Source organism: Glycomyces buryatensis (assembly GCF_004912275.1).
In the GTDB taxonomy this organism is placed as follows: domain Bacteria; phylum Actinomycetota; class Actinomycetes; order Mycobacteriales; family Micromonosporaceae; genus Glycomyces; species Glycomyces buryatensis.
Map to the genome: position 1 here is coordinate 57,399 of NZ_STGY01000001.1, position 56,746 is coordinate 114,144.

At 68.7% G+C, this 56,746-nt stretch carries 49 protein-coding genes and 2 tRNA genes (2 of these 51 only partly in view); 27 read left to right on the plus strand and 24 right to left on the minus strand.

Annotated features, from left to right (window positions below):
* A protein-coding gene (locus tag FAB82_RS00265) for a carbohydrate ABC transporter permease (RefSeq protein ID WP_136532533.1) crosses the window boundary here: on the minus strand, positions 1-306 show its beginning. Its footprint begins 669 nt before the window's first position; the window shows 306 of its 975 coding nt (coding positions 1-306); the start codon lies at positions 304-306; its stop codon lies off the left edge, out of view.
* A gap of 87 nt (positions 307-393) precedes the next feature.
* Entirely contained in the window at positions 394-1,740 is a 1,347-nt protein-coding gene (locus tag FAB82_RS00270) for an ABC transporter substrate-binding protein (protein WP_136532534.1), read from the minus strand.
* Positions 1,741-2,057: 317 nt separating this feature from the next.
* On the opposite strand from FAB82_RS00270, the gene FAB82_RS00275 reads away from it, so the two are divergent.
* The gene (locus FAB82_RS00275; protein ID WP_136532535.1) at positions 2,058-3,413 is read left to right on the plus strand and encodes a GH1 family beta-glucosidase; all 1,356 of its coding nucleotides are present in this window, start codon (positions 2,058-2,060) and stop codon (positions 3,411-3,413) included.
* 80 nt (positions 3,414-3,493) lie between these two features.
* Here the strand turns inward: FAB82_RS00275 and FAB82_RS00280 are convergent, their stop codons facing one another.
* Positions 3,494-4,078: a thiamine phosphate synthase gene (locus FAB82_RS00280; protein WP_211116266.1), complete on the minus strand. Its 585-nt coding sequence runs from the start codon at positions 4,076-4,078 to the stop codon at positions 3,494-3,496.
* A gap of 205 nt (positions 4,079-4,283) precedes the next feature.
* Between FAB82_RS00280 and FAB82_RS00285 the strand changes: the two genes are divergently transcribed.
* Both FAB82_RS00285 and FAB82_RS00290 read left to right on the plus strand, forming a co-directional pair.
* Positions 4,284-5,069: a maleylpyruvate isomerase family mycothiol-dependent enzyme gene (locus FAB82_RS00285; protein ID WP_168801352.1), complete on the plus strand. Its 786-nt coding sequence runs from the start codon at positions 4,284-4,286 to the stop codon at positions 5,067-5,069.
* A 147-nt stretch (positions 5,070-5,216) separates the two neighbouring features.
* Positions 5,217-6,479 carry a YibE/F family protein gene (locus tag FAB82_RS00290; protein WP_211116267.1) on the plus strand — a complete coding sequence of 421 codons (1,263 nt, stop codon included), beginning with the start codon at positions 5,217-5,219 and terminating at the stop codon, positions 6,477-6,479.
* 278 nt (positions 6,480-6,757) lie between these two features.
* On the opposite strand, the gene FAB82_RS00295 is transcribed toward FAB82_RS00290, so the two are convergent.
* Entirely contained in the window at positions 6,758-7,678 is a 921-nt protein-coding gene (locus FAB82_RS00295) for a LysR family transcriptional regulator (RefSeq protein ID WP_136532537.1), read from the minus strand.
* A gap of 100 nt (positions 7,679-7,778) precedes the next feature.
* On the opposite strand from FAB82_RS00295, the gene FAB82_RS00300 reads away from it, so the two are divergent.
* Positions 7,779-9,056 (plus strand): pyridoxal phosphate-dependent aminotransferase, encoded by a 1,278-nt coding sequence (locus FAB82_RS00300; protein WP_136532538.1) that lies wholly within the window; start codon positions 7,779-7,781, stop codon positions 9,054-9,056.
* 42 nt (positions 9,057-9,098) lie between these two features.
* Here FAB82_RS00300 and FAB82_RS00305 read toward each other — a convergent pair whose 3' ends face one another.
* The 3 genes from FAB82_RS00305 to FAB82_RS00315 form a co-directional block, all read right to left on the minus strand.
* Complete coding sequence (locus FAB82_RS00305; protein ID WP_136532539.1) at positions 9,099-9,449, minus strand: DUF1707 domain-containing protein; 351 nt, start codon at positions 9,447-9,449, stop codon at positions 9,099-9,101.
* 150 nt (positions 9,450-9,599) lie between these two features.
* Positions 9,600-9,890 carry a 4a-hydroxytetrahydrobiopterin dehydratase gene (locus FAB82_RS00310; protein ID WP_136532540.1) on the minus strand — a complete coding sequence of 97 codons (291 nt, stop codon included), beginning with the start codon at positions 9,888-9,890 and terminating at the stop codon, positions 9,600-9,602.
* A 12-nt stretch (positions 9,891-9,902) separates the two neighbouring features.
* Positions 9,903-10,514 (minus strand): carbonic anhydrase, encoded by a 612-nt coding sequence (locus tag FAB82_RS00315; RefSeq protein WP_136532541.1) that lies wholly within the window; start codon positions 10,512-10,514, stop codon positions 9,903-9,905.
* 242 nt (positions 10,515-10,756) lie between these two features.
* On the opposite strand from FAB82_RS00315, the gene FAB82_RS00320 reads away from it, so the two are divergent.
* Positions 10,757-11,437 (plus strand): winged helix-turn-helix transcriptional regulator, encoded by a 681-nt coding sequence (locus FAB82_RS00320; protein WP_246039382.1) that lies wholly within the window; start codon positions 10,757-10,759, stop codon positions 11,435-11,437.
* Between the two features lie 111 nt (positions 11,438-11,548).
* Here FAB82_RS00320 and FAB82_RS00325 read toward each other — a convergent pair whose 3' ends face one another.
* The gene (locus FAB82_RS00325; RefSeq protein ID WP_211116268.1) at positions 11,549-12,364 is read right to left on the minus strand and encodes a putative hydro-lyase; all 816 of its coding nucleotides are present in this window, start codon (positions 12,362-12,364) and stop codon (positions 11,549-11,551) included.
* Between the two features lie 166 nt (positions 12,365-12,530).
* Here FAB82_RS00325 and FAB82_RS00330 point away from each other — a divergent pair, with 166 nt between their 5' ends.
* The 3 genes from FAB82_RS00330 (at position 12,531) to FAB82_RS00340 (ending at position 16,921) form a co-directional block, all read left to right on the plus strand.
* Complete coding sequence (locus tag FAB82_RS00330) at positions 12,531-15,599, plus strand: AfsR/SARP family transcriptional regulator (protein WP_168801353.1); 3,069 nt, start codon at positions 12,531-12,533, stop codon at positions 15,597-15,599.
* 118 nt (positions 15,600-15,717) lie between these two features.
* A complete protein-coding gene (locus FAB82_RS00335; protein ID WP_136532545.1) occupies positions 15,718-16,548 on the plus strand; it encodes a helix-turn-helix domain-containing protein in 831 nt (276 codons plus the stop codon).
* Positions 16,535-16,921 (plus strand): DUF397 domain-containing protein, encoded by a 387-nt coding sequence (locus FAB82_RS00340; RefSeq protein ID WP_136532546.1) that lies wholly within the window; start codon positions 16,535-16,537, stop codon positions 16,919-16,921. Before FAB82_RS00335 ends, FAB82_RS00340 begins: the two co-directional genes overlap by 14 nt.
* 73 nt (positions 16,922-16,994) lie before the next feature.
* On the opposite strand, the gene FAB82_RS00345 is transcribed toward FAB82_RS00340, so the two are convergent.
* Entirely contained in the window at positions 16,995-18,179 is a 1,185-nt protein-coding gene (locus FAB82_RS00345) for an MFS transporter (RefSeq protein ID WP_211116269.1), read from the minus strand.
* A 187-nt stretch (positions 18,180-18,366) separates the two neighbouring features.
* Complete coding sequence (locus tag FAB82_RS00350) at positions 18,367-18,651, minus strand: hypothetical protein (protein ID WP_136532547.1); 285 nt, start codon at positions 18,649-18,651, stop codon at positions 18,367-18,369.
* Positions 18,652-18,675: 24 nt separating this feature from the next.
* Here FAB82_RS00350 and FAB82_RS00355 point away from each other — a divergent pair, with 24 nt between their 5' ends.
* On the plus strand, positions 18,676-19,143 hold the full coding sequence (locus FAB82_RS00355; protein ID WP_136532548.1) for a GNAT family N-acetyltransferase: 468 nt from the start codon (positions 18,676-18,678) through the stop codon (positions 19,141-19,143).
* A gap of 56 nt (positions 19,144-19,199) precedes the next feature.
* Here the strand turns inward: FAB82_RS00355 and FAB82_RS00360 are convergent.
* A tRNA-Ile gene (locus FAB82_RS00360) sits at positions 19,200-19,273 on the minus strand.
* Positions 19,274-19,653: 380 nt separating this feature from the next.
* Between FAB82_RS00360 and FAB82_RS00365 the strand changes: the two genes are divergently transcribed.
* From FAB82_RS00365 to FAB82_RS00380, 4 genes are read left to right on the plus strand one after another with little or no spacing between them, the layout of a single operon-like run.
* A complete protein-coding gene (locus tag FAB82_RS00365; RefSeq protein ID WP_211116270.1) occupies positions 19,654-21,039 on the plus strand; it encodes a branched-chain amino acid ABC transporter permease in 1,386 nt (461 codons plus the stop codon).
* Between the two features lie 13 nt (positions 21,040-21,052).
* Positions 21,053-22,096 carry a branched-chain amino acid ABC transporter permease gene (locus tag FAB82_RS00370; RefSeq protein WP_136532549.1) on the plus strand — a complete coding sequence of 348 codons (1,044 nt, stop codon included), beginning with the start codon at positions 21,053-21,055 and terminating at the stop codon, positions 22,094-22,096.
* Positions 22,086-22,985, plus strand: a complete 900-nt coding sequence (locus FAB82_RS00375) for an ABC transporter ATP-binding protein (RefSeq protein ID WP_136532550.1) — start codon at positions 22,086-22,088, stop codon at positions 22,983-22,985. Before FAB82_RS00370 ends, FAB82_RS00375 begins: the two co-directional genes overlap by 11 nt.
* Positions 22,986-22,997: 12 nt before the next feature.
* On the plus strand, positions 22,998-23,933 hold the full coding sequence (locus FAB82_RS00380; protein WP_136532551.1) for an ABC transporter ATP-binding protein: 936 nt from the start codon (positions 22,998-23,000) through the stop codon (positions 23,931-23,933).
* 191 nt (positions 23,934-24,124) lie between these two features.
* Here FAB82_RS00380 and FAB82_RS00385 read toward each other — a convergent pair whose 3' ends face one another.
* A complete protein-coding gene (locus FAB82_RS00385) occupies positions 24,125-25,246 on the minus strand; it encodes an ABC transporter substrate-binding protein (RefSeq protein WP_211116271.1) in 1,122 nt (373 codons plus the stop codon).
* 632 nt (positions 25,247-25,878) lie between these two features.
* On the opposite strand from FAB82_RS00385, the gene katG reads away from it, so the two are divergent.
* Positions 25,879-28,101 (plus strand): catalase/peroxidase HPI, encoded by a 2,223-nt coding sequence (gene katG, locus FAB82_RS00390; protein WP_136532552.1) that lies wholly within the window; start codon positions 25,879-25,881, stop codon positions 28,099-28,101.
* 93 nt (positions 28,102-28,194) lie between these two features.
* Here the strand turns inward: katG and FAB82_RS00395 are convergent, their stop codons facing one another.
* Together FAB82_RS00395 and wrbA are read right to left on the minus strand one after the other, a co-directional pair.
* A complete protein-coding gene (locus tag FAB82_RS00395; protein WP_136532553.1) occupies positions 28,195-30,471 on the minus strand; it encodes an alpha-L-arabinofuranosidase C-terminal domain-containing protein in 2,277 nt (758 codons plus the stop codon).
* Between the two features lie 145 nt (positions 30,472-30,616).
* The gene (wrbA, locus tag FAB82_RS00400) at positions 30,617-31,216 is read right to left on the minus strand and encodes an NAD(P)H:quinone oxidoreductase (protein ID WP_136532554.1); all 600 of its coding nucleotides are present in this window, start codon (positions 31,214-31,216) and stop codon (positions 30,617-30,619) included.
* A 120-nt stretch (positions 31,217-31,336) separates the two neighbouring features.
* Between wrbA and FAB82_RS00405 the strand changes: the two genes are divergently transcribed.
* The gene (locus FAB82_RS00405) at positions 31,337-32,269 is read left to right on the plus strand and encodes a carbohydrate kinase family protein (RefSeq protein WP_136532555.1); all 933 of its coding nucleotides are present in this window, start codon (positions 31,337-31,339) and stop codon (positions 32,267-32,269) included.
* Positions 32,270-32,283: 14 nt separating this feature from the next.
* On the opposite strand, the gene FAB82_RS00410 is transcribed toward FAB82_RS00405, so the two are convergent.
* The 5 genes from FAB82_RS00410 to FAB82_RS00430 form a co-directional block, all read right to left on the minus strand.
* On the minus strand, positions 32,284-33,453 hold the full coding sequence (locus FAB82_RS00410) for a hypothetical protein (RefSeq protein ID WP_136532556.1): 1,170 nt from the start codon (positions 33,451-33,453) through the stop codon (positions 32,284-32,286).
* Between the two features lie 175 nt (positions 33,454-33,628).
* A complete protein-coding gene (locus FAB82_RS00415) occupies positions 33,629-34,138 on the minus strand; it encodes a GNAT family N-acetyltransferase (RefSeq protein ID WP_136532557.1) in 510 nt (169 codons plus the stop codon).
* Positions 34,139-34,187: 49 nt separating this feature from the next.
* Entirely contained in the window at positions 34,188-35,036 is an 849-nt protein-coding gene (locus FAB82_RS00420; protein WP_211116272.1) for a glutaminyl-peptide cyclotransferase, read from the minus strand.
* A gap of 103 nt (positions 35,037-35,139) precedes the next feature.
* The gene (locus FAB82_RS00425) at positions 35,140-36,075 is read right to left on the minus strand and encodes a putative RNA methyltransferase (RefSeq protein WP_136532559.1); all 936 of its coding nucleotides are present in this window, start codon (positions 36,073-36,075) and stop codon (positions 35,140-35,142) included.
* A complete protein-coding gene (locus FAB82_RS00430; protein ID WP_136532560.1) occupies positions 36,072-36,656 on the minus strand; it encodes a TetR/AcrR family transcriptional regulator in 585 nt (194 codons plus the stop codon). The genes FAB82_RS00425 and FAB82_RS00430 overlap by 4 nt, the downstream gene beginning before the upstream one ends.
* A gap of 242 nt (positions 36,657-36,898) precedes the next feature.
* Here FAB82_RS00430 and FAB82_RS00435 point away from each other — a divergent pair, with 242 nt between their 5' ends.
* Positions 36,899-39,274, plus strand: coding sequence for a glycoside hydrolase family 3 protein (locus tag FAB82_RS00435; RefSeq protein WP_136532649.1), 2,376 nt, complete (start codon positions 36,899-36,901; stop codon positions 39,272-39,274).
* Between the two features lie 51 nt (positions 39,275-39,325).
* Here the strand turns inward: FAB82_RS00435 and FAB82_RS00440 are convergent, their stop codons facing one another.
* Entirely contained in the window at positions 39,326-39,658 is a 333-nt protein-coding gene (locus FAB82_RS00440) for a hypothetical protein (protein ID WP_136532561.1), read from the minus strand.
* Positions 39,659-39,922: 264 nt separating this feature from the next.
* On the opposite strand from FAB82_RS00440, the gene FAB82_RS00445 reads away from it, so the two are divergent.
* Positions 39,923-39,995: transfer RNA gene (locus FAB82_RS00445), tRNA-Asn, on the plus strand.
* 114 nt (positions 39,996-40,109) lie between these two features.
* Here FAB82_RS00445 and FAB82_RS00450 read toward each other — a convergent pair.
* The 3 genes from FAB82_RS00450 to FAB82_RS00460 form a co-directional block, all read right to left on the minus strand.
* On the minus strand, positions 40,110-41,369 hold the full coding sequence (locus FAB82_RS00450; protein WP_136532562.1) for a tyrosine-type recombinase/integrase: 1,260 nt from the start codon (positions 41,367-41,369) through the stop codon (positions 40,110-40,112).
* Positions 41,370-41,433: 64 nt separating this feature from the next.
* On the minus strand, positions 41,434-41,610 hold the full coding sequence (locus tag FAB82_RS00455; protein ID WP_136532650.1) for a helix-turn-helix transcriptional regulator: 177 nt from the start codon (positions 41,608-41,610) through the stop codon (positions 41,434-41,436).
* 140 nt (positions 41,611-41,750) lie between these two features.
* Positions 41,751-41,981: a hypothetical protein gene (locus FAB82_RS00460; RefSeq protein WP_136532563.1), complete on the minus strand. Its 231-nt coding sequence runs from the start codon at positions 41,979-41,981 to the stop codon at positions 41,751-41,753.
* A gap of 346 nt (positions 41,982-42,327) precedes the next feature.
* Between FAB82_RS00460 and FAB82_RS00465 the strand changes: the two genes are divergently transcribed.
* The 6 genes from FAB82_RS00465 (at position 42,328) to FAB82_RS00490 (ending at position 51,056) form a co-directional block, all read left to right on the plus strand.
* Positions 42,328-43,500, plus strand: coding sequence for a PP2C family protein-serine/threonine phosphatase (locus FAB82_RS00465; protein WP_136532564.1), 1,173 nt, complete (start codon positions 42,328-42,330; stop codon positions 43,498-43,500).
* A gap of 1,057 nt (positions 43,501-44,557) precedes the next feature.
* Entirely contained in the window at positions 44,558-45,220 is a 663-nt protein-coding gene (locus FAB82_RS00470) for a peptidoglycan-binding domain-containing protein (RefSeq protein WP_136532565.1), read from the plus strand.
* A gap of 70 nt (positions 45,221-45,290) precedes the next feature.
* A complete protein-coding gene (locus FAB82_RS00475; protein WP_136532566.1) occupies positions 45,291-46,967 on the plus strand; it encodes a DUF885 domain-containing protein in 1,677 nt (558 codons plus the stop codon).
* Positions 46,968-47,142: 175 nt separating this feature from the next.
* Positions 47,143-48,726, plus strand: coding sequence for an SLC13 family permease (locus FAB82_RS00480; protein ID WP_136532567.1), 1,584 nt, complete (start codon positions 47,143-47,145; stop codon positions 48,724-48,726).
* Between the two features lie 57 nt (positions 48,727-48,783).
* Positions 48,784-50,385: a sensor histidine kinase gene (locus FAB82_RS00485; RefSeq protein ID WP_342799425.1), complete on the plus strand. Its 1,602-nt coding sequence runs from the start codon at positions 48,784-48,786 to the stop codon at positions 50,383-50,385.
* On the plus strand, positions 50,382-51,056 hold the full coding sequence (locus FAB82_RS00490) for a response regulator (RefSeq protein WP_136532569.1): 675 nt from the start codon (positions 50,382-50,384) through the stop codon (positions 51,054-51,056). Before FAB82_RS00485 ends, FAB82_RS00490 begins: the two co-directional genes overlap by 4 nt.
* A 10-nt stretch (positions 51,057-51,066) precedes the next feature.
* Here the strand turns inward: FAB82_RS00490 and FAB82_RS00495 are convergent, their stop codons facing one another.
* Positions 51,067-51,969 carry a sulfotransferase domain-containing protein gene (locus FAB82_RS00495; RefSeq protein ID WP_246039383.1) on the minus strand — a complete coding sequence of 301 codons (903 nt, stop codon included), beginning with the start codon at positions 51,967-51,969 and terminating at the stop codon, positions 51,067-51,069.
* Between the two features lie 344 nt (positions 51,970-52,313).
* Here FAB82_RS00495 and FAB82_RS00500 point away from each other — a divergent pair, with 344 nt between their 5' ends.
* The 4 genes in view from FAB82_RS00500 to FAB82_RS00515 are tightly spaced (each overlapping or abutting the next) and all read left to right on the plus strand, a layout consistent with a single transcriptional unit that may run on beyond the window.
* Positions 52,314-53,753 (plus strand): pyridoxal phosphate-dependent decarboxylase family protein, encoded by a 1,440-nt coding sequence (locus tag FAB82_RS00500; RefSeq protein WP_136532652.1) that lies wholly within the window; start codon positions 52,314-52,316, stop codon positions 53,751-53,753.
* The gene (locus tag FAB82_RS00505; protein WP_136532570.1) at positions 53,750-55,051 is read left to right on the plus strand and encodes a lysine N(6)-hydroxylase/L-ornithine N(5)-oxygenase family protein; all 1,302 of its coding nucleotides are present in this window, start codon (positions 53,750-53,752) and stop codon (positions 55,049-55,051) included. The genes FAB82_RS00500 and FAB82_RS00505 overlap by 4 nt, the downstream gene beginning before the upstream one ends.
* Complete coding sequence (locus FAB82_RS00510) at positions 55,048-55,620, plus strand: GNAT family N-acetyltransferase (protein WP_136532571.1); 573 nt, start codon at positions 55,048-55,050, stop codon at positions 55,618-55,620. Before FAB82_RS00505 ends, FAB82_RS00510 begins: the two co-directional genes overlap by 4 nt.
* Positions 55,617-56,746, plus strand: the 5' portion of a protein-coding gene (locus tag FAB82_RS00515; RefSeq protein WP_136532572.1) for an IucA/IucC family protein. 631 nt of this gene lie beyond the right edge of the window; the window shows 1,130 of its 1,761 coding nt (coding positions 1-1,130); it begins with the start codon at positions 55,617-55,619; the stop codon falls past the right edge of the window. The genes FAB82_RS00510 and FAB82_RS00515 overlap by 4 nt, the downstream gene beginning before the upstream one ends.

Sequence of the window (56,746 nt, forward strand, 5' to 3'; positions counted from 1 at the left end):
CGCGGTGTTGGTGAGGACTTGGAGGGCGTCGGGGTCGGTGACGGCCCAGGTGTAGTTGTCGAAGCCGATGAATTCGGTGCCGTCCTTGTTGAAGAACGACATGGCGATCGTGCGCACGGCGGGGTAGACCAGGCCGACGAGCAGGAACAGCACGGCGGGAGCCAGGAATACGAAGGCGACCGCTCGGCTGCGGTCGCGGCGTGAGGCGAGTTCTGCGAGGCCGTAGAGGGCCAGTAGGACCGCGATGAATGCGACCAGGCCGACGGCGAGGAGGCCGAACCTATCGGTGTAATCGGAGATGTCCACGTGGTGTGACTCCAGTTGTCCGGGGCAATGGGCCGAGCGGGGCCGGTGGGCCCCGCTCGGCTTCTTGTCAGCTACACGGGCGGCAGGTTACTGCGGCCAGGAGGCTTCGATGTCGTCGGCCACCTGCTGGGAGTCCTTCGCGCCGTCGACCCACTGGACCATGCCGGTCCAGAAGGAGGAGGCGCCGACCTCGCCCGGCATGAGGTCCGAGCCGTCGAAGCGGACCGTGACGGCCGGGTCGACCAGGATCTCGGTGGCGAACTGGTTGACGGGCGTGGTCGCGACGGCCGGGTCGACGGCCTGCTGGGCGGTGCTCCACGGGCCGGTCTGGAGGCGGGTGCTGTGGTACAGCTCCGAGGCCAGGAACTGGCGAGTGGCCTCGGTGGCCTCCGAGTCGGAGAAGGCCGCCACGAACTCGCCGCCGACGAGCATGGTGTTGTCACCGGCGGTGGTCTCCGGGAACTGGAACGCGAACACGTCGCCGTCCTCGGCGACCGTGGTGTCCTCGGGCCAGAAGGCGCCGTAGAACGAGGCCATGCGGTAGAAGGCGCATTCGCCGTCGAGGATCGGGAGACCGCCCTCCTGGAACGCGGTGGAGCTGATGGTGTCCGGACCGTTGTAGACGTACTCCTCGTTCAGGAGCACCGTCCCGGCCTTGTCGATCGCGGCGACGATCTGCGGGTCGTTGAACGGGATCTCGTGATTGACCCACTGGTCATACAGGTCAGTGCCCTCGCGCAGGACGATGTCCTCGATCCAGTCGGTGCCGGGCCAGCCGGTGGCGCCGCCGGACTCGAAGCCGGCGCACCACGGGGTGACCCCGGTGGCCGCGATCTCGTCGGACAGGGTGATCAGTTCATCCCAGGTCGTGGGAACGGCGTAGCCGTTGTCGGCGAAGAAGGTCGGCGAGTACCAGATGAAGGACTTGGCGTTCGCGGAGTTGGGAGCGGCGTAGAAGGTGCCGTCGATGGTGCCGTAGTTGAGCCAGTCCTCGCTCCAGCCCTCTGTGGCGAGTCCGGAGAGCTCTTCTGAGGCCGGGACCAGGTCGTCCTGGAAGTTCGCCATGAGGCCCGGCTGCGGGAAGAGCGCGATGTCGGGGGCGGTGCCGCCGTCGACGCGGACCTTGATGTCGGCCTCGAACTGGCCGGTGCCCTCGTACTGGACGTCGATGCCGGTGCATTCGCCGAAGTTGTACCAGGCGGCCTGCATCTCGTCGGCCTCCTGGTCCAGGATCGAGCCGAAGATGGTGACTTCCTCATCCTCGAACTCGCCGTATTGCTCGTAGTTGGCGCAGTCCTCCGCTTCGGCGGGAATCTCGCCGCGGATGTTGAAGGTGGTCTCAGCGTCCTCATCGGGCGCGCCGCACGCGGCGGCCGCAAGCGCCAGGGCGCTGGTGGCAGCCGCTATGTAGGCGAGTCGTCGGGTCTTGCTCATCGGGCTTTCCCTCTCTTCGCAGGTGTTGTTCACCCGGCGAGTCCGACTGCCTCCCTCATTCCGAACGCCGCGACGTGGTTGGTTCGCATTCGCCGTCGCCGCTTCGGAACTGCCTCACCCGCCATTGGGAACGTGGGCAATGGTGCTCTGGATAACAGTACGTGTCAAGGCTCGCTTACCGAATCGTTACTCAGTAGTTCGGTATCGATACCTGCAGGCCCCCAGCGCATGGGAGCGATGCCATGAACGTATGATCGCGTCGCCCGGCAACCCGTGACAGCGGTGTCTCCGACGCCCGTGCGAGAAAGGTCCTCTCCATGACCAAGCTGAACTTCCCCAAGGGATTCCTCTGGGGGACCGCGACGGCCTCCTATCAGATCGAGGGTGCCGCGACCGAGGACGGCCGAGGCCCGTCAATCTGGGACACGTTCTCCGACACGCCCGGGAAGACCTGGCGCGGCCAGTCCGGCCGGGTCGCCTGCGACCACTACCACCGCGTCGACGAGGACATCGCCCTCATGAAGTCGATGGGCGTGGACACCTACCGGTTCTCGATCGCCTGGCCGCGCATCCAGCCCGACGGCTCGGGCCCGGCCAACCCCGCCGGCCTGGACTTCTACGACCGCCTGATCGACAAGCTGACGGCGGCCGGCATCAAGCCGATGCCGACGCTCTACCACTGGGACCTGCCGCAGACGCTGGAGAACCTGGGCGGGTGGCCCGAGCGGGAGACCGCCGAGCGCTTCGGCGAGTACGCCGACATCGTCGGCACCCGCCTGGCCGACCGGGTCGAGACCTGGTGGACGCTGAACGAGCCGTGGTGCTCGGCGTTCCTGGGCTACGGCAACGGCCACCACGCGCCGGGCCTGACCGACCCGGTCGCCTCCCTGAAGGCCGCCCACCACCTGCTGCTGGGTCACGGCCTGGCGGCGCAGGCGCTGCGGGCGGCCGGGGCCGAGCAGGTCTCGATCGTGCTCAACCCAACCCAATTGCGCGGCGACGAGGCGGCGGTGCGCAAGGGCGACGCGGTCGCGAATCGGATCTTCTTCGAACCGCTCTTCAAGGGCGTCTACCCGGCCGACCTGCTGGAGAACACCGCCCACCACACCGACTGGTCGTTCGTACAGAACGGCGACCTGGAGCAGATCAACCAGCCGTTGGACCTGCTCGGCGTGAACTACTACAACCCCACGTGGGTGCGGGACGCCCCCGGCGCCCCGGAGGACCCGTTGGCCCCCGGTTCGGCCGACGTCGAGACCTGGACGCCCGAAGGCCTGGAGTTCACGGACATGGACTGGCCGATCGACGCGACCGGGCTGACGGACCTGCTCGTGCGCATCCACAAGGACTACGGCGTGCCGGTCATGATCACCGAGAACGGCGCGGCCTACCCGACCGGCCCGAACGCCGAGGGCGAAGTCGTCGACACCGAGCGGGTCGACTACCTGCGCTCGCACATCGCGGCGGTGCACGAGGCCATCGAGGCGGGCGTGGACGTGCGCGGGTACACGGCCTGGTCCCTCATGGACAACTTCGAGTGGGCCTTCGGCTACGACAAGCGCTTCGGCCTGGTCTATGTCGACTACGCCACCCAGGAGCGAATCCCCAAGGCCAGCGCCAAGTTCTACGCCGACGTCATCGCCGCGAACGCGGTGGAGCGGCCTGGGAACTAAGGCAGCCGCAAGCAGGTAGTCCCGGGGGCCCCCTTGGTTCAAGGTTAGGCCGGGGGTCCGACAGGACCGCGATCCGAATTTCAATCGGAATCGAGCGCGGCCCTCAGATCGGCGACCACCGCTGCCGGGTCCGAGGCGCGCATGACCGCGCCCTGCACCGCGACCCCCGCCGCCCCCGCCACCCGGGCGGCGCGGGCCCGGTCAGGGCCGGTCACGCCGCCGAGCGCATAGACCGGCACCGGGCTGGTGCGCGCCCGCTCTGCCAGGCCCCGGGCCCCCAGGGCCGGTCCGTAGCCGGGCTTGGACTCGACCGGCCAGATCGGCGAGTACGTGATGTAGTCCAGGCCGGGGTCGATTCGCTGCCCGGCGTGGACGGAGCGGCCCACCACCCGCGGCCTGGGCGCGGGCACCGGGAAGTCGGATGACAGGTGCGCCATTGGAACCGGCCCGAGCGGGTCGGCGACGAGGAGCGAGGCGCCGGCGTCGTCCAGCAGCGGACCGAGTTCGGCGGCGAGCGCGAGCCGCCGGGGCCATGGCAGGTGCTTGTCGCGCAGGATGAGCGCGAACGGGCCGCCTTGGAGCGCCAGTTCCACTTGCGCCACAAGGGGTCTGGCGGCGCTGGTGGTGTCGGTGATGACGAGGAGTCGATGCGGCGGTGCGGTCACGGCTCGCCAGCCTACTCCGGGCCCCGCGTCGGGCATCGCGTCGGGCATCGCCGCAGGCAGGAGCATTTTCGCTGTGACTGCTGGGTCGCATGCGCAGGTTGTGTCCCTACGTGCATGACGGCTGTGCTACCCCGTTTTAACACTTCTGTATCGGATGACCCTACGAACTTGCGTTATTCACGACACAAGTGCGAAACTGCTCAGGATGAACATCGGCGATCAAATCAATGTGCTGCGAACCGAGGGGGAACGGATCGCTGTCGCTGGTGGTGAGCTCGCACTAACCGCAGCCGTACCGACGTGCCCAGGATGGATTGTCAAGGACCTCTTGACCCACATCGGCACCGTCCACCGCTGGGCCAGGGCGATCGTCGCCGGCGCACTCGACCACGACCCCCGCAAGCACGAGTTCCAGCGTGTCGTAGGAGCCCCCCCGCCCCACGACGAACTGCTGGTCGATTGGGTCCGCGTGGGCCTGTCCAGGCTTGCGTCGACCCTTGAGGAGGCACCCGAGGACCTGCACTGCTGGCAGACCTTCCCGGCCGAGTCCTCGCGCCGGTTCTGGGTGCGCAGGCAGGCCCATGAGACGACGATCCACCGCGTCGACGCCGAGCAGGCGAGGGGCGACGAGATCTCCCCGATCAACCCCGCCTTCGCCACCGACGGCATCGACGAACTGCTGCTGGGCTTCCACGGGAGGCCCTCGAGCCGGGTGCGCGCGCTGCACCCCTCGGTGCTCCACATCCACGCGACCGACCTGGCACCGGGTCGCGGGGACTGGTACGTGCACCCCACCGACACCGGGCCGCTGGTGACCTTCAGCGAAGTCGAGTCCCCGCACTGCACGATCGAGGGACCGGTGGAGCTGCTGTACCTGGCGCTGTGGAATCGCTTGCCCTTCGACGACCTGTTGGTACACGGCGACCAAGCGCTACTTCAGTTGTGGCGCAACTACTCCGCCGTTCGATGGGTAGACCCTGTGGACGTTTAGCGACTAGAGCGCTACAGAATGAAGCCGCCGGTCAAGGACGCGCTGCTCACAAGATCGTCCAAAATGCGCCGAAGCGGAGGTATCGGACCCGAAACGGCCGCAGTGCGGTGCCACCGTTCGGAGGTCCGGTGCCCGTAAGCTCTCGGTGTGCATCGAGAACGACTCGCAGCCGCGGACTCCGTCCCCCGTGCGGCCCTTTGGATTCTCATCCCCGCTGCGCTCATCACCGCCCTGGGCATGGTCCTGCTGTGGCCCTACGGACTCGACCGGGCCGAGGACGCCGGCTTCGGCGTGGAGGTCGACGGCCACGTCATCTCCGTCCACGAGACCGAGTGCGACGAGAGCCAGGCGGAGCTGTCCGAGCAGCTCCAGGCCGACGTGTGCGGCGACGTGCTGGTGCGGCTCACCAGCGGCGACCAGGCGGGCGAGGAGATCCTGGTCGACATCCCGTCCGGCCCGGGCGCGCCCGAGGTCGCCGCCGGGGACGAGGTCATTCTCATCTACACGCCCGATTCGGTCTCGGGCCTGCAGTACAGCATCATCGACCACGACCGGTCCAGTGCACTGTGGGCGCTGGTCATCGCGTTCGCGCTGGCCGTGGTCGCCTTCGGGCGCTGGAAGGGCGCGCGGTCGCTGGTGAGCCTGGGGCTGACGTTCGCGATCGTGCTGCTGTTCGTGGTTCCCGCCATCCTGGACGGTTCGTCGCCGATGTTGGTGGCGATCGTCGGCTCGGCCGCGATCATGCTCTTGTCCCTGTACATCTCGCACGGGTGGAACCGGACCACGACGGTGGCGGTGCTGGGGACGCTGGCGTCGCTGGTGCTCACGGGGATACTGGCGGGCGGCGCGGTGAACCTGGCGCAGCTCACCGGGGTGCTGGACGAGGAGACGACGACGCTGGCGATGCAGTACCCGATTGACATGTCGGGGCTGCTGCTGGCGGGGATCCTCATCGGCGCGCTCGGCGTGATCGACGACGTGACCGTCTCGCAGGCGGCCACTGTGGACGAATTGACGAAGGCGAACCCGAAGTGGGGGCCGGCGCGACTGTTCCGCTCGGGAATGCGCGTGGGGCGCGACCACCTGACGAGCGTGGTGAACACGCTGGTGCTGGCGTACGCGGGAGCGTCGCTGCCGCTGCTGGTGCTCATCGCGGCGGCGAACCGTCCGCTGGGGCAGGTGCTGACGAGCCAGACGATCGCGACCGAGATCGCGAGGTCGGTGGTCGGCACGCTCGGGTTGATCGCGGCGGTCCCGATCACGACCTGGATGGCGGCGGCGCTGGCGCACCGGAAGCCGCCGAGGGAGAAGGCCCCGAAGGAACCGAAGCGCCCCCGCCCGAAGCCTCCGACTTCGGGGGAGAGCTGGGACGAGGAAGACTCCCGTTTTCCGCCCTCGCAGTTGCGGTAGCGGGGCCGATTGCGAGGGACTTTCGCATGCGGAGGCTCCCCCGCTTCGAACGTAGCGCGAGGGTCCGACGGCGACGGAATCGCCCGGTCATTGCCTTTGCCCTCCTTCGGGATTGCCCGATTGCGAGGAGAGCTCGCATGTTGTGCCTCCCCCGCTTCGAAGATAGCTCTGGGGTGGGACGGTTCCAGGGGTGCTTGAGCACCGCTAGAACTTCGACTCGTCAACGACGTTGACAGTTTCCGGCGGGTGGGACGGTTCCAGGGGTTCTTACGGCGCGTCTAGAACTGCTCCGCGGCGACCATGAGCTTTCTTGCCGCCTGGTGGAGTGCCTGCAAAACTGTCATCACCGCCGGCCTTCCCGTCGATGCCGTCCGGTGGACCGCGTAGACGTCCCTCCCCGACAGCGGTTCCGCGATGCGGCGCACCGCCACGTCCTTACGTTCCGCCGCCGCCATCCACGGCGCCACCGTCACCCCCAATCCCTTCGCCACCAGCGTCAGGATCGTGTCCAGTCCCTCGAATTCCGATACCGGGGCGCTGATGCCCTCGGCTCGCCACAGCCGGTCCAGGGCCATGCGCGAAGGCTCGCCCTCCGGCGAGGCAATCCACGGTTCCGTCGCGAGCACGTGCGCAGACAGCTCCGGTTCCCGCGCCAGCGGATGCTTCGCGGGGAGCACCGCCACGAGCGGGTCGCTCAGCAGGTGGTGATACGTCAACGGCCCCACCGTCGCCGGGCGGCGGATGCCCGACCAGTTGTCGATGAGGGCCATGTCGATCTCCCCCGACCGCACGCGGCTCAGGCTCTCCGTCACGGTGTGCTGCTGGCGCAGCACCATCGTCAGCTCGGGGTGGCGCCGCAGCCGCCGCACGATCGGGCCCGCCAGCGCCACCGCCACCGTCGGGAACGCGGTGATGATGACCCTCCCCCTCGGTTCGACGGCTTCGGCGGCCATGTCGGTCTCGGCGGCGTCGATCGCGTCGAGGATGACCCCCGTGTGCTCGACCAGTCGCCGTCCCGCTTCGGTCAACTTGGCCGAGCGCGCGGTGCGTTCGAGGAGGGCCACGCCGGTCTCTTTCTCCAAGGCGGCCAATTGCTGTGAGACCGCCGAGGCGGTCTGGGCGGTGGCCACGGCAGTGGCGGCTATCGATCCGTGGGCGGCGAACTCGTAGAGGAGCCGCAGGCGGCGCACATCCAGCATAAGGAAATCTTACCCTCGGCGAAAGCTAGAGATACTTGCATTGATGCTCCGAAACGACCAGTCTTAGCCTTGTTAGCGATCATCCACGAAGGAGCGCTCCGTGACCGTCTCAGCCACTCTCGCTGCAAGCGAGACCATCGCCGCCCGTAGAGCCGCCGGCGAGGAGGTGCTCGCTCTCGCGTTCGGTGAGGCCGGAATCCCGGTGCACCCCTTGCTGGGACAGCGCCTCGCGCGGGCCGCGGGCCAGACCTCCTACGGACCGGTGGCCGGGATTTCGGCCGCCCGCGAGGCCGCCGCCGGGTACTGGACCCGGCGCGGGCTGACCACCGACGCGGAGCAGGTCCTGCTCGGCCCCGGTTCGAAGCCGCTCCTGTTCGCGCTGCTGTCGGCGATCGGCGGCGACGTGGTCATTCCCCGCCCGGCGTGGGTCTCCTATGCGGCGCAGGCGAAGTTGATCGGCCGCGAACCGATCCGGGTGCCGATCCCGGTCGGCGAGGGCGGCGTCCCCGACGCCGAGAAGCTGGAGGCGGCCGTGGTGAACGCCCGCGCCGAGGGCCGAGACCCCCGCGTGGTGATCGCGACGCTGCCGGACAACCCGACCGGGCGATTGGCCTCGGAGGCTTCGGTGAAGGCCCTGTGCGAGGCCGCCCGCGAGCTCGACCTGGTGATCGTGGCCGATGAGATCTACCGCGACCTGGTCTTCGAGGACGGCCAGTTCCCGTCCCCGGCGGCCTGGGCGCCGGAGCGGACGGTGACGACGACGGCGTTGAGCAAGAACTACGCGCTGGGCGGTTGGCGCATCGGCGCGGCCCGCTTCCCTTCGCAGCATGGTCCGGATTCGGATCTCGGTGTGCGGCTGCGGGAGTCGGTGCGGGGCATCGCCTCCGAGGTGTGGTCCTCGACGCCCATGCCGATGCAGCACGCGGCGGTCTATGCCTGGTCGGACCCGGCCGAGCTGGTCGAGCGGCTCGCCTCGGCGCAGCGCCTGCACGGCGCGGTGGCCGGCGCGGTGGCCGAGATCTTCCGGAGCATCGGCTGCGACGTGAACGAGCCGCAGGGCGGGTTCTATGTGTGGCCGGACTTCGCTCCGCTGCGCGGGCTGCTCGCGGCGAAGTGGTCGGTGGGCAACAGCGCGGACCTGGCCCGGGTGCTCCTGGACGAGTTCGGGATCGGCGTGCTCGCCGGATCGGCGTTCGGAGACGACGGCGACGAAGGCGCAGAGACGTTGACGTTGCGGGTGGCCGTTCCCGGAATCTATGGCGAGACCGACTCCGAGCGCCTGGCGGCGCTGGTCTCACGCGAGCCGCTGGAGATGCCGTGGATCGCCGACGCGCTCGCGTCGCTGCGCGGCAAGCTCGAAGCGCTCACGGCCGCATAGTCACCGGCGGGTGCCAAGGCAGTGGTACCCGCCGGACCAAACTCATTTGAGCCACACGTTGAACAGCACGATTCCCATGTAGACGAATCCCGCCGTCGCGACGAGCGACCCGATCAGGAACAGCACCCCGACGACGCGTTGGATCTCCAGTTCCCGACCGTCTCTGACGGAGCCCCGCCAGCGCCCGTAACGCCAGTGGTCGCGCCCGGGATTGTCGTTGGGAATGTCCCACAACAGTGTCTGGAGATCCACGATGCTCTCGGCGCGCCGCACTTCCTGGCGGCGCCGCCGGTAGTCCCTGGAATCGATCCTGCCCTGGCGGCGGGCACTGGCGAGACGGCCGCGGGCGATGCGCCTGTCGGCATTGGATGCGCGAGCCGCATCGGCGTCCATGATGACCACCTCCCCACCTGCACTGTCATAATTGTGACAGAGTCCAAGGCACGTTGCATACCTCGTTTTCCCTGGCAGGGAAGCTAATTCAACATTCTGGACCCCAGTGGCACCACTGCGGAACTCCTGCCGCACCGGCCCCTCGCGGCGTCAGTCGAGCAGGGCCGAGACGGTGCCGGCGAGCTCGGTGTCCTTGGCGGTCACCTTGTTGCCGGCGGAGTGGGTGCTGGTCGAGACGGTCAGCTTGTTGTAGCGGATGGTCAGGTCCGCGTGGTGGTTGCGCTGCTCCTGGATCCATCCGACGGCGGAGGCGGCCGCGACGGCGGCGAGGTGGCCGCCGAAGGTCCAGGTGCGTTCGAGTTTGTCCCGGGTGTGGCTCCAGCCGGGCAGGTCCGACAAGGCCAGTTCGATTTCGGCTTCGGTCAACGGTTGATCGCTCATGTTCCGATTCTGTCAGTTCTCGTCGATGAGCGAGACGACTCCGGTGTCCAAGTCGTAGACGGCGCCGACGACCAGGACGCCTTCGAGCGAGGAGCGCCGGCCCAGATCCGCGACGGTGCGCCGCACCTGGAGCCGCATGGCGTGGGAGGCGGTGTCGGGTTCGGCGGAGGCTTCGGCGAGCGCCTGGGAGGCGGGCTGCCACAGCTGCTCGACCAGGTAGTCGGTACGCGGGTCGTGGCTGTCGGACTCGACGGCGTGCAGCGCCGCGCCGATGGCGCCGCAGCGCTCGTGGCCGAGCACCACGATCAGGCTGATGCCGAGTTCGGCGGCGGCGAATTCGAGCGAACCGACGGCGGCGCGGTCGGGGACGTGCCCGGCGGTGCGCACGACCAGCAGCTGCCCGAAGTCGCAGTCGAAGGCGCTCTCCGCGGTGACCCGGGAGTCGATGCAGGTGAAGACGGCCGCACTGGGCTTCTGGTCGGGTGCGGCCTCTCGGGCGGCGACGATGTCGCGCTTGTAGCGCGGCTCTCCCGCGACGAAGCGGCCGTTGCCCTCGAGCATGCCGACCAGCGTCGTGGCGGCGCGGTGGTTCTGCATCAGCGATGCTGTGGTCAGTTCTGGCACGCCATGAATGATGCCGCCTCGAACACCCGACCGCAAGCGCTACGCGGTGTCGGACACGCACCTTTTACAGACCTTGCGTTATGCATTCGAGATCTGTTGGTTCGGAATTGCAACGAGGTAATATAGAAGTGGAATCTTATGATGGGATAGAACGACCGAAAGGCGTTCTTCCTGCGTCTTTACATTCGCTTCCCGGCTCGCCTCGGAGCGGGCCCTCCGTTCACCGCCCTTGGAGGAACCCGGTGCGCACCTATGGCGACGGCTGTCCGGCCGCCCACGCCCTCGATCTGGTCGGCGATCGCTGGTCGCTGTTGATCGTCCGCGAACTCCTGCTCGGCCCCAAGCGTTTCACCGATCTGCGCGGGGGGCTCCACGGGGCCAGCGCCAATGTCATCTCGCAGCGGCTGCGGGATCTGGAGTCGCACGGCGTGGTCTCGAAGCGGCGCCTGCCGCCCCCGGCCGCCTCGCAGGTCTACGAGCTGACCGAGTGGGGACGGGAGCTGGAGGGCGTCATCGTGCAGCTGCTGCGCTGGGGCGCGCGGTCCGCGGCGATCCCGCTGGATGCGCCGATGGGGACCGACGCGCTCATTCTGGCGATGCGGAGCCTGTTCATGCCGGTGGCCGCGCAGGGCTTCGACGCCGCATTCGAGCTATGGCTCGAGGAGCGGCCGTTCATGGCCGAGATCCTCGACTCGCAACTGCTGCTGGCGCCGGGGCGGCCGGAGCATCCGCATGCGGTCATCCGGACCGACGCCGAGACGCTCAAGCGCCTGACGCTCGGCGGACGAAGCCTGGACGTGTCGCTGCACGCCGGCCGCATCTCCGTCCAGGGGGATCAGGCGATGGCCGAGCGGTTCCTGGGCATGTTCCGCCTCCCCGAACCGGCCGCGTCCTCGCGGGTCGACGGCGACGGCGCCGTCTGAGACGGGTGCCGGGCGGATGCGAGCGGGTCTCGCGTCGGCCAGGTCCCCCGTTTCAACAATGGCGCGGGGGTATGACCTTCGATGCGGACGCGGCACTGCGGGGGCGTCGGTTCAGAACACCATGGGGACCTCCGCGTTCACCGCGTGGCGGATGCGGCGGTCGGTGATGAGCATGTGGCCGGGCTCGTGGGTGATGGCGAAGGGGATCCTCGCTGCGACCACCGCCTCCTGCAATGTCACCCCGCAGGCCCAGAAGACCGGGACGTCTCCCGGGGCGAGTTCGACCGGGTCGCCGAAGTCGGGGCGGGACAGGTCGCGGATGCCGAGCGCGGCGGGGCGACCGACGTGCACCGGCGCGCCGTGCGCCCGCGGCAGGTCCATCGTGAGCGCTCCGGCCCGCCCCACCAGTCCCTCGGGGATGGGCCGCATCGACACCACCAGGCGCGAGCGGAACTTGCCCGAGCCCAGGCACTTCCAGTTCGTGCGGAACATCGACACATTGCGGCCCTGCTCCAAGTGCCGCAGCGGCACCCCGGCACGGGCCAGCACCGACTCGAAGGTGAAGCTGCAACCGAGCAGCAGCGTCACCAGGTCATCGCCCCACAGGTCGACGACATCGGTGCGGCGCGAGACGAGGCGTCCATCGCTCCACACGTTGTAGGCGGGCAGGTCGCGCCGCAGGTCGGCGCCCTCGGCCAGCCCGGTGGTGAACCGTCCCGGGCCCAGGACGTCGAGCAGCGGGCACGCCCGCGGATTGCGGACGGCGAAGCGGCGCAACGCGACCGCGTACCGCTTGGGCACGGAGATCAGGTTGGCCTGCACGTATCCGGCGGACCACCCGCTGGTGGGGGCGGCGAGTCCTCCCCGGAACCGGGCGCGCGCTTCGTGGGGACGGGCCTGGGCTTCGGGGCGCTGTATTGGGAACATCTCTCCTCCTTCACGACTCATACGTCGAGCTAAGTGGGAGAACGGAGAAACGGCTCACGAGTTGTTCACGAGCTCCGGCGAATGCCCGTGCGGCCGTTCACCAATTGATCAAGGAGAGCCCATACACTAGGAAACCTCTCTACTTCTCCGGTTTTCGGAGGTGCCCTTGGAGTTCGGGATCCTCGGTCCCCTGCAACTCACCCGGGAGAACGCGCCCGTACGCCTCCCCGGGAAGGTCCTGCCGCGCCTGGTGGCGGTGCTGCTGCTCGACGCCGGGCACGTGGTGGCGCGGTCCAGGCTGATCGACGCGATCTGGGACGAGGCCCCGCCCGCGTCCGCCGGACGCCAGGTCCAGAACACCGTCGCGGTCGCCCGCAGCCTGCTGACCGGCGGCGCCGAGATCGAGACCGTCGGCGAGGGCGGGTACCGGCTGCGGCTCCGTCCCGAGCAGCTGGACTCGCTGCGGTTCCAGCGGGCGGTGCGCATCGCGCGCGAGCAGGTCGCCGCGTTCGAACCCGAAGCGGCCCTGGCGAGTCTGCGCGAGGCCCTCGACCTGTGGCGGGGGCCGGCGCTGGCGGGGATGACCGGCCGGATCATCGAGGCGGGGGCGCTGCGCTGGGACGAGGAGCGGGCCGCCGCCGCGGAGGACCGGGCCGAGCTCGAACTCGACCTGGGCACCGGCGAACCGGTCGTCGCCGATCTGCGCGGCGTCCTGGAGCGCCACCCGTATCGGCAGCGGGCGGCCGAGCTGGTCATGACCGCGCTGCACCGCACCGGGCGCGTCCCCGAGGCCCTGGAGATCTACCGGGCCATGCACGCCCGGCTCGACGACGAGTTGGGCATCGAACCGGGGCAGCGGTTGCGCGAGCTGCACACCGCGATCCTGCGCGACGACCCGGCGCTGTCGGCCACGCCTGCGGCTCCGGCGGCGGCCCCGCGGCCTGCGAGCCTGCCCGCGCCCGCGCAGCTGCCGGCCGACAGCGTCCACTTCACCGGCCGCGCAGGGCAACTCGCGACCCTGGACGCGCTGCTCGGGCCGGGCCCGCAGGTGGCGGTCCTTTCGGGGATCGGCGGTTCGGGCAAGACCACCCTCGCGCTGCATTGGGCACACCGCTGGCGCGAACGGTTCCCCGACGGGCAGCTGTACGTGAACCTGCGCGGCTTCGACCGGGCCCCGCCGCTCTCGCCGCTGGACGCGCTCGCGGGGTTCCTGCGGGCGCTGGGCGTCCCCACCGAGGCCATACCGTCCGATGTGGATGAGGCGGCGGCGCTGCTGCGCTCCCGCCTGGCCGACACGCAGACGCTGCTCATCCTCGACAATGCCAAGAACGCGGCCCAGGTCAAGCCGCTGCTGCCGGCCACGGCCGGGTGCGCGGCCGTGGTCACCAGCCGCTCCCGGCTGCCCGAACTGGCCGCCCTCCACGACGCCCTCCAGATCACCGTCGCCTCCCTCGACCTGGCCGACTCGGTCGAACTGCTCGAACACCTCCTCGGCACCGATCGCCTGGAGGCCGAACCGGAGGCGGCCCTCAACCTGGCCGAGCTGTGCGCGGGACTGCCGCTGGCGCTGCGCATCGTCGGCACCAACCTCGCCTCGCAGGAGGGCACCACCCTCGCCGAGGCAGCCGCCGAACTGTCCGAACACGACCGGCTCGACCACCTCGCCGTCGAGGGCGACCCCACCACCACCGTCGCCGCCGCGTTCGACCTGTCGTTCCAGAGCCTCGAACCGGAGGAGGTGCTGCTGTACCTCAACCTGGCGTTCCTGCCCGGCACCGACTTCTCCCTGGCTCTGGCCGTCGCCCTCACCAAGTGGGAACCGGCTGCGGCCGAACGCATCCTGGACCAGCTCGTGGCCTCCCACCGCGTCGAGGAGTACCGGCCCGGCCGCTACCGCTTCCACGACCTGGTGCGCGAATACGCCCGCCGCAAGACCGAGGAGGCCTTCGACGCCGCCGCCCTCCAACGCCTCCGCGAGCAGGTCGTGGAGTGGTACGCCAAGGGCACCAGTCCGCTCCCGGTCGACGAGTACCGCAATATCGTCGCCACGTTCCTCGAATGGAACGGCCACCCCACCGTCTCGCGCCTGCTCACCCGCCTCATCGCCTTCGCCGACGCCGGATACCGCGAGGACGCCGGCCACCGGGGCGTGCCCGCCGACGCCGTCTACGAACTGCCCGAACTCGCCCAGGTCGCCGAGCGGGGCATCGCCACCGGAGTGCGATCCGACGAACCCATGGACGCCGTGCGCGCCTTCGCCTTGGCCGACGCCGTCGCCTTCGCCTCCGGCGACCTGCCCGCCTCCCTCGGCTACGCCCAGAAGACCCTCGAAGTGCTCTCGCGGACCCCGCACGGCGACCGGACCGGCAAGGCCCGCAACGACCTCGCCACCACCCTCACCCAGCTCGGCCGCTACCGGGAGGCCGTCTCGATCCTCCGCGAGGCCGTCGGCGCCGCCGAACGCTCCGGCAACCGCATCGTCCAGGTCGAGGTCCTGACCTCGCTCGGAACGGTGCTGCGGCGCATGGGCATCTTCGCCGAATCCGAGACGCTCCTGCTGCGCGCCGCCGAACTCGACGCCGCGGGCGAGGCCGGCGGCGGCACCGGACCCAAATCCGCCTACCCGCTGCTGTCGCTCGCCGAGCTCTATGTCGACACCGGCCGCGTCACCGCCGCCGAAGAGCTGTGCCAGACCATCGCCGACATGCTCCACGACCACCCCTCCAAGTACTACCGGGCGCGCCTGTACTTCCGTCAGTCGGCCGTTCACCGCGCCGACGAGGACTTCGTGCGCGCCGAGGCCGCCCTCCTGCGCGGCCTCGAACTCGTCCAGGAGGTCAACTCCTGGCGCCACCAGCTCGTCTACACCTACTGGCTGGCCGAGCTGTACGTCGACACCGGCCTCCTCGACCGCGCCCGCGAAGCCCTCGAAGCGGTCGCCGGGCTCGAGCGCTACCAGACCTCCGAGACCCTCGCCGTGCGCGCCAGGGTGCTGTGCAAACTCCACGCACGGCTCGGCGACCCCGCCCGCGCGATCCGCCTCGGGCACCAGGCCGCCGACGTCTTCGCCGCCATGCCCGACCCGCTGCGCCAGGCCCGCAGCCTGCTGGCGCTGGCCGACGCCTACGCCGCCGCGGGCCGGGGCGCCGAGTCCGCCTCGTCCCTCGGCCAGGCGCACGGACTGTTCTCCCGCTTGGGCATCGAACCGCCGCGCCCGTCAGGTTCAGTCGTCTGACCCGGGGCATTCAGCAGGGGATCACCAGATCGGGATGCCCGCGGGGGGATTTCCTACCGAGAATCCCGTAGTCGCGTTGACCTTCCGTAATGTCGCACCTACCCGTCATCATGAATCGATGGCGAATGAAAAGTTCTTGCAGCGCGAACTCGCCCGGACTCTCATCAAATACCGAGAGTTGAAGGGCCTCAGCAAAGACGAGGCGATCTGGTTCCTCGGCACCTCGAAGGACATCCTCAACAGCTACGAGAGCGGCAAGCTCCAATTCGTGGAGCCCGCGATCATTGCGAGCTGGCTCGCCGATTACGGTGCGCCGCAGGCGGTCGTCGACGACGCGAAGGCCAAGGCGAAGTGGATTCGCCAAGGAAACCCGTCCAACTGGCAGGAGTCGGCGCCGGAAGGCTTCGCGCAGTTCACGGAGATCGAGCTGCTGGCCGCGACCATCGACATCTACGAGGCCGCCTACGTGACCGGCATCCTCCAGACCTTCGCCTACGCCGCAGCGGTGCTGGCGACCAACCCGAACCTCACCGACGAGCAGCGCCGGACCGCTCTCAGCTTCCGAATGCAGCGTCAGGTAGCGGTGTTCGAGCGGCCCGGCGGACCGCCGCGAATGCGGGTCATCCTCCCCGAAGACGCGCTCACGATCTTCAAGGGAACCGAGATCTACGACGAACAGCTCGCGCACCTCACGAAGCTGAACCGACTCGCCCAGGTCGAGATCTTCATCGTGCCCAGTGGCCAGATCCATGCTTCGCGCGGAAGGTCATACGAGATCATGGCCTTCGTGGACGAGAAGGACCCCGAGGTGGTCTACCAGGAGGACATCTTCGGAGGGCGCTACGAGGCCAAACAGGGGAGGGTCGTCCAGTGTCGTAAGCTTTTCTCTGCCACACTCCCGGTGGTTCTCAGGTACGAAGAGTGGAGAGCATCAGATGCTGACCAGTGAGTGGAAGAAGTCCTCCCGCAGCGGCAACGAGGGCGGCAACTGTGTCGAGGCGCGGTTCCTCTCAAGTGAGTGGAAGAAGTCCTCCCGCAGCGGCAACGAGGGCGGCAACTGTGTCGAGGCGCGGTTCCTCTCAAGTGAGTGGAAGAAGTCCTCCCGCAGCGGCAACGAGGGCGGCAACTGTGTCGAGGCGCGGTTCCTCTCAAGTGAGTGGAAGAAGTCCTCCCGCAGCGGCAACGAGGGCGGCCAGTGTGTCGAGGCGCGGGCGCTCGACAACGTGGTCCAGGTCCGGGACACGAAGCTCGGGAACGCCTCGCCGATCCTCGACGCCTCCCCCGCCGACTGGCGCAGCTTCCTCTCCGCCGCCGCGAAGTAGCGACCTTCCATAACCTTCGGCGACCAACGCCGAAATGCCCCGGCCTGCGGCCGGGGCATTTCCGTGCGCTGCATCAGTGGGCTAGGACCAATTCACGGGGCGCCTCGACCGGGGCCTCGCGGACCGCCTTCGCCAACGAGAAGGACAGGACCAGACCGGCCAGCGCCAAAGCGGCGCCGATCAGCATCGGCGCGGTCAGGCCGAAGCCGGCACCGAGGACGAGGCCGCCGAGCCAAGCGCCGTTCGCGTTGGCCAGGTTGAACGCCGAGTGGTGCAGCGAGGAGGCCAGCGACGGCGCGTCCTGGGCGCTGTCGAGCAGCATCCGGGCCAGGATCGGGCTGACCGCCGAGGACGCGAACGCCATCGCGAACACGCACAGCACCGCCATGACCGGCGACGCCACCGTGAAGTACATGACCAGCAAGATCACCGCGATGGCCGCGAAGCAGGTGTACATACCGGAGACGGGGCGGCGGTCGGCGAGCTGGCCGCCCGCGCCGTTGCCCGCAGTCAGGCCGACGCCGAAGGCCACCAGGGCAATCGCGACACCGGCGGAGCCGAACCCGGTCACGCCCTCCAGCAGCGGCGTCAGGTAGGTGTAGCAGGCGAACATGCCGCCGAAGCCGACCATGCCGGTGACGAGGGTGAGGACGACCCGCTTGCTGTTGAGCGCCCGGACCTCCGCGGCCGGGTTCGACTGCGGGATCGCGCCGCGGGTGTCGGGGACGGTGGCCGCGACGGCGAGCATGGTGATCACGCCGATCACGGCGATGGCGACGAACACCAGGCGCCAGCTGACCTGGTCGACCACGAAGGCGCTCAACGGGACCCCGACGACGGTGGCGACCGTGAGACCGAAGAACACGGTCGCGACCGCGCGGGCGCGCCGTTCGAACGGGACGAGGCTAGAACCGACCACCGCGGCGACCCCGAAATAGGCGCCGTGGGGGAGCCCGGCGATGAACCGGGAGGCCAGCAGCACCTCGAAGTTCGGGGCGAGGGCGGTGGCCAGGTTCGCGGCCGCGAAGAAGGCCATGAAGCCGATCAGGAGCGGCTTGCGGGGGATCTTCGTGGTGGCGAGAGTGAGCAGCGGCGCGCCGACGACGACACCGACGGCGTAGAAGGTCACCAGGTGCCCGGCGGACTCCAGCGACACGCGTTCGGAGGCGGCGATGGTGGGGAGGATGCCCATGACGACGAATTCGGCCGTCCCGATGGCGAAGGCGCCGATGGACATGGCGAACAAAGGCAGACGCATAGCGACTCCAGGTCCAGATGAAGGTGCGAGGTGAGAACTGTGAGGCTGTCACCGGCAGCTTCATTGCCCGGCCGGTCGCTATTTCCAAGGCGGGGCCGTTCATGCGCCCGCAGGTTCAAGGGTACGAACCAACCCGGCCCGATCGGAAGTCGATTCCGTGAAATCCTGAGGTGATGTCTGTCGCGCGTTAGTTAACGCTGTGTGACCGCGTGATCGGCGCGTCGCCGAGCCGTTCGGAGAACAGCTCGGCACAGGCGGGAGCGCACGGGGCGCGGGCGGCGTCCAGGTCCTCGCGCAGTGCCGACATCGCATGGGCGGTAGACGAAGCCGGTTCGGGCACGTAGATGATGAGCCGCAGTCCCTCTCCGGTCACCTCCAGCACCTGGCAGGCGAAACCGCGACCGACCTCAAAGAGACGGCCCCGCCGATCGGCGGGGCCGTCCTCTCTGGTGGAAACCGTCTTGTCCCGCAACGAGAAGGTCCCTATGCTCCGGTCATGACCGAGCCCATTATCGCCGCGGCCGAGGCCGGGGACGCCGGCGAGCTCTTGACACTGCAACGGGCCGCCTACGTGAGCGAGGCGCAGATCTACGGCGACCCGCTCCTGCCGCCGCTGGTCGAGACCATCGCCGCGCTCGACGCCGAAATCGCCGCGGGCGGCGTGCTGAAGGCGGTGCTCGGCAACCGGATCGTGGGGACCGGCCGGGCCCGCCTGGAAGGCGACACCTGGCACCTGGGCCGCATCGCGGTCGCCCCGGACATGCAGGGCCGGGGCATCGGCACGCTCATCCTCACCGCCCTCGAGGCCCGCGCGCCGGAAGCGGCGGCGCACTGCGCGCTCTTCACGGGCTTCAAGAGCGAGGCGAACCTGCGCCTGTACGAACGCAACGGCTACCAGGAGACCCACCGCGGCCCGGGCCGTCCCGGCGTGGAACTCGTCCACCTCGCAAAGCCCGCCGCCTGATCCGAACGCCCCGACGGGGACGGCAAAAGAGGCCCTGCGTCGCAGGGCCTCGGCAGTAGGGTGGGCGGGACTTGAACCCGCGACCAATCGATTATGAGTCGACGGCTCTAACCAGCTGAGCTACCACCCCAGGCGGGCAATATCCTCTCACACCCGTTACCTCGCCGGTGTTCTTAGGGGCGCGGGACGCCCCGCGAAGCCGGGCCCGGGGTCGCGGCGCACCCCTGCGACCGGCCGACCCTCGGGCGCGCGGCCGGGGCGGGCGAGACGGGCGGGGCAGGTCGTTCAGAAGTCGTGACACCGTAGGTATCGGGCTGAAACACGACGATGAGATGGCGCAAGCGATTTTCCCGTCATCTCCCATAACATCTGAGCCACATTCGCATCGGTTTAGTAACGACGCCAGCATCAGTGGTCGACGCCTCCATAAGATCCGAATCACTCACCCAGTTCCGTGTTTCTCGAACGTTGCACGGACCACTTCGATGCCCGAACCTCCGAGGGGGCCCCTTGAGACGAGCAGTACTGATGTTGTCGACCGCCTTGGTCGGCCTGATCGCCGTATTGGGGGTGAGTGGCAGCGCCCAGGCGCAGGCGGACCTCGGTGTCCACGGCACCCTCGAAAACCAGCAGGACGAACCGATCGCCGGCGCCGAGATCACCGTGACCGACGCATCGGGCAGCGAGATCGCCACCGCCACCAGCGGCGAGGACGGGACCTGGCAGGTCCCGCTCGAGGCCGAGGGCACGTACACCGTCACGCTCGACGAGTCCACCCTCCCCGACGGCCTGCTGGTGCGCAACGGCCGCCCGCAGCTCGAAGTCGAGGTCGTCGACTCCGACCGAACCGTCCTGTTCCCCCTGGACACCCAACTCGCCCCCGGCGTCACACCCCAAGACCCCGCCGAGGACCCGACCGGCACCACCGAGGAACCGGCCGAGGAAGCCACCCCGGACACGGAGGCCGACGCGGACGCCGAAGCCGACGCGGCCCCCGAACTCGAAGGCGAAGGCGGCGCCACCCGCGCCGTCAGCCTCCTCTTCTCGGGCCTGCACTTCGGGCTCATGATCGCCCTCGCCGCCGTCGGCCTCTCCATGGTCTTCGGCACCACCGGCCTCACCAACTTCGCCCACGGCGACCTCGTCACCTTCGGCGGCGTCATGGCGCTGCTGGTCAACGTCATCATCGGCCTCCCCGTCTGGGCAGCCGTCATCGGCGCCGTCGTCGCCGGGGCGCTGTTCGGCTGGATCCAGGACTGGGGACTGTGGGGCCCCTTGCGCCGCAAAGGCACCGGCCTGATCACGATGATGATCATCTCCATCGGCGTGGCCATGCTCATCCGCTTCGCCACCCTCTTCTTCGTCGGCGGCGAGCGGCGCCTCTACACCCAGTACGTCGGCCAGGACCCCTGGGACTTCGGCTGGCTCGTCATCACGCCCAAGGAGGTCTACACCGGCCTGTTCGCCCTCGCCGTGTGCATCGCCGTCGGACTGGGCCTGGTCTACACCAGGCTCGGCAAGGCGACCCGCGCCGTGGCCGACAACCCGTCCCTGGCCGAATCCACCGGCATCGACGTCAACCAGGTGATCCGCCTGGTGTGGACCATCGGCGGCGCGCTCGCCGCCCTCTCCGGGGTGTTCCTGTCCATCAACGACGGCGTCAAGTTCGACATGGGCCAGCACCTGCTGCTGCTGGTGTTCGCCTCGGTCGTCCTCGGCGGGCTCGGCACCGCCTTCGGCGCCTTCGTCGGCTCGATCATCATCGGGGTCTTCGTCCAGATGTCGACCCTGGTGATCTCGCCCGAACTCAAGTACGTCGGCGCGCTGGCCGTGCTCATCGTCATCATGCTCACCCGGCCACAGGGCATCCTGGGCCGCCGAGAGCGGATCGGATAGGGGTGAACACGTAATGGATTGGCACTTCGTCTTCAGCCAAGCGCTGACTCAGGCCATCGGCCCCACCATGCTCGTCTACGCGCTCGGCGCGATCGGACTGAACCTCCAGTTCGGTTACACCGGCCTGCTCAACTTCGGTCAGGCGGCGTTCGCGGCCGCCGGCGCCTACGGCCTGGCGCTCGGCGTCGTGGCCTTCGACCTGCCCTTCTGGTTGAGCATCCTCATCGGGCTCGGCGCCGCGATGGTCCTGGCGCTCCTGCTCGGCATCCCGACGCTGCGGCTGCGCGCCGACTACCTCGCCATCGTCACCATCGCCGCCGCCGAGATCGTGCGACGTCTCGCCCGCTCGACCGTCTGGGCCGAATGGACCGGCGGCTCGGACGGCATGCGCGGCTTCTCGGAGACGTTCTTCGAGTTGAGCCCCTTTCCCAAGGACGCGACCTGGTCGCTCGGCTTCGTCTCCATGGAGAACGGGCGGCTGACCGTCGACCTGTGGCTGGTCGACTTCCAGTACTCCAACCGCGACCTGTGGATCATGACCGTCGGCTGGATCCTGGTCGCGATCTTCCTGGTCATCCTCAGGTTGCTCGTCCACAGCCCCTGGGGACGCATCCTGCGGGGCATCAGGGAGGACGAGGAGGCACTGCGCAGCCTCGGCAAGAACGTCTTCGCCTACAAGATGCAGGCCCTCGTCATCGGTGGTCTCATCGGCGCGGTCGCCGGCTTCGTGTTCGCGCTCAGCCGCGCCAACGTCCAACCCGACACCTTCACCACCGACCTCACGTTCTACTTCTACGTGGTCCTGATCCTCGGTGGCGCGGCCCGGCTGTTCGGGCCGCTGCTGGGTGCGGCGATTTTCTGGTTCCTCTACAACCTGCTCTCGCAGACGCTGAACCAGGCCGTCCGGGCCGACCTCATCCCCGACGCGATGCTCTCGACCACCCAGATCGGACCGCTGGTGTTCTTCCTGCTGGGTCTCGGGATGGTCCTGCTGCTCATCTACCGGCCGCAGGGAATCCTCGGCAATAAAAGGGAGCTGATGCTCGATGTCCGATAGCGAAACCGAGCAGACCGCGGCGGGGACCGAACCGGTGCTCGACGGGCGGGAACAGCACCGGGCGGCGGTGGCGGCTCTGTTGAACGTCGCGCCCGAACCGGGTGTGGCCAAACCGGATCCGATCCTCACCGCGACCGGCGTCAGGCGCGCCTTTGGCGGCCTGGTGGCCGTGGACGTGGAGCGCCTGGAGGTCCAGCGCGGCACCATCACCGCGCTCATCGGCCCCAACGGAGCGGGGAAGACGACCTTCTTCAACCTCCTCACCGGCTTCGACCAGCCCAGCCGCGGCGCGTGGGAGTTCAACGGCCGCTCAGGGGCGCGCCTGCGCTCGTACCAGGTGGCGCGGGCCGGAATGGTGCGGACCTTCCAGCTGACGAAGGCCCTCAGCCGCATGACGGTCCTCGACAATATGCTCATCGCCGCGCCGAACCAGATCGGCGAGCGGCTGTGGGCGGGACTGATGCCGTGGCTGTGGCAGGGTCAGGAGGCCGCCGTCAAGCGGAAGGCCCTGGAACTGCTGGAGCGTTTCCAGTTGTTGAGCAAGAAGGACGACTACGCCGCCGAGCTCTCGGGCGGCCAGCGCAAGCTGCTGGAGATGGCGCGGGCGCTCATGCTCGATCCATTGATGGTGATGTTGGACGAGCCGATGGCCGGGGTGAACCCCGCGTTGAAGCAGTCGCTGCTGGAGCACATCAAGGGGCTGCGCGAGGAGGGCATGACGGTGCTGTTCGTCGAGCACGACATGGACATGGTCCACGAGATCGCCGACTGGGTGGCGGTGATGGCGGCCGGAAGCCTCATCACCGAGGGCACCCCGGAGCAGATCTCGGCCGACACGCGGGTGATCGACGCCTATCTGGGCGCGCACCACGATGCGGCGCAGCACTAAGGAGGGCGTGCGATGTCTGAGAATGAGAACGTGGACGGCGGCAACGGGACCGAAGAGGTCGAGGGCGGCGGAGTCGGCAATGGCGCGGCCGCCGAGGCCGAGAACGGCGGGACCGACAACGGCGACATCGAGCTGCCGGTGTTCGTGACCGATCCGGATGCCGAGGTCGAGGACGAATCGGACCTGGAGGTGTGGGACCGCGAGGAGCACTTGGCGTCCTCGGAGGCGGCGCTGCTGCGGGCCGACAACGTGGTGGCCGGGTACGTGCCCGGCGTTTCCATCCTCAATGGCGCCGACCTGTATGCGAACGAGGGCGAGCTGGTCGGGATCATCGGCCCGAACGGGGCGGGCAAGTCCACGCTCCTCAAGGCGATGTTCGGGCTGGTCTCGATCACCTCCGGTTCGGTGGTGCTGCGGGGCGAGAAGATCACGAACCGGAAGGCGCACGAGCTGGTGCCGCTGGGGGTCGGGTTCGTGCCGCAGACGAACAACGTGTTCGCCGGTCTGACGGTGCGCGAGAACCTCGAAATGGGGGTGTTCTTGCGGCCGAAGAAGTTCCGGGAGCGGTTCGATTTCGTGGCCGACCTGTTCCCGATGCTGGGCGACCGGCACGGGCAGCGGGCGGGTTCGCTGTCGGGCGGCGAGCGCCAGATGGTGGCGATGGGCCGGGCGCTCATGATGGAGCCTTCGGTGCTGCTGCTCGACGAGCCGTCCGCGGGTCTGTCGCCGGCGATGCAGGACGAGGTCTTCTTCAATACCAAGCAGATCAACTCGACCGGGGTGACGGTGGTGATGGTGGAGCAGAACGCGCGGCGGTGCCTCCAGATCTGCGACCGGGGCTATGTCCTGGAGCAGGGCCGCAGTGCGTACACCGGGCCGGGCGAGGGCCTGATCGACGACCCGAAGGTGGTCGAGCTGTATCTGGGAACGCTGGGCCGGACGCGATAGGAGCGGCGGGATGAAGGGGCAAATCGCTGTGCATCCCGCTATCTCACGATAAATCCGCCCTAAGGGACCCCTGGCGCAACAGTAGCGCGGAGGTACGACGAGAATCGGCCCCGGATCTTTCGATCCGGGGCCGATTGCTTTGTCTCCCTAAGGCAGTGCTCCTCAAGGCGGTGCCCCTCAAGACAGCGCCCCTACTCGAGGGACTGCTCGTTGTAGCTGACGTTCGTGTAGGTGTTGTCGGCGCCGTATTCGTAGACGCCGATCGTGGCGGCGGAGACGTCGCCTTCGGCCGAGAACTCGATCGGGCCCGAGGCCCCGTTGTAGTCGATGTCCTCGCCGGCGTCGAGCAGCTCGACGCACGAGGCGTAGTCCGTGCACTCGGTGCCGTCGCGGCTGACGGCGATCATGTTCTCCTTGATCGTCTCCGAGTCGTAGGCGCCACCCGCGGCCGCGGCGAGCGCGAGCAAGGTGGTCGCGTCGTAGGACTCGGCCGCGTAGGAGTAGTCCTCCAGTTCAGGATCGACCTCGAGGAGGCGCTCCTCCAGGGACGACGGGTCGGCGCCCGGCAGCGTGCCCTTGGTGCCCTCGAGCATGCCCTCCGGGAACTCGTCGCCATAGTTGGACAGGTTGCCGTCGACGAAGTACCAGCCCAGATCCTGCGGGCCCAGGTTGCCCTGGACGAGCTCGGGTGCGAGGTTGGTGATCTCGTTGAAGGTGATGAGGACGACCGCGTCGGCGTCGGCCTCGGCCAGCTCGGAGACCTCGGCGGAGAACTCGGTGGCGTTCGGGTCGTAGATGGTCTTCATGACCACCTCGCCGCCGAACTCGAGGATGTTCTCCTCGACCGCGTCGGCGAGCCCGGTGCCGTAGGAGTCCTGCAACGCCAGAATCGCGACCGACTCATGGCCGTCCGCGATCACCTGGTCGGCGAGGACGCGGCCCTGGAGCACGTCCGAAGGAGCGGTGCGGAAGTAGTAGTCGCCGCGCTCGTACGTAGTGAAATCGGGCGAAGTGTTCGCCGGCGAGATCTGGACGATGCCCTCTTCATAGAGTTTGTCGATGAATTGGAACGAAACGCCGGAAGAGGCCGCGCCGACGACCGCGTCGACGTCCTGCGCGATGAGCGAGTCGGCCGATTGGCTGGCGATATCGGTGGAAGTGTCGCCGGAGTCCTCATGGATGGCTTCGACGCATTCGTCCAGCACACCGCCGGCCGCGTTGATTTCCTCAATGGCGAGGTCGACACCGGCGAATTCGGGCGGGCCTAGGAAGGCGAGCGAACCGGTCTGCGGCAGGATCGTTCCGACGGTCATGCCGGTGCCCTCGCAATCACCGCCACCGCCACCTGAGTCTTCATCGCTGCCGCAAGCTGCGACCGCGAAGGTGAGGGTACCCGCCGTCGCTGCCGCTAGCAGCGTTCTGGGAAAGCGAGACATGGCTTCTCCTATGTTGTTCGAGATATGGCGTTCGGCTGGGCGTGGAGGTTCACGTGATGCCAGTTACACCGTATGGCCGAAGAGGTATCGGCGCTACCACCGTGACCACACCCGACCCGATATGTGATAGCGCCGTGACCTTTCCGAGAAGTCATTGCAATTTCTTTTCACGGGGAAGAAGATTGCATTCTCATTCCATTGCGGAAATTGACTTCCCAGGGCCCGAAAATGCGCCCACTGGGGCGGAAGGTGCCTTAGTGACTTCTGCGCGAATTGGGCTGGTTGTGGAGTTCGGCGCGATAACGGAGCCCGGGCCCCGACACCGCTGCATCAGCGCGCCGTCGCCGGTGGCGCGGTGCCGTGCCGTCCGACCGGTGAACACGCTCGCGGATAGGCGTGCCCAAGTTGTCTTCTTTCCCGTGGTTCATGGGTATGTGATGGAATGACCGTGTGGGGGCGACCCCGACCGGGATCACGGGCCCCCGAAGCGACGACGCAGAAGGATTCCCATGTCTGCCAACGAAGACGCCAAAATCGAGACAACCGATGCTGGGGGCTGCCCTGTGAATCACAGCCGCGCGCCGCTCCCCGTCCAGGGCGGCGGCAACCGCCAGTGGTGGCCGGACCGGCTCAACCTGCGACTGCTCGCCAAAGACCCGGCCGTCGCCAATCCGATCGGCGAGGACTTCGACTACGCCGCGGCCTTCGAACGCCTCGACCTCCCCGCGGTGAAGCGCGACATCGAAACGGCCCTGACGACCTCCCAGGACTGGTGGCCGGCCGATTTCGGGCACTACGGCCCGCTCATCATCCGCATGGCCTGGCACTCAGCCGGCACCTACCGCATCTCGGACGGCCGCGGCGGCGCCGGCTCGGGCCAGCAGCGCTTCGCGCCGCTCAACTCCTGGCCCGACAACGTCAGCCTCGACAAGGCCCGCCGCCTGCTGTGGCCCGTCAAGCAGAAGTACGGCCGCAGCCTCTCCTGGGCCGACCTGATCGTCCTCTCCGGGAACGTGGCCCTGGAGTCGATGGGCTTCCCGACCTTCGGCTTCGGCGGCGGTCGGATGGACGCCTGGGAGAGCGACGAAGACGTCTACTGGGGCCCGGAGACCGGCTGGCTCGACGACGAGCGCTACCACGGCGACCGCGAACTGGAGGACCCGTTCGCCGCCGTCCAGATGGGCCTCATCTATGTCAACCCGCAGGGCCCCAACGGCAATCCGGACCCGCTGGCCGCCTCCCGCGACATCCGGGAGACCTTCCGCCGCATGGCGATGAACGACGAGGAGACCGTCGCGCTCATCGTCGGCGGCCACACCTTCGGCAAGACCCACGGCGCCGCACCGGAGTCGAACCTCGGCCCCGAACCCGAGGCCGCGCCGCTCGAAGCGCAGGGCCTGGGCTGGATCAACGCCCACGGCACCGGCGCGGGCGGGGACGCGATCACCAGCGGTCTCGAAGGCACCTGGACGAACACCCCGACCCAGTGGGACAACAGCTTCCTGGAGATCCTCTTCGGCTACGAATGGGAGCTGACCCAGAGCCCGGCCGGGGCGCACCAGTGGCAGCCGAAGGGCGGCGCGGGCGCCGACACCGTCCCCGACGCGCACGACCCGGCGAAGCGCCACGCGCCGACGATGCTGACCACCGACCTCTCGCTGCGCCTCGACCCCGTCTACGAGCCGATCTCGCGGCGCTTCCTGGAGCACCCCGACCAGCTCGCCGACGCCTTCGCCCGCGCGTGGTTCAAGCTGACCCACCGCGACATGGGGCCGATCGTCCGCTACCTCGGCCCCGAGGTGCCGTCCGAGCAGCTGTCCTGGCAGGACCCGCTCCCGCCGGTGACGCACCAGCTGATCGACGAGGCCGACACCGCCGAGCTCAAGCGGCGGATCCTCGCCTCCGATCTCACCGTGAGCCAGCTGGTCTCGACCGCGTGGGCCGCGGCCTCCTCGTTCCGCGGCAGCGACAAGCGCGGCGGCGCGAACGGCGCCCGCATCCGGCTCGAACCGCAGAAGGACTGGGAGGTCAACGAGCCCGAAGAGCTCGCGGCCGTCCTGCGGGAGCTGGAGGAGATCCAGGGGGCGTTCAACGCGGCCCAGAACGGCGACAAGCGGGTCTCGCTCGCCGACCTGATCGTCCTCGCCGGGTCCGCGGCCGTCGAGCAGGCCGCGAAGCAGGCCGGGCACGACATCTCGGTGGCCTTCGCTCCGGGCCGCACCGAGGCGAGCCAGGAGCAGACCGACGCCGAATCGTTCGCGCCGCTCGAACCCAGCGCGGACGGCTTCCGCAACTTCCTCGGCAAGGACCACCCGGTCCCGGCCGAATACCTCCTGGTGGACCGGGCGAACCTGCTCACCTTGAGCGCGCCGGAGATGACGGCCCTGATCGGCGGCCTGCGCGTACTGGGCGCGAACTTCCAGGACTCGAAGGTCGGCGTCTTCACCGACCGGCCCGGGACGCTGACCAACGACTACTTCGCGAACCTGCTCTCGCCCGACATCACCTGGTCGGTGGCGGAGAAGGACGAGAAGCTCTACGAGGCCCGCGACCGGGTCACCGGCGAGGTCAAGTGGACCGGCAGCCGCGTGGACCTGGTCTTCGGCTCCAACTCGGAGCTTCGGGCGGTGGCCGAGGTCTACGCGAGCGACGACGCGAAGGAGCAGTTCGCCGGCGACTTCGCCAGGGCCTGGACGAAGGTCATGAACCTCGACCGCTTCGATTTGGCCTGACACAGGACGCAAGGCGGCCCCCGGCGAAGGTTCGCCGGGGGCCTCGCGGCGTCATGGCCCCGGCCCGAGCCGAATGCGGCTTGGGCCGGCGGCTCACCCGGCCTTGAGCACCGCGACGGTGAGGGACCACGGCGGGAGGTCGAGTTCGACGCCGCCCTCGCCGTGGACCTTCGAATCCTCGGGGACCACCGGGGACGGCGCGTGCGGGGCGCCCTCGTCCGGGCCCGCTCCCGCGAGCGTGCGGACCACCGCCGTCACCGGGCCGCCCGGACCGGGCAGGGCCACCGCCGCGGTGCGGCGCTCCCGCTGCGCATTGACCACCCGCACCACGTACTCCTGCGAACCGTCCGCTGCGGTCCGGGACGCCGCTCCCGCGACGACGCGCTCCTCGGGGCGCAGGTCCTGCTCGAAGTCGTGCCGCAGTTGGCCGTCGACCCACAGCCGGACGCGGGGACCGTCGAGGCGCACCGCAATGCGCACCGGCTCGCCCGTGCGCACCCCGCTCCACGGGATACCGCCGTGGATGTCGCAGGAGACGCCGTCGTCGGAACGGACGACGGTGGTGGACTTGTTCTGCCACGCGCCGATGTGCATCTCCAGGAAGCTCTGCGGCGCTTCGGGTCCGAGGACCATCGTGAACCCCTCCTCCCCCGCGCGCCGGGTCGCGGTGAAGGCCAGCTCGCACGAGGACGGGTCGATGCCGCCGAGCGGGACGCCCTCGTCGCCGGGGCCGGTGCGCGCGTCCGGCAGCGGCCGCCCGTCGAGCACCATGTCGGCGTACTCGACCTCCGAGCCGCCGGATCGCAGCTTGACCGTCCCCGCGGCGGGAATCGCCACCGGGACGAGCGGGGCCCCCTCGACCGCGACGGGGTGGAGCCGGGTGCCGCGCTCCTCCGCGAACATCCGCTGCACGAAGTAGGACGCGCTGGGCAGCACCTCGTCGGCGGTGAAGTAGATGAGGTCCGGGACCCACTGGGTGTGGCCGACGCGGGCCAGCAGCGGGGCGTAGGAGGCGAGGCGGACCACGTCGGGGCGGCGTTCGAGGCCGACCATGTACGCCGCCTCGGCCAGCGCGGAGCGGACCGTGTTCGAGCGGGCGGCATACTCGCCGATGTAGACCTTGGATTCCGTCGGGTCGTAGGCGGCGTAGCGGTCGAGGTTCTGGTGGAACCAGCGGGGATTCATGTATCCGTGCTCGTCGACCATGTCAGTGCCGCGTTCGCGGGCGTAGGCCCAGCCGGCCTCGTAGTCGGGGCCGGCCGGCTGCGGGCCGGTCGTGCCGATGACGGTGATCTCGGGGTGCGCGGCGCGGAGGGCGTCCTCGATGCGGGCGTAGCGGTCCCGGAAGTCGTCGGTGATCTGGTCCTCGTTGCCGACGCCGAGGTAGCGCAGGCCGAACGGCTCGGGGTGGCCGAGTTCGGCTCGTCTGGCGCCCCAGGTTGTGTCGGTGTCGCCGTTCGCGAATTCGACGAGGTCGAGCACGTCATGGACGTACTGGTCCATCTCGGCGTCGGGAATCGGGACCGCCCCGCCGGGGTAATTCTGGCAGCAGACACCGGCGGCGACGATGGGGACCGGGGTCGCGCCGGTGGCCTGGCACAGTTCGAAGTATTCGACGTAGCCGATCTGCCGCGACTGGTGGTAGCCCCACACGTTCGGGATCTGCGCTCGTTCGTGGCGGGGCCCGATCGTGTCCTTCCAGTGGTACAGGTTCTCCAGGCCGAGGCCGTGGGCGACGCAGCCGCCGGGGAAGCGGATGAAGCTGGGGGCGAGGTCCTTCAGGGACTGGAGCAGGTCGGGGCGGAAGGTCAGGGCCCGGCCGTCGGTTCCGATGGGCCGCAGGGAGACGCAGTCGAGGTCGATCACGGACCCGGCGGGGATCTCGAGGCGCAGCGCCTGGCGGCCCTCCCCCGCCGCGTCGAGGTCGGCCTCGATCGGGTGCCAGTCGCCCGGTGCGACGTCGAGCTCGGCGGGCTCGCCACCGAGCGCAGCGACCAGTCGGGCCCCTTCCCCCGAGGTCCGGGCGAAGCACGAGAATCGCAGGCGCTCACCGGGATCGGCCGCAGCGTCGTAGCCCTCGTTGACGAGGGTCACGGGCCCGGTCAGGCGCACATGGTGGGTGTTGTTGCGGTGGACGGGGGCGTCCTCGCGGATCGCGGCGCGGTCAGCCGGCGTGGCGGTCCAGCCGGTGAGAGCGTGCCAGGATTCGCGGTCGGCGGCGTTGAACTCGAAGTCGCCGTTGCGGACGCGTTCGGCGTTGAGGCCGCCGTCGAGGGCGTCGTTCAGGTCCTCGATGAACAGGCCCCACAGGTCCGGCGCCACCTCGGCGCCTTCGTGGGTGCCGATCTGAACGGTGATGCGTTCGGCCATCGCTCGGGAATCTCCTGGGGGTCGGGGGTGGCGGCCACGGGGCCGGCCTTGCATCGATTGCTTTATCGGTAAATTTCGATCGATCTTACCGACGGATCCAATGCTGTCAAGCGTCCCGACCGAGCGACTCCGGCGCCGTCCCCGATCACCGGCCCGCGAACCTGCGGGCGATGGCGACCACCCGCTTGGTCTGGATGGCCACGGCCACCCGGTTCTTCTCTCCCACCGGTCCGTTCGAGCTGATGTGGCTGGCGCCGTAGGGGTTGCCGATCTCGGAGTCGTACTGGAGCGGGTCGGTGTATCCGGGGCCGACGATGATGCCGCCCCAGTGGTAGAAGGTGTTGTTCAGCGCCAGGATCGTCGACTCCTGGCCGCCGTGGCTGGTCTGCGTCGAGGTGAAGGACGACATGATCCTGTCCTCGAGTCTGCCCTGGGCCCACAGCTGACCGGTGGTGTCGATGAACTGCTTGAGCTGCGAGGTGGGCAGCCCGTAGCGGGTGGGGGTGCCGAACATGAGCGCGTCGGCCCACTCAAGATCGTCCAGCGAGGCCTCCCGGACATCGGCCATCGCCTCCGCGGTCTTCGCCCAGTGCTCGTTCGAGGCGACGACCTCCGGCGGGGCGAGCTCGCCGCATTTGCGGAGGCGCACCTCGGCCCCGGCGTCCTCGCCCTCGCGGGCCGCGGTCTTCGCCATCTCGTAGACGTTGCCGGTCTGGGAGTAGAAGATGACCGCCAATTTCACCATGTCGAACCCCTTTGCCTGGCCGTAGAATTCGGTCTTGACCCTGCCACAGCCCTGGCCGTAGGGTGATCTCCTGCAAGGAATTCCAGAGAACCGCAATACTCACGCAGAGGGAGCAAATCCATGCTCGATATTCTGGTGGTCGGCGGCGCCGGCGTGGACACCATCGTCCGAGTTCCCGAGATCGCGATCGGCGAGGGCGACAACCTCGGTGTCGAGCCGATCTACGACTACGTGGCCCATACCGGCAACGGCGTCTCGCTCGGCTGCCTCCATCTGGGGCTCGCCACCCGGTTCATCGACTACATCGGCGACGACGCCCAGGGCGCGCTGATCCGCGAGCGGTATGCGGCCGAGGGGCTGGACTTCCACTGCCTCATCTCCCCGAACGGCACCCCCCGCTCCGTCAACCTCGTCGACCGCGAGGGGCGGCGCTACTCCTTCTACGACGGGCGCCACTCCCCCGATCTGCGGATCGCCCGCGAGGACTACCTGGGCGACATCGAGCGCGCCGCCCACGTCCACCTGTCCATCACGAACATCAACCGCGACATGTTCGACGACCTGGAGCGCCTCGGCGTGCCCGTATCGACCGACCTTCACGCCTGGGACGGCGAGTCCGAGCACCACAAGGAGTACGCCCGCCGCGCCGACCTGGTGTTCCTCTCGGCGGCCAAACTGGAGGGCCGGATCGAGAAGGCCATGCGCTGGATCCTCGACAACGGCCGGGCGACGCTGGTGGTCGCCACCGACGGCGAGCGGGGCGGCTACCTGCTCGAACGCGGCACAGAGCTGCGGCGGTACACGGCGCTCGACCCCGTAGCCGAGCTCAGCGCCGACCTCTCCGAGTGGGCGACGTGGCGGCCGATCGACTCCAACGGGGCCGGCGACGCCTTCGTCTCAGGCTTCCTGTGGGCCCGGCGGCGCGGCGACCACACCGATGCCGCCGTGGACGCCGGCCGGATCGCCGGAGCGTTCGCCTGCCGCAAGGAAGGCACCCACTCCGAGTTCATCTCAGAGAAACTACTGTCCGATTCCCTGGCGGTCCTTCGGTAACGACCACTCGTCGATTACTGATCGACGCTCTCGCCCCGGTTCTCGGTCATGGCCTTGGCGCGGGCGATCACGTCATCGAACGGAGAGGGCTCCGCCGGGACCGGCGGGTCCTCCTCGCGGCGCTGCGGCTGGACCACCAGCATGAACGCGGCACCCGCCAGCGCGGCCACCACCGGTACGCCCGTGGCGATCTCGGCGGCCGGCCACACGTCCGTCACCGCCCCGGTCACGATCATGAACGCCACCCACACCGGCACCGCCCAGGCCCCGGCGAAGATCAGCAGGTCGCGGCGGCGGCGCAGTTCGGGGCGGATGAGCCACACCAGGAAGTCGGTCCAGGCGCCGGCGAGCAGGAACAGCCACACGTAGCCGCCGTTCTCGAAGCCGGTGTTCGCTCCGGCCATGATGGACGGATAGGCGAAGGCGACGGTGAAGAATCCCAGAGGCAGCCGGAAGCGGCCGCTGGCGAGGACCACCAGGGCCAGCACCATGACGGTGGTGAACCCGAAGCCCGCGATCGGGAACGCGGAGACATCCGATCCCAGGAGGGTCCGGGCAGCCGCGAAGGGCGAATCGGTGAACGGGACGGCGTAGTTGAGGAACAGCACCGCGGCGCTGACGGCGAAGCCGAGGGACAGCGCCGGGGCGGCCAGGCGGGCCTCGATCGGGAGCGGTTCCGCTTGGGCGCCAAGGGCTTCCCGGCGCCAGGCCGAAAGCCACGGGGCGAGGACCATGAGCACGCCGCCGACGGCCAGGCCGAGGTGCGAGGGGCTGAAGAAGATGAGCAGGCCCTCTTCGACTCCCAGTACCTGGTGCCAGATCAGTTCGGCGATGCCGGAGACCAGGAACAGCGGCGCGCCGATCACCGCGGGCCCGTAGCCGTGTGGAACGGCGGCCAGTCCGGTGCGCCCGTCGGCGCGGTGCCCGCGCACGAACAGGTAGGCCATCCACAGCGCCGTAGCGAGGAAGCCGGTGTAGAACACCAGGTGCCACCAGGTGAAGGGGTCTTCGACCCAGTCTCGCGAGTGGGCATTGACATCGAGGATGAGCCCGCCGAAGAACCACGCGGAGAACGCGGCGGTCGTCAGGTCCTGCCACCAGGTCGCGAAGAGACGGGGGTGGCCGGAATCGGAGAGGAGTCGCATCTTGTATTCCAGCATTCGGTCTAGGGGTGTTATTGCCATGAGCTCATCATGGCGTACACGAACAAGCCGCGCAATTCAGCTTTCCCTCAGAACTCACCTGACTTGAGGTGGCTCCAAGTGAGTTCAGTGGACGAAGCGACCGCGCGGCTCCGGTTCGGCGCCCGCGAAGGCGCCTCTCCGAATATGACGAGATGCATGTGGGGCCAGAGTTTCCCTATGGGTGCTGTTTCCACAGCGTCAGGACGCGGGTGACGTGGCCATCGTCGTTCGGCCTGTCACGGACATGCTGGAAGCCGAGCTTGGCCAGGACCGCGAGAGAGGCGGTGTTCTCCGCCGCGACCGTGGCATGGATTTCAGAGAGTCCCAGATTGTCGAAGCCGTAGGCGACGATCGTGCTCGCCAGTTCGGTGCCGAGGCTGCGGCCCCATGCCGCATGGGCCAGAGCGTAGATGAGCTCATGGCCTCCGGAGACCCCCGTCGGCTTGATCTCGGCATGCCCGACCAGGGCACCGTTCTCGCGGACCGCCCACACGTCGAAGGCGTTCCTGTCGTAGACGTTGGGGAAGATCCGCCCGAACAGTGCGCGGTCCGCCGCTTCGGTGGAGGGGCCGTCGCCTATCCACCGCGTCACCCTGGCGTCCTGGAAGAGCGCGACGAAGTCCTCTTCGTCTCCGGGTATGTACGGTTCGAGCACGAGTCGTTCGGAACGCAGCACGGGTGTCATGGCTCGCAACGTTGCCACGGGCCAAGGTGGTCGGCAAATGGTTTTGCCGCTACGAGGCCGGGTCGAAGGAGACCAGGAACAGCTTCGGCCAGCGCTTCCCGGTGATGTAGAAGGTGCCCTCTTCCTCGGCCGCGGCGATGCCGTTGAGGACGTCGGCGGTGGCGGCTTCGTCCTCTGTGAGCAGTCCGGCGGCGTCGACCACGGCGCCGACCTCCCCGGTGGCCGGGTCGATGCGGACGATCTGGTCGGTCTGCCAGACGTTCGCCCAGACCTGGCCGTCGACGCATTCAAGCTCGTTGATCTGGTCGAGGGGTTCGCCGTCCAGGGTGACTCGGGCCGTGCCGGTCTCCTCGAAGGTCTCGGGGTCGCGGAAGGTGAGTGTGGACGATCCGTCGCTCATGACCAGCTGCGTCCCGTCGGAGCAGATCCCCCAGCCCTCGCCCTCGTAGGAGGCGGTCTCGACCACTTCGAGGGTGGTGAGGTCGCGCTGGTAGGCGACGCCTTCCTTCCAGGTGATCTGCCATAGGGAGTCCTCGGTGAGGGTGAGTCCCTCGGCGAATTCGTCCTCGGGGAGCGCGACGGTTTCGATGACCTCGCCGGTGCCGGGTTCGACGAGGCGGACATCGGATTCGCCGTAGAGGCCGGCGCTCTCATAGAAGACGCCGTCGCGCAGTTCGAGTCCCTGCGTGAAGGAGTCGGGGTCGTGGTCGAAGGTGTCGAGGACGGTCACGCCGAGCTGCTCGACGGCGGCGTCCTCGGGCGTCGGCACGGACTCGTCGGCCTCGGCGTTGCGGGTGCCGCAGGCCGCGGTGGCCGCCAGCGCGGCCAGCCCGAGTGCGGCGCCGCAGAGTCTTGTACGGCGGAGTCTGATGGGGCGGGAGGGATTCTGATCGAACACTGATCTCATCTCCAGGAGGTTTGCGGTGTCGCTTCGTACCGTAGCGGCTATGACAAACGAGGACAAGAGCCGCGGCCGCCAGCCCCCTGGCGGGTGAGCGGCGTCAGCCGGAGTGCTTTGGGAGCCAGCGGGTCACGGTGGCCGAGACGGTCACGTCGACCTGCTCGGGCAACCGGGCGAGGGCGGCGGTGAATTCGGCGGAGTCCAGGTGCCTGGCGCTGGGGCCCATGCCGACCAGGTGCGCGATGTCCTCGTGTGAAAGCTCAATCGAATAGTGAAGCTCGTCGGTCCGCTCGGCCGTGAAGGCAGCCGAGAGTTGATCGACGGTCCGCTGCGGTTTCGCAGGGTCGACGCTCAACAGTTCCAAGGCGTCGACGAGTTCGCGCAGGTGGTCTTGCCGGGGGGTCAGCACCACTAGTACGCCTCGTGGGTGGAGGATTCGCGAAATCTCGTCGGCGTTGCGGGGAGCGAAGACGTTGAGAACCGCCGCAGCGGAGCCGCCTTGGATCGGCATTCGGGTCCAAGCGTCGGCGAGTACTGCGGCGAGTCGTCCTTGAGTTCCGGCGGCTCGCCGCAGTGGTCTGCCGGCCTCTGGCCGCGTGAGGCGCCGTGAGGTGCGGCGGAGCGCGAATTTGGAGGTGTCGAGGCCGATGCCGTCCCTTTCGGGGGCGGCGTCGAGGGCGGCGGCGAGGTAGTGGCCGGTGCCGCAGCCGGGTTCGACGATGACGCCGGGAGCGTCGGTGAGGCTCGCCGCGGCGACGGCGTCCAGGAGCGGGTCGTAGCGTCCGCTGCCGAGGAATTCCTCGCGGGCGGCGACCTGGTCGGCGGTGTCGCCGGTGGTGGCGTTGGAGCCCGGGGCCAGGAGCGGGGCGTAGCCCTGCTTGGCGAGGTCGAAGGAGTGCCCTGCGGCGCAATGGAGTCGGCGCTCGGTCTGGGCGAGCGGCTGGGCGCAGTTGGGGCAGGCGAGCGCGTCGAGCGCGGGGAAGGTCGCCTGCCCGTCGCCGTCCGCGGCCCGGACCGGAGTGGACTCTGTATTCATCGGGCCGCTTTCGGGTCGAGGAGGCTCACGAACGCGCGAAATGCGGCGGGCATGTCGATCGCTTCGGGATCGTGGAGCCATTGGAACTGGAGCCCGTCCATGATGGCGATGACGAGTGGCGCGGCCTCTTCCGGGGCGAGTCCGGATGGGAGTCGGTCACCCCATTCCTGGCGGAGCGTGGCGGCAACGCTCCTTCGCACACGGCGGTAGCGCTCCCTGAAGAATTCGCCGGCGGGGTGGTCCTCGGTGACGGATTCGCCGAGGAGGGCGGAGAAGGTGCGGACGATCGCGGGCCGGTGGGCATTGGCCTCGACGACGGCGGCGGTCTGGGCGACGGTCAGCGGTTCGGCGAGGGTGTCGCGGCCGCCGGTATCCCAGCGTTCGCGGAGCTGGAGGACGCCGATGAGCAGGGCTTCCTTGCTGGGGAAGTAGTGCAGGAGGCCCTGCTGGGTGAGTCCGACCTTCTCGGCGACGGCGGCGAGGCTGGCGCCGCGGTAGCCGCGTTCGGCGATGACCGAAATGGCGGCGAGGACGATCTCCTCGCGGCGGATCTGTCCGCGGGCGCCGTGCTGGGTGGGCATGGGTGCCTCTCGAATCGGTGCGGAACTGCCTCGGTTGCCCAGGATAGTTGGTCTCAATACGGTAACTAAACCTACCGATTGCTCGGCAATGGTGCCACACTCCATGTGACAACCGAGAGAAGGGCAAGGCCGTGAGCGACGCCGAATGGACGGTCCCGCAGGACCGTCCGGAATACGACACCGCCGTCGAGGAACGCTTGGCGAAACTCGACCTCGACACCAAGGCCCGGCTGCTGGCGGGCATGGACATGTGGCGCATCATCGCGATCGAGGAGATCGGGCTGCGCTCGATGACCGTCTCCGACGGGCCCATCGGGGTGCGCGGCCGCTTCTGGACCGCCGCCGACCCGTCCCTGGCCCTGCCCAGCCCCACCGCGCAGGCCGCCTCCTGGGACCCCGCCCTGGTCCGCCGCATCGGCCACCTCCTCGCCGGCGAGGCCCGCCGCAAGGACGTCGACGTGCTCTTGGCCCCCACCATCAACCTGCACCGCTCCCCCTTGGGCGGCAGGCACTTCGAGGCGTTCAGCGAGGACCCGTACCTGACCGGGCGCATCGGCACCGCCTACGTCGCGGGCGTCCAGGAACGCGGCGTCGGCACCACCATGAAGCACTACGTCGCCAACGACGCCGAGACCGACCGGTTCACCGTCGACAACATCATCGACGAGCGGACCCTGCGCGAGCTGTACCTGCGGCCCTTCGAGATGATCGCCGCCGACGTGCGCCCCTGGGGCGTCATGACCGCCTACAACTCCGTCAACGGGCCCTCCATGACCGCCCACCGCGAACTCATGGCCCTGCTGCGCGGCGAGTTCGGCTTCGACGGGTTCAACGTCTCCGACTGGGGCGCCGCCCGCGACTCCGTCGCCGACGTCGAAGCCGGGCTGGACCTGGCTATGCCCGGGCCGCTCACCGTCTACGGCCCCGCACTGGCGCAGGCCGTGCGCGAGGGCCGCACCGATGAGTCGCATGTGGATGATGCGGTGCGCCGCCTCCTCCAGCTCGCCGCGAGGGTCGGCGCGCTCGAGGGCGTCCGGGCCGCCGTGGACGAGCCCGACGCCCACGCCGTCGCCGACGCCCCCGAGCTGCTGCGCGAGATCGCCCGCCGCTCCTTCGTGCTCGCCAAGAACGCCCCGCCCGCCGGTGGGGAGGCCCCGATCCTGCCGCTGCACGGCGACGCCGTCCACCGGCTCGCGCTCATCGGGCCCGCCGCGGCCGAGGCCCGCATCCTCGGCGGCGGCTCCGCCACCGTCTTCCCCGAGCGCGTCGTCTCGCCGCTCGACGGGCTCCGCGAGGTGCTCGGCGATCGCGTCGAGTACGCGCAGGGCGTCGACCTGTTCGAACAGATCCAGGCCGCCGGGCGCGGCTTCGACCTGACCGTCCGGCCCGTGAAGAACGACGGCACCGAACTGCCCGCCGAGCCGCTGGCCTCCGGTGACGTCAAGTGGATGGGCTACATCCCCGGCGACGTCCCCTCCGGCGAGTTCCACCACGCGGTCGTCGAAGGCACCTTCACCGTGCCCGTCACCGGCGAGCACACCTTCGGCACCCGCGGGACCGGCCACCACCGGCTCGTCATCGACGGCGAGGTCTACTTCGAGGGCGACCAGACCTTCGCCGGCGACGACCCGTTCGAGGCGTTCTTCGGCCCCGGCGTCGAGCGCGCCACCATCCGCCTCGAGGCCGGGCAGGTGGTCGCGGTGCGGCACGAGCACACGCCGTTCGCGTTCCCGCCCGGGTTCCCGCCCTCGGTCCTGTTCGGGCTCATGCACACCGAGCCGCGCCCCGACGAGGGCCGGCTCATCGCCGAGGCCGTCGCCGCCGCGCGCACCTCCGAGGCCGCCGTGGTCGTCGTCTCCACCACCGCCCTCACCGAATCCGAGGGCTCCGACCGCAAGAACCTGCGCCTGCCCGGACGCCAGGACGAACTCGTCGCGGCGGTCGCCGCAGCCAACCCGAACACGATCGTCGTCGTCAACTCCGGCTCCCCGGTGGAGATGCCCTGGGCCGACGACGTCGCCGCGATCCTCCTCACCTGGTTCCCGGGCCAAGAGGGCGGCCACGCGCTCGCCGACGTGCTGCTCGGCGCCGAGCCCGGCGGACGGCTCACGACCACCTGGCCCCGGACCCTCGACGAGGCGCCGGTGTCGCAGGTCGCACCGAACGACGAGGGCGAACTGCACTACGACGAGGGCATCTTCATCGGCTACCGCGCCTGGGAACGACGGGGCGGCGCCGCCCCGGCATTCTGGTTCGGCCACGGACTCTCCTACACCACTTGGGAATACGAGGCTTTGGCCGTCGAGGGCGACAACGTCAGGGTGCGGGTGCGAAACTCCGGCGAGCGGGCCGGACGCGAGGTCGTCCAGGTCTACCTCTCCCCCGAATCCGGCGCCGAAGTCGACGGCGGCATCGAAGCCCACCGCCTGGCCGGCTTCGCCGCGATCAGCGCGGGCGCCGGCGAGGCCGTCGAAGTGACGATCCCGCTGGAGGAGCGGTCCTTCCAGGTCTGGGACTCAGGCCTGGCCGCCTGGCGGACCGTGCCGGGGACCTGGACGGTCGAGACGGGCCGCTCGGTCGGCGATCTCAGAAGAAGCGCGCCACTCAAAAAGGCCTGAACAACACGAAGGGCGGGCGAGGCCGATGCCTCGCCCGCCCTTTCGATGCCGTCAGAAACCCGAGGAGTCCCCGCGCATCTCCCGGTCGCTGCGGGCCGGCGTGGTGACCCCGGCCGAATCCCACGGCTCGGCCTTCGGGTCGTCCTCCGTTCCCGCGGTGAAGTTCTCAACGATGTCGCCGAACTTGGTGCCCTTGATCTTGTCCTGCGCCGCATTCGCGGCCTTGCCCGCCTGAGACCGCACCGAGCTGGCGACCTGCTGGACAGTGTCGTTGCCCGTAACACGGCGCGCGCAGTCGACGATCTGGTCGTAACGTTCCGTCCCCGCCTTCGCCCCCAGGACATAGCCGATCGCGATCCCTGCCACGAAATACCATTTGCGCATGGATGCCTCCCGTGATGTAGCGCTCCCCCATATAGCGGCCATTGTGCCCGAGATCGGGGTTCCCCGACAGTCCATGCCGGAAACGCCACGAAGGTGAAACACCACGTCCGATCCAAATCCGATGCCGCCTCGCCCTAGGACCCGGATCAGGCGCCCCGGCCCCCGGATCGGACGCACGCCACACCGACCCCGTTGGCACACGCAGCCGGTGGTCATGTACTCTCGTATCCGGTTCGCCCGGCGCCCAGCCGATGTCGATCCTCTTCCCCAATAGCTCAATTGGCAGAGCAGCCGACTGTTAATCGGCAGGTTCTTGGTTCGAGTCCAAGTTGGGGAGCTTTCACTTTGAGACAGTGGAGCGCCCGGCCAGCGGAAACGCTGAGCCGGGCAATTTTTTTGCTGTCGGGAACTGCTCATTCGAGATGCCGCAGTGCACATTCAGTACACACGGTCAGGCATTCTCATCCTCCAAACCGAGAGCCGCGGCACGCTTGGCGCTCATGGCATCGGCGACCTCGTCAAGGCGGTCGGGGAACAGGTGCCCGTATACGTCGAGGGTCATGGTGGCACTCGCATGTCCGAGCATCTGTTGGACGACCTTGATGTCGGCGCCAGCGGCGATCGCAGGCGAGGCGGCGGTGTGCCGCAGCTTGTGAATGGTCATCGCACCCGACAGTTTGGCTTCCCCGACAGCCCGGTCGAACACCCGCGTTCGGAAGTTCGCAGCCCGCATCACTCCCCCGTTGGGCGAGGTGAACACCAGCCGGTCCGCTTCGGTACCTGCCTGCGGCAGCAGCGGGGCCAACTCGGCGACTAGGAACTCCGGGATCGGCACCGAGCGTGATTCGTGACTCTTCGGCGTCGACAGGTAGAGCTTCCCTCCCTTCGGCTCGGAGTAGGCCTCTACAACGTGGATGCGCCGCCGCTCGAGGTCGACGCGCCCGGTTCGCAAGGCGCTGACTTCGCCCCATCGCAGGCCCGTATAGGCCAGCAACAGCAGCAGCACCCGGTACTCGGGAGCCTTCTGTCGCGAGGCCGTCAGGCGATAGTTCAGGCTGAGTACCGTGTCGGCAAGCTGGTCCACCTCGGCGTGGCTCAGGTAGATGTGCGCCGACGGCGGGCGCCGCGGCAGCGGGACTCCGACCGCGGGATTCGCGGCAAGCCGCTTGGTCATCACTGCCCAGTCGAGCACCATGCTCAGGACGCGGTGGACCGTCCGCAGGTGCGAAGCACCGACTTTGCCCTCCTTCGCTCGTGGGCGCTTCCCATCGTTGTCCTCGTCGGGCTGGTCGGCATCCGGGTCGTGGATTTCACTGAGCCAGTCGGTGATCCGCTCGAAGGTCAGCGCGTCGAGCGGTGTCAATCCCCAGGCCGGAATGAGGTGCTTTTCCATTGCAGCGCTGTAGGACTTGCGCGATGAGTCCTTGATGTCTCGGCGGTTCTCAAACCACTTCGCGGCGGCGTCGCCGAAGCTCATCTTCTCGGCCTTGGGGTCGCGGTAAGTGCCCTCATCAAGGCGGGCTTCGAGCTGAACTTGTTCGACCTCGGCCTGGGACTTCTTCTTGAAGGTCAGGGCCTTGGCTTTCCCGCTGGGGTCATACCAGCGGAGCCTCCATCTGCCGGGCGGGATGCGTCCGGCCGCCTTTGCCTCCGCGACCTGCTTGCGATAGACGGCGTGCTTGGTGCGATCTTCGATCCAGGTGCGAGCCATCGGGATTCCTTCCATTCAAGGTGGCGGGGAGGGGCGCTGCGCTGCGCCCCTCCCCGGTATCGGGTTATCGGGCGGTGACGGTCATGGAGGTGATGAAGCGTTCGAGCTCGCTGCGGCGGTACCGGCAGCGGCGGGCGCCGAGCTTCACCCAGGAGGGACCTTTTCCTTGCGAACGCCAGTTCGCGAGTGTCTGTGTGGCAACCTTGAGGACCTCGGAGGTCTCCTCCGGAGTCAGGAGCATGTCTTCCACGGCAGTTCCTTTTCGTCTCGGCCCCACCGCTGTCGTTACCAGCGGTGGGGCTTTTGTGTTGTGCGGGAAAGTTTCAGCGCGAGCTTGTGACCAGGGAAGGTTTCAAGTTTCAGAGTTTGCCGACCAGTCGTTCAACCCAGAAGCCGGAAACTTGTAGGGACCCTCCAGGGACCAGCCCGTAAGAACATCTCGTCGGCTTCATAGGCGACTTTTGCGGCGGCCCACCGGCCGCGGCCGGTCTGGACGGCGCGCCCTTCCTCGGCGGCGCGGCGGGCAGCTTCGGAGAACGTGGCGGTACGGATGGTGCGGGCGACCCAGGCGGACATACTCATGCCGGCGGAGGCGGCCTGTTGCTTCGCCATCGTGATCACTACGGGATCAAGGGAGACTGTGCCGTTTGCTGTGGCCATAACAGTGATGGCATCCGCGACCGAACCTCACCACAAGACCCGAGCGCCCCACTGCTCGAACGGCTGAAACATAGGTGTCCCGTCTCGTTGCAGTCGGGGCAAATCGGCAAGGCCGGCGATGGGGAGTTGATCGACGGCTTCGCAGTCTCAAACGCTGTGGCGTGCGCCGCGCAGCTGCCAGCGCCTGAAGGAACTGCTCGAGAACGAGGACTGATCCGCGGCTCGGGCCCGTCCTCCTGTTCTCCCGCACTTTCCCGATCGGGGCCTGGGCCGCCGACGACATGCATACGCTCGCTCCGTGAAGTGGAGGGCAAGGCGCGCCGACGGCCACACGCAGGGGCACATCAGGTCCTACGTCCTGCCTGAGAACCTGTGGGACCGCGTCACCAGCGGACACCCCGTCTCGGTGCTGTGGCTGCGGCTGCTCCCGCTCAGTCTGCTGGCCGTGACCATGGCGGTGGCGTTCTTCATCCCCCCGATGGTGCCCTACGCCGACGTCGCGATCGTCCTGCTGCCGGCCATGACCGCGCTGGTCAACGGGCCGATCGCCACCGCGGCCGCCACCGCGGTCACGGTCGGGCTGGTGAGCGCCGGGACCGGAGCGCTGGGGCTCCTCCCCTACCCCGCGAGCGAATGGGGCCATGTGGCGCCGATCGCGATCATGAGCCTGCTGTGCACCGGCCTCGCCTGGCTCCGCAACCGGGTCGTCTCGCGGTTGCTGGACATGACGCTGGTGGCCGAGACGGCCCAAGGCGCCATCCTGCGGCGACTGCCCGCACGGATCGGCGACCTATCGGTCGCCTCCGGCTACAACACCGCTGAGGGCAGCCCGAGCCTGGTCGGCGGCGACTTCTACGACGTGCTGGAAACCGAATTCGGCGTACGGGCGGTCGTCGGCGACGTCCAGGGCCATGACCTCACCTCGGTGCAGCTCACCGAGGCGCTCCTGGGTACCTTCCGAGAGCGAGCGCTCGACGAACCGGACCTGCTCAGACTGGCCGCCCGCATGGAGCGCCGCGTCCGCATCGACAACCGGGCCCGCGACGAATGGGGACAGACCTTCGCCACCGCCGTGCTCATCGAGATCCCGCCCGGCCAGGGCCTCGTGCGGTTCATCCTCTTCGGACATCCCGCCCCGCTGCTCGTGCGCATGCGGGCCGAGCCGCTGTCGGTCCCGCCCATGCCGCCGCTGGGCCTGACCGACTTCGGGCTCCATGACGCCGAGGTCCGCGAGGCGGAGCTGATGCCGGACGACCTCATCATCGCCTACACGGACGGGCTGGTCGATGCCCGCGACTCGGCCGGGCGAACATACCCGCTGATCCCGCTGGTCGACGCCAACATCGTGTCCGGCGTGCGCGACCCGGAGGAGCTGCGCAGGAGCCTCAGGGCGAGCTTCTTCGGCGGCGGCTACTCACGCGCCGACGATCTCACCATCCTCATCATCCGGATCCCGCCAGACTCGGACTGAGCGGCCGAGTTCCCGAACCCCTGCCGCCGACCGGGGTCAGTACCCGCCGGCACCCTCCTCTCCTTCGGGGGTGCCGGTCGCTTCGCCGCCGGGCGTTCGCAGAAGTGGACTGTTCGGAGCCCTGGGTCACGTAGGCCGCATTCTCGATCGTCTCTGTCTGGCGAGCGAGGCGCTGAAGAAGCGGGGCTCGTCGGCGCCGCTCCGCAGGACGCACCAACACAAGACCGACTCAGGACGGGTGCCCCACCTGAACTGAGACAACCCTCAATTGCCTCCGCTAGATCGAGACGGGACAATAGGGGGTGAATATGTCTCTGAGCTGCGGAAACACAACCCGCTGAGCGCCACGGAGAGCGACTTTCGGGGCCTGCTCCTAGGTTGGGGTAGGCCCTGAAACCTTGGGAGAGTGAGAGATAGTGGTTAGAGAGAGTGAGTTTGTGGGATCCCCACAACGACCTCGAGGCTTGGTTGTCCAACTGGTTGCAAAAAACTGAAACTTCGAAACTTGAACCCCTGCCCCCTCTGTTTCAGCTTCTTCAGTCCCTCGGCGGTGGTACGGATTCAGTACACACAGACCCGAGAAGACCCGGTAAAACCCCACTAAAAGCGGGATGTGTCTTGGACAGAGCGCCAGGCAAAGACACCCAGCATCGAAATACGGCACAGCTGGTCGCGGCGGGTGCCGATGAGGCTCTCAGGAATTGCGATCAGGAAACGGCAGGTTCTTGGTTCGAGTCCAAGTTGGGGAGCTTTCACTTTGAGACAGTGGAGCGCCCGGCCAGCGGAAACGCTGAGCCGGGCAATTTTTTTGCCCCCAGAATCCCCGGTCAGCCCCACCGGTCGCAACATTTGCCACACCACGGACCTCGCACCGTTTTAGCTCGGACGGGCGAAGGGCCGCGTGGGTCGGGGCCGGGGTTTGCTCTTGAGACTTGTTGCGCCACTTGGGCGCCAGTGGCATCTCCTGATTGTCTGGTATGCGACCCGAGTCGGTTGAATTTGCTTTGTGCCGGTTTAATGGGTCTCTCATATTTCATGGAGTTTGGCAGGAGGACCCATGGCATGGCGATTGGCGAAGAGTCTGGTCGTATTGCGCAGCGAGATCAATGCGGCCGCTCCTGGGCGGTCGACCGCCTCGGACGGGACCATCGGCGACGACGCGCATCAGGGCACGGCCTCTGACCACAATCCGAACGGCTCGAACGTCGTCTGCGCGGCCGACTTCACCCACCATCCCGGCAGCGGCGCCGACATGCACCAGTTCGCCGAGCACCTCAGACGCGCCAATCACCGGGACATCAAATACATCATCTGGAACAAGCGGATCTGGTCCAAGTCCCGGGCCGGCGAGGGGTGGCGCTCCTACGGCGGGTCCAACCCACACACCAGGCACATGCACGTCTCCGTCGGGGTCGGCTCCGACGGGCAGAGCAGGCAGCCCTACGACGACACCAGTTCCTGGGGCATCCAAGCGAAATTCGGAGGAGGAGAGTTGATCGGTCTCAAGCGTGGTGACACCGGCGATCGCGTCAAGGGATTGCAGGGCACCCTCAGGTTCGCGGGGTACGACCCCGGGAGCGTCGACGGCAACTACGGCTCCAAGACCGCGGCCGCGGTGCTCAAGATGCGCAGGGCCGAAGGCTCGGACACAGCCGACGGCAACAACTTCACCGGTTGGGCCTACGCCCAGCTCATGCGCGCCATGGCCAAGAAGTACTGAACAAGCCGCTTGTCGATGGCGCGCCTGGGCGCTTAGGGTTCGGGGCATCCACTGTTACAGAAGGGATGCCATGTCAGACCCACGGCTCTCGGCGCTCGCGGCGCGCCACTTCGACCTCTACCTGGCCGACAGTCCCATCACGGCCACCCAGTACGGCATCGTGGGCTATGACGACCTGATGCCCGACCCCAGCCGGGCGGGATCCGCCCAGCGGCTCGAACATCTGACGGAGGTCGGCGAGGACCTCGCCGGCATCGACCCCGAGGCGCTCGAAGGCCAGGACCGCATCACCCATTCGATGCTCTCGCGGCTCGTCCGCGACGAGTCCGCCGTCATCGACGCGGCGCTCGACGAGGTCGCCATGAGCAACACCATCATCGGCACCATCTCCGGGCTGCTCTCCACCATTCCCCGCGTCACGCTCGACACCGGCGCCCGCAGCCGCGACTACCTCGCCCGGCTCGGCCGGATCGAGGCCTACCTCGACGCCGTCCTCGAACGCCACCGGCAGGCCGGTGCCGAAGGGCGCCACCAGGTCCGGCACGGGGTGCTGGCCCTGATCGAGCAGATCGACGACTACCTCGCCGGCCCGATCGAGTTCGACCCGCTCCTGGGGCCTAATCCGTCCGAAGTGGATGAAGAGGCGTGGAGGGCCGAGGCCACCGCGATCGTCCGGAAGCAGGTCCGCCCGGCCATCGAGCGCTGGCGCACCGCCCTCGCCGAGGAGTTCCTGCCCGCCGCCCGTGACGACGACCACGTCGGCATCTGCCACGTGCCCGGCGGCGACGTCGGCTACCGCAGCGCCGCCCGCCGGTTCACCACCACCGACCTCACTCCCGAGGAGATCCACCAGATCGGACTGGACGCGATCGCGCGCCTGCGCGAGGAGTTCGCCGAGATCGGCGCGAAAGCCCTCGGCACGGCGGACACCGACGAGGTCATCGCGAAGCTCCGCACCGACCCCGAGCTGCGCTACGAGCGGGCCGAGGACATCCTCGCCGACGTCACCACCGCCCTGCGCAAGGCCGAGGCCGCGCTCCCGGAGGCCTTCGGGGAATACGACCTCGGGCCCTGCGACGTCCAGGTCATCCCCGAGTCCTCCGCCAAGGGCTCCACCCTCGCCTACTACTCGCTTCCCGCGCTCGACGGCTCCAGGCCCGGCACCCACTGGGTCAACACCTATGAGCCGCACACGAGGACGCGCTTCGAATACGAGGCGCTGGCCTTCCACGAGTCCGTGCCCGGCCACCACCTCCAGTTCGCGCTCGGCCAGACCCTGGACGACCTGCCGCTGTTCCGCCGCTTCGGCTACATCACCGCCTTCGGTGAGGGCTGGGGCCTCTACACCGAGCGGCTGTGCGACGAACTCGGGCTATACAGCGGCGACCTGGCGCGGCTCGGCATGGTGTCGTTCGACGCCTGGCGGGCCTGCCGCCTGGTGGTGGACACCGGAATGCACGCCTTCGGGTGGTCGCGCGGCAGGGCGATCGAGTTCATGCTGGCCAATACCGCACTGTCCGAAGTGAACATCGCCAACGAGGTCGACCGGTACATCGCCTGGCCGGGACAGGCGCTGGCGTACATGATCGGACGCAGGCACATCGACTCGCTGCGCGTGCGCGCCGAGCGGGAGCTCGGCGCGGCGTTCGACCTGCGGGTCTTCCACGACAAGGTGCTCATGTCCGGTTCGATCCCGCTGGAGACGATGACCGGCATCATCGAGGACTGGATCGCCGAAGCGCGGTGACACCTGCGCCGCCGGCCCGGACTTGCAGCGGCCCGGGCCAGCGCGGCGACCGCATAACAAATTGATATACGTCGAAACCATTACGACCGAAACCACGGTCGGCCATGTGACTGCTGACACGCTTCGAGAACGGCCTCTTACGGCCGGCTGAACTCGAGGTTTCAAAGGAGAAATCATGGCCGTGCCCTCGGCTCGTGTCGCGGAGAAGATCCGCGAATCGGCGGGCCCCCGCCCCGGCGCTGACAAGCAGCACCTGCCCACCACCCGCATCTGGGTCGGCCGCGCCCTCGGCCCGGCCCTCGCCCTGCTCGCGTACTTCCTCATCCCGGCCGACCCGGCCCTGACTCAACAGGGCCGCGCCACCGCCGCGATCGTGATCCTCGTGGCCATCTGGTGGATGACCGAGGCGCTGCCGCTGTCGGCGACCGCGCTCATCCCGATCGTCGCGCTGCCGCTGGCGGGCGTCCTGGCGCTCGACGAGGCGACCGCGGCCTACGCCAACCCGACTGTATTCCTGTTCATGGGCGGGTTCATGATCGCGCTGGCGATGCAGAAGTGGAACCTCCACCTGCGCATCGCGCTGTTGACGATGCGGATGATCGGCACCAAGCCTCGCCGCCTCATCCTCGGCGTCATGATCGCCACCGCGTTCCTGAGCATGTGGGTCTCCAACACCGCGACCACCATGATGATGCTGCCGATCGGCCTGAGCGTCATTGCGATGGCATCCAAGGGCGTGCCCGGTGAGGACGGCGAGGAGGGCGAGGACAAGGCGTCGAACCCGGCCGTCAAGCAGTTCAGCGTCACCCTCATGCTCTCGATCGCGTTCGCCGCCACCATCGGCGGCCTCTCCACGCTCATCGGCAGCCCGCCCAACCTCATCCTGGCCGGCTTCGTGGAGGAGACGTACGGGATCAGCATCAGCTTCGCCGACTGGATGTTCGTCGGTGTCCCGCTCGCGGCGGTCTTCCTGGTCATCGCCTGGGTCCTGATGACTCGCGTGATCTTCCCGGTCAAGCTCGACCAGATCGCCGGCGGCAAGTCCGTCATCCACGACCGCCTCAAGGATCTCGGCAAGATGTCCCGCGGCGAGTGGATCGTGCTGGTCGTCTTCGCCTGCACCGCGCTGCTGTGGATCTTCAAGGCCCAGATCACCTCGGAGGCGGTCACCTCGGTGCTGCCGTGGGTGGCGGGCCTGGACGACGCGAATATCGCGATCGGCGCGGCCATCATCCTGTTCCTGATCCCGACCGACGCCAAGAAGGGCGAGTTCGCGCTCGACTGGAAGACCGTGCAGACCGGCATCCCGTGGGGCGTGCTGCTGCTCTTCGGCGGTGGCCTGTCGATCGCCGCGGCGGTCTCGGCGACCGGACTGAGCGAGTACATCGGCACGCAGGTCAGCGGCCTCGGCGTCCTGCCGACGGTCCTGCTGGTCGCGGCGGTCTGCCTGATCGTGCTCCTGCTGACCGAGCTGACCAGCAATACCGCCACCGCAGCGACGTTCCTGCCGGTGCTCGGCGGCGTCGCGATCGGCATCGGCGTCGACCCGCTGCTGCTGCTGATCCCGGCCGCCTTCGCCGCGACCTGCTCGTTCATGTTCCCGGTCGGCACGCCGCCCAACGCGATCGTGTTCGGCTCGGGCCAGGTCACCATCGGCCAGATGGTGAAGGCCGGCATCTGGCTCAACCTCATCGGCGTCGTCCTCATCACGGCCGCCGTCTACCTCATCGGCGGGCCGGTGTTCGGCCTCCAGTTCTAGCCCCGGGAGCGGCTCATGGGTGCGGCCGCCACGGTCGCACCCATGAGCTGCGAGAATATGACTGTGAAGCGGAAGCCGAAACGGGGGTCGGTGGCCCGGCAGATCCTCGCGTTGCAGGCGGGCGCGGTCGCGGTGCTGCTGCTCCTCGGCGGCGCCCTGATCTATCTGGAGGCCAAGCGCGGCACCGAGGCCAAGGCCACCGCCGAGGTCACCGACCTGGCGCTGTCCCTGGCGGCCCTTCCCCAGGTGCACGACGCGACCCGGGCCGAGGATCCCGGCCCGAAGTTGCGCGGCATCGCCGACGCGGTCGACGAGGCCACCGGGGTCGACTTCATCGTCTTCATGGACACCGACCGCACCCGCTACACCCACCCCAACCCCGAGGTCATCGGCGAGGCTTACATCGGCACCATCGATCCCGCCCTGGACGGCGAGGTCTACACCGAGACGTACACCGGCACCCTCGGCCCGTCGGTGCGGGCCATCGCCCCGATCGAGGACGACGGCGAGGTCGTCGCCCTGGTCGCCGTCGGCATCCTGCAGGAGAACATCGGCGGCGAACTGCAAAGGCGCCTACCGCAACTGCTGGGCCTGGCCGCCCTGGTGCTGCTGGTCTCGGCGGCCGGGACCTGGGCCATCGGCAGTCGGCTGCATCGCCAGACCCTCGGCCTCGGCCCCGAAGAGCTCACCCGCATGTACGAGCACCACGACGCCGTCCTCCACTCGGTGCGCTCGGGGCTGGTCGTCATCGACGGGGGCGCCATCGTGCTCGCCAATGACGAGGCGGTCCGGCTGCTCGGACTCCCCGAGGACTACGAGGGCAGGCCGATCGCCGAGCTCGGTCTGTCCGGTTCCCTGGCGGACCTGCTGTCCTCCGGGCGGTTCGCGGAGGACGAACTGCACGTCCACGGCGATGCCGTCATGGTCGTCAACCAGCGGCCGGCCGAACGGGACGGGCGCACCCTCGGCGTCTTCGCGACCTTCCGCGACCAGACCGACTTCCAGGCGCTCACCGGCGAGCTCGACTCGGTGCGCGGCTTCGCCGAGGCCCTGCGGGCCCAGGCGCACGAGTCGGCGAATCGGATGCACGCCATGGTCACCATGATCGAGCTCGGCCGCGCCGACCAGGCCGTCGCGTTCGCCACCACCGAGCTGGAGACCTCGCAGCGGCTGGTGGACCGCATCGTCGCCCGCGTCACCGAGCCGGCGCTGGCCGCGCTGCTGCTCGGCAAGTCCTACCAGGCCCACGAGAAGGGCATCGACCTCGTGATCACCGACGAGACCGCCGCCGACGGGGCCGGCATCGAGCCGCGGGACCTGATCACCTTGGCGGGCAACCTGATCGACAATGCGATGGACGCGGCGTTGAGTGGTGAGCCGCCGCGGCGCGTCGAGGTGTCGATCGCGCAGGACGAACAGGGCCTGACGTTGACCGTCGGCGATTCGGGGCCGGGCCTGGCCACCGACCGGCCCGAGGAGATCTGGACTCGCGACTGGTCGACCAAGACCGACTCCCGGCCCCACGGCCGCGGCCTGGGGCTGGCGCTGGTCCGGCAGGTCATCGACCGCTACGGCGGGTCCGTCACGGTCGACCGGGGTCCGGGCGCGGTCTTCACCGTGTGGCTGCCCCGGCCGGAGGGACGGGAGGAGCGGTCGTGATCGAGACCCTCATCGTCGAGGACGATCCGCGTCTGGCGGAGGCGCATGTCCTGTACACCGACCGGGTGCCGGGGTTCCACGCCGCCGGGTCGGTCCACAGCGGACGGGAGGCGATGGAGTTCCTGCGGCGCGAGCGGGTCGACCTGGTGCTCTTGGACTTCTACCTGCCCGACATGGGCGGGCTGGAGGTGTGCCGGGCGCTGCGGGCGGCCGGACTCGACGTCGACGTCATCGCCGTGACCTCGGCGGCCGATACCCAGACGGTGCGGGCGGCGGTGGCGCACGGCGTGGTCCAGTACCTGATCAAGCCGTTCACGTTCGCCTCGTTCCGCGACAAGCTCGAACGGTACGCCGAGTACCGGGACCGCTTGGCCCCCACCGGGGGTGAGACGGCCCAGCACGAGGTCGACCGGGCGTTCTCGGCCCTGCGCACCTCCACGGGCGGCCCGCTTCCCAAGGGCTTCAGCCCGGACACTCTCGCGATCGTGGTGGGCGCGTTGGAGTCCGCGTCCGGGCCGCGGTCGGCCAGCGAGATCGCCGCGGCGGCCGGGATGGCTCGGGTGACCGCGCGGCGGTATCTGGAGCTGCTGGCCGATCGGGGCACGGTGGAGCGCCAGCCCCGCTACGGCGGGACCGGCCGCCCCGAGCACGGCTACCGGCTGCGCGGCTGAGGCGCCTGACCTAGACCGGCCCCTGGTGGAGCCACTCGTTGATCTCGGGGTTGGCGAGGGAGGCGACGCGCTCGCGGTAGCGGTCGAGGTCGGACTCGTCGAAGAACTCCCGCCACTGGCCGTTCGCCCCCTTGTGGAAGAACTCGGCCTTGTCGTGCCACATCGAGCGCTCCGGCGCCAGGGTTTCGGCTCGGCTCTTGACCTGGTCGAAGGTGGCGGCGCGGACGAGCTCGGGCCAGACCTCCTCGGGGACGGCGATGCCGAGGGAGCCTGCGAGAAGCCGCATCTGGCCTTCGAGGTCGGCCTTGAGGTCGGCGTAGTGGAGCAGGACGATGTTGGGATCGTCCCGGCGCGCCCAGAAGCCCTCGATGTGGCGGAACATGCCCGCCATGCCGAGCACCGGGTCGTCGTTCTCGGCCCAGTTCCAGAAGCGTTCCTTGGCGGTCGGGGCGGGTGGGGGCATCGCGTCGGTCATATCGGCGCCCTCGGGGCCGAGCGTGTCCGCCCTGAGCGCCATCACCTTCTCCATGTCCATGTTGGCCAGGTGGTGGTCCATCGAGACGCCCGCGTCGCGGGGGTCGCGGCCGACGCAGATGTAGGTGACGCGCTCGTCGAACGGGAGGCCGTCGAGCGGGGTGTGGGACTTCATGAACCGGCGGTGGCCTTGGGCCGCAAGGTGGGCGGCGGTGTCGGCCTCGGTGCGGAAGAAGGCGTCGACCCACAGCGAGAGGTCGTCGAGCGGCGCGGGGAGCTCGGGGCGCCCGAACACCAGCAGGCCGCAGATGATCTGCGTCCAGGTGGTGCCGCACTTGGCGGGGGTGGAGACGATGATGTCGCCTTCGCGGAGATTGATCGAGTCCCAGCGGGCGGAGTCCATCAGCAGGGTCTGGTAGCGGACGGGTGTGGTTCCCAAGGTGTTTCTCCTTGCGGGAGAGGGTGGTCGGTGGGGTGCCAGCATTGTGGAGTTCGAATGTCTCGATCCACGCTACGAGCAAGGAGCCCCGAACGCCAGGAAATGATCTTGGGCGGTTTTGCGGGGATTCGCGTGGAGAGCGTCACCTTCTGGGATCAGCCCTGTCTCAGGCATGAGAATTAGGTTAGGCTAACCTCCTCCTGCCTGATTAGGCAAGGCTAACTTCCATACGTCCCGGCACCGCAAGACGTCCCTCCGTGAAAGGACTCCGCTCCGTGCTGACAAGCGCCGCAGACCTCCGCCCCGCCCCCGCTTCACCGCCCGACCCGACCGGAGCGCCGGCGCTGCTGGGCCGCGACTCAGCCGACGCCTATCAAGCGCTCGTATCCCAAGTGTCACAGAGCATTTCGGAGCGTTTCGCGACGGTCGACCGGCCCTGGACCGGCATCACTCCGGGCGAGCTCGGACCGGCCGTCGCCGCCGTCGACCTGGACCGGCCGCTGCCGTCCTTCTCGGACGCGTTCGACGAGATCGGCGACCTGTACCTGCGGGACGCGGTCTGGTTCCACCACCCGACCTACCTCGCCCACCTCAACTGCCCCGTCGCACTGCCGGCCGTCGCCGCCGAGACCGTCCTCGCCTCCGTCAACACCTCCGTCGACACCTGGGACCAGAGCGCCGGCGGCACCCTCATCGAGCAGCGCCTCATCGCCTGGACCTGCGAGCGGATCGGACTCGGGCCCGACGCCGACGGCGTCTTCACCTCCGGTGGGACGCAATCGAACCTGCACGCGCTGCTGCTCGCCCGCGACGAGGCCGTCGAGCAGGTGCTCAAGAACAGCGAGGAACCGATGCGCGGCGTCGAAGTCCTCCCCCGCCTGCGCCTCTTCGCCTCCCCCCACTCCCACTTCTCCGTCGTCAAGGCCGCGCGCCTGCTCGGGCTGGGCGAGGACGCCGTCATCACCGTGCCCGCCGACGACCGCTTCCGCATGAACCCGGCCGCCCTCGACGCGGCCATCGAGACCTGCCGCGCCGCCGGACTCGTCCCCGCCGGGGCCGTCGCCACCGCCGGGACCACCGACTTCGGCTCCATCGACCCCCTCGATTCGATCGCCGAAGTCTGTGCGGCGCACCGGGTCTGGTTCCACGTCGACGCCGCCTACGGGTGCGGCCTCCTCGTCTCGCCCGACCGGCGCGAACTGCTCTGGGGCATCGAGCACGCCGACTCCGTCACCGTCGACTTCCACAAGTCGTTCTTCCAACCCGTCAGCTCCTCGGCCGTGCTGGTGCGCGACCGCGCCAGCCTGCGCCACGTCACCCACCACGCCGACTACCTCAATCCCGTCGAAGCCCTGTCCCCCAACCAGGTCGACAAGAGCCTCCAGACCACCCGGCGCCTCGACGCGCTCAAACTGTGGATGACGCTGCGCACCCTCGGCCCCGCCCAGATCGGCACCATGTTCGACCGTGCGTGCGAACTCGCCGGTGAGGCCTGGGAGTATCTAGACGCGGACCCCCGTTTCGAGACGGCCGCGCCGGTCTCGCAGCTGTCCACGGTCCTGTTCCGGCTCGCCGGGGCCGACGACGACGTCCACCGCGCCGCCCGCGAGGCCATCGCGGCGGCCGGGGAGGGCATGGTCGCATCGACCCGGGTGGAGGGCCGCATCGCGCTCAAGCTGACCCTGCTCAACCCCGAGACCACCCTCGGCGACATCGTCCCCGTCCTCGACGCGCTGGCCCGCCACGGCGCTCGCCTCCAGCAGATCGGCAAGGAGTCAGCATGAGCACCGACCGCATTCACGATTTCCTCGGGATCGGCGTGGGGCCGTTCAATCTCGGGCTGGCCTGCCTGACGGCGCCGATCGAGGGTCTCGACGGGGTCTTCCTGGAACGCAAGGCCGACGTCGACTGGCACCCGGGGATGCTCATCGAGGGCACCACGATGCAGGTGCCGTTCATGGCGGACCTGGTGACGCTCGCCGACCCGACCTCGCCCTTCTCGTTCCTCAACTACCTCAAGCAGCAGGGCCGGATCTACCCGTTCTACATCCGCGAGTCGTTCTTCCAGCTGCGCGCCGAGTTCCAGGACTATCTGCGCTGGGCCGCCGCCCGGCTGGACAACCTGCGCTTCGAGACCGAGGTGACGTCGGTGGAGTGGGATTCGGGCCGCGGCGTCTACGCCGTGCACTCGGTCTCCCCCGGCGGCGCCAACGTCGACTTCGCCCGCCGCCTGGTGCTCGGCACCGGGACGCCGCCGTGGCTGCCGCTGGCGGTCCAGGGCCTGGAGGGCGAGACGGTCGTCCACGCCTCGCAGTACCTGGCCAGCCGCGACCGGCTCAAGGAGTGCGGCTCGATCACCGTCGTCGGCTCCGGCCAGAGCGCCGCCGAGATCTACCGGGACCTGTTGGAGGACATCGGAACCGGCTACCGGCTCAACTGGGTGACGCGCTCGCCACGGTTCTTCCCGCTGGAGTACACCAAGCTGACGCTGGAGATGACCAGCCCCGACTACGTCGACTACTTCAATGCGCTGCCGGCCGCGAGGCGCGACGAGCTCAATGCCGGCCACAAGGGCCTGTACAAGGGCATCAACGCCGACGACATCAATGAGATCTACGACCTCTTGTACCGCAAGAAGTTCGAGCTGGGCGAGGTCCCGACGCGGCTGTTCACGAACTGCACGGTTGAAAAGGCGGCCGCGGGCGAGCGATTGACGCTGGGTATCAGGCAGCACGAGCAGGACCGCGAGTTCGAGCTGGACACCGAGGGCCTGGTGCTGGCAACCGGCTACAGCCACCGCCCGCCGGCGTTCCTGGACGGCATTCGCGACCGGCTCCGCTTCGACGCGACCGGGCGGCTGGCGGCGCGGCGGGACTACAGTGTCGATGCCGCGGCCGACGGCGAGGTGTTCGTCCAGAACGCCGAACTGGCCACCCACGGCTTCGTCACCCCGGACCTGGGCATGGCCGCCTACCGCAACTCGTGGATCATCCGCTCCCTCACCGGGCGCGAGGTCTACCCGATCGAGCGGCGCATCGCCTTCCAGGAATTCGCCGCCCCAGATGAGGATGCTGCCACATGAAGGCGCCCAACAGCTTCTATTACATGCACCCCGAGCTCGGCGACTTCGGTCTGCGCCTGGTCGACCCGCCGACCGACGCGCCGCTGCTCCACGAGTGGGTGACCGACCCCAAGGCGAAGTACTGGATGATGCAGGAGGCGGGCCTCACCGACGTCCTCCACGAGCACGAACTGATCGAGCTCTCCGAGCACCACTTCGCCTATGTCGGGCTGTTCCACTACCGGGCCCGGTTCCTCGTCGAGGTCTACGACCCCGCCCACTCCGAACTGGCCGACGTCTACTCGCCCGCGGCGGGCGACATCGGCATGCACGTGCTCACCGCCCCGACCGACACGCCCGTCCCGGGTTTCACCAGGGCCGTCATGACCGCCGTCATGCACCTGCTGTTCGAGGGCTTCGGCGCCGAGCGCGTCGTGGTCGAGCCCGACGCCGAGAACACCCCGATCCACCGGCTCAACGAATACGTCGGCTTCCGTCCCAAGCGGACCGTCCAGCTGAAGGACAAGCGGGCCCTCCTCAGCTTCTGCACCCGATCCGACTTCCACTCCGCGAAAGAAGCACTGCTATGAGCGCGACCGAGCACCTCACCCCCGAGCTGTGGCAGCAGGCCACGAGGACGTTGCTGGCCAAGGCCATCGGCGAGTTCGCGCACGAGCGGCTGCTGATTCCCGTGCTGGAGGGCGAGCGGTACGTCCTGACCGGGCCGGGCGAGCGGTACCGCTTCGCGGCGAAGCGGCTGGGGCTCGACCACTGGGCCGTCGACGCCCACTCGCTGGTCCGCGAGGCCCACGACGGGACCGAGCTCGGTCTCGACGCCGCCGAGTTCTTCATCGCCTTCCGGGCGGAACTGGGCATCGGCGACGACGTCCTGCCGGTCTACCTGGAGGAGCTGGCCAGCACCATCAACCGCGGCGCGTTCCAGCTCAGCGAGGACCAGCTCACCGCGGCGAAGCTCGTCGACGCCGACTTCCAGGTGATCGAGGCGGCCATGACCGGCGGCCACCCGTGCTTCGTGGCCGGCTCCGGGCGGCTCGGGTTCAGTTCCAGTGACTACCTGGCGTACGCGCCCGAGACCGCGTCGGGCGTCCGGCTGCTGTGGCTGGCCGCCCGGCGCGAGCACGCGATGTTCACGGCCGCTGAGGAACTGGACTTCCAGTGGCTGCTGGACACCCAGCTCGACGCCGACTCCCGGGACTACTTCGCGTCGCTCTTGACCGACCGCGGCCTGGGCTTCGAGGACGTCTACCTCATCCCGGTGCACCCGTGGCAGTGGCACCACAAGATCTCCACGACCTTCGCCGCCGAGGTCGCCGCCGGGCGGCTGATCCTGCTCGGCGAGGGCCACGACGAGTTCCAGGCCCAGCAGTCGATCCGGACGTTCTTCAACCGCACCGATCCGACCGCCGACTACGTCAAGACCGCGCTGTCGGTGCTGAACATGGGGTTCATGCGGGGACTGTCCACCGAGTACATGTCGGTGACGCCGCAGATCAATACGTTCGTGGCCGAGCTCGTCCACGGCGACCCGGCGCTGAAGAAGACGGGCGTGACCGTCCTGCGCGAGCGGGCGGCCGTCGGCTACCGGCACCCCGCCTATTCCGCGAGCGCGCCGAAGGGCTCGCCGTACCGGAAGATGCTGGCGGCGCTGTGGCGCGAGAGCCCCGTCCCGTACTTGGGCCAGGGCGAGAAGGTCGC

Excerpts from the sequence above, each read along its gene's own strand:
- FAB82_RS00480 (WP_136532567.1), top strand. The coding sequence starts at position 47,143 with ATGGCCGTGCCCTCGGCTCGTGTCGCGGAGAAGATCCGCGAATCGGCG.
- FAB82_RS00305 (WP_136532539.1), bottom strand. The coding sequence starts at position 9,449 with ATGGACGCCGATGCGGCTCGCGCATCCAATGCCGACAGGCGCATCGCC.
- FAB82_RS00440 (WP_136532561.1), bottom strand. The coding sequence starts at position 39,658 with ATGCGCAAATGGTATTTCGTGGCAGGGATCGCGATCGGCTATGTCCTG.
- FAB82_RS00335 (WP_136532545.1), top strand. The coding sequence starts at position 15,718 with ATGGCGAATGAAAAGTTCTTGCAGCGCGAACTCGCCCGGACTCTCATC.
- FAB82_RS00455 (WP_136532650.1), bottom strand. The coding sequence starts at position 41,610 with ATGCTCCTGACTCCGGAGGAGACCTCCGAGGTCCTCAAGGTTGCCACA.
- FAB82_RS00505 (WP_136532570.1), top strand. The coding sequence starts at position 53,750 with ATGAGCACCGACCGCATTCACGATTTCCTCGGGATCGGCGTGGGGCCG.
- FAB82_RS00345 (WP_211116269.1), bottom strand. The coding sequence starts at position 18,179 with ATGCGTCTGCCTTTGTTCGCCATGTCCATCGGCGCCTTCGCCATCGGG.
- FAB82_RS00370 (WP_136532549.1), top strand. The coding sequence starts at position 21,053 with ATGGATTGGCACTTCGTCTTCAGCCAAGCGCTGACTCAGGCCATCGGC.
- FAB82_RS00325 (WP_211116268.1), bottom strand. The coding sequence starts at position 12,364 with ATGTTCCCAATACAGCGCCCCGAAGCCCAGGCCCGTCCCCACGAAGCG.
- FAB82_RS00415 (WP_136532557.1), bottom strand. The coding sequence starts at position 34,138 with ATGACACCCGTGCTGCGTTCCGAACGACTCGTGCTCGAACCGTACATA.
- FAB82_RS00275 (WP_136532535.1), top strand. The coding sequence starts at position 2,058 with ATGACCAAGCTGAACTTCCCCAAGGGATTCCTCTGGGGGACCGCGACG.
- FAB82_RS00310 (WP_136532540.1), bottom strand. The coding sequence starts at position 9,890 with ATGAGCGATCAACCGTTGACCGAAGCCGAAATCGAACTGGCCTTGTCG.
- FAB82_RS00425 (WP_136532559.1), bottom strand. The coding sequence starts at position 36,075 with ATGAATACAGAGTCCACTCCGGTCCGGGCCGCGGACGGCGACGGGCAG.
- FAB82_RS00405 (WP_136532555.1), top strand. The coding sequence starts at position 31,337 with ATGCTCGATATTCTGGTGGTCGGCGGCGCCGGCGTGGACACCATCGTC.
- FAB82_RS00295 (WP_136532537.1), bottom strand. The coding sequence starts at position 7,678 with ATGCTGGATGTGCGCCGCCTGCGGCTCCTCTACGAGTTCGCCGCCCAC.
- FAB82_RS00435 (WP_136532649.1), top strand. The coding sequence starts at position 36,899 with ATGGACATGTGGCGCATCATCGCGATCGAGGAGATCGGGCTGCGCTCG.
- FAB82_RS00355 (WP_136532548.1), top strand. The coding sequence starts at position 18,676 with ATGACCGAGCCCATTATCGCCGCGGCCGAGGCCGGGGACGCCGGCGAG.
- FAB82_RS00395 (WP_136532553.1), bottom strand. The coding sequence starts at position 30,471 with ATGGCCGAACGCATCACCGTTCAGATCGGCACCCACGAAGGCGCCGAG.
- FAB82_RS00285 (WP_168801352.1), top strand. The coding sequence starts at position 4,284 with ATGAACATCGGCGATCAAATCAATGTGCTGCGAACCGAGGGGGAACGG.
- wrbA (WP_136532554.1), bottom strand. The coding sequence starts at position 31,216 with ATGGTGAAATTGGCGGTCATCTTCTACTCCCAGACCGGCAACGTCTAC.
- FAB82_RS00375 (WP_136532550.1), top strand. The coding sequence starts at position 22,086 with ATGTCCGATAGCGAAACCGAGCAGACCGCGGCGGGGACCGAACCGGTG.
- FAB82_RS00340 (WP_136532546.1), top strand. The coding sequence starts at position 16,535 with ATGCTGACCAGTGAGTGGAAGAAGTCCTCCCGCAGCGGCAACGAGGGC.
- FAB82_RS00510 (WP_136532571.1), top strand. The coding sequence starts at position 55,048 with ATGAAGGCGCCCAACAGCTTCTATTACATGCACCCCGAGCTCGGCGAC.
- FAB82_RS00270 (WP_136532534.1), bottom strand. The coding sequence starts at position 1,740 with ATGAGCAAGACCCGACGACTCGCCTACATAGCGGCTGCCACCAGCGCC.
- FAB82_RS00475 (WP_136532566.1), top strand. The coding sequence starts at position 45,291 with ATGTCAGACCCACGGCTCTCGGCGCTCGCGGCGCGCCACTTCGACCTC.
- FAB82_RS00450 (WP_136532562.1), bottom strand. The coding sequence starts at position 41,369 with ATGGCTCGCACCTGGATCGAAGATCGCACCAAGCACGCCGTCTATCGC.
- FAB82_RS00430 (WP_136532560.1), bottom strand. The coding sequence starts at position 36,656 with ATGCCCACCCAGCACGGCGCCCGCGGACAGATCCGCCGCGAGGAGATC.
- katG (WP_136532552.1), top strand. The coding sequence starts at position 25,879 with ATGTCTGCCAACGAAGACGCCAAAATCGAGACAACCGATGCTGGGGGC.
- FAB82_RS00470 (WP_136532565.1), top strand. The coding sequence starts at position 44,558 with ATGGCATGGCGATTGGCGAAGAGTCTGGTCGTATTGCGCAGCGAGATC.
- FAB82_RS00460 (WP_136532563.1), bottom strand. The coding sequence starts at position 41,981 with ATGGCGAAGCAACAGGCCGCCTCCGCCGGCATGAGTATGTCCGCCTGG.
- FAB82_RS00380 (WP_136532551.1), top strand. The coding sequence starts at position 22,998 with ATGTCTGAGAATGAGAACGTGGACGGCGGCAACGGGACCGAAGAGGTC.
- FAB82_RS00485 (WP_342799425.1), top strand. The coding sequence starts at position 48,784 with ATGACTGTGAAGCGGAAGCCGAAACGGGGGTCGGTGGCCCGGCAGATC.
- FAB82_RS00385 (WP_211116271.1), bottom strand. The coding sequence starts at position 25,246 with ATGACCGTCGGAACGATCCTGCCGCAGACCGGTTCGCTCGCCTTCCTA.
- FAB82_RS00410 (WP_136532556.1), bottom strand. The coding sequence starts at position 33,453 with ATGGCAATAACACCCCTAGACCGAATGCTGGAATACAAGATGCGACTC.